Origin of the sequence: Janthinobacterium sp. FW305-128, assembly GCF_020858135.1 — a bacterium.
In the GTDB taxonomy this organism is placed as follows: domain Bacteria; phylum Pseudomonadota; class Gammaproteobacteria; order Burkholderiales; family Burkholderiaceae_D; genus Janthinobacterium.
The window spans coordinates 1-57,671 of record NZ_JACYMK010000003.1 but is presented as its reverse complement, the minus strand read 5'-3'; the positions used below and the strand labels follow the sequence as shown (position 1 = coordinate 57,671).

Annotated in this window: 42 protein-coding genes and 2 tRNA genes; 12 read left to right on the top strand and 32 right to left on the bottom strand. The window is 60.0% G+C overall.

What is annotated here, in order from left to right; all coding sequences use genetic code 11:
* Positions 1-474: 474 nt before the first annotated feature.
* A complete protein-coding gene (locus tag IGS60_RS07795; protein WP_230503556.1) occupies positions 475-1,191 on the top strand; it encodes a hypothetical protein in 717 nt (238 codons plus the stop codon).
* A 255-nt stretch (positions 1,192-1,446) separates the two neighbouring features.
* On the opposite strand, the gene IGS60_RS07790 is transcribed toward IGS60_RS07795, so the two are convergent.
* The 8 genes from IGS60_RS07790 to acs all read right to left on the bottom strand — a co-directional run bounded on the left by IGS60_RS07790 (position 1,447) and on the right by acs (position 8,023).
* Positions 1,447-2,160, bottom strand: a complete 714-nt coding sequence (locus IGS60_RS07790) for a hypothetical protein (protein ID WP_230503554.1) — start codon at positions 2,158-2,160, stop codon at positions 1,447-1,449.
* An 8-nt stretch (positions 2,161-2,168) separates the two neighbouring features.
* Positions 2,169-2,807: a DarT ssDNA thymidine ADP-ribosyltransferase family protein gene (locus IGS60_RS07785; protein ID WP_230503552.1), complete on the bottom strand. Its 639-nt coding sequence runs from the start codon at positions 2,805-2,807 to the stop codon at positions 2,169-2,171.
* A gap of 176 nt (positions 2,808-2,983) precedes the next feature.
* Positions 2,984-4,099 (bottom strand): ImmA/IrrE family metallo-endopeptidase, encoded by a 1,116-nt coding sequence (locus tag IGS60_RS07780; protein WP_230503550.1) that lies wholly within the window; start codon positions 4,097-4,099, stop codon positions 2,984-2,986.
* Positions 4,100-4,102: 3 nt separating this feature from the next.
* On the bottom strand, positions 4,103-4,741 hold the full coding sequence (locus tag IGS60_RS07775) for a hypothetical protein (protein WP_230503548.1): 639 nt from the start codon (positions 4,739-4,741) through the stop codon (positions 4,103-4,105).
* 140 nt (positions 4,742-4,881) lie between these two features.
* Positions 4,882-5,040: a hypothetical protein gene (locus tag IGS60_RS07770; protein WP_230503546.1), complete on the bottom strand. Its 159-nt coding sequence runs from the start codon at positions 5,038-5,040 to the stop codon at positions 4,882-4,884.
* A 42-nt stretch (positions 5,041-5,082) separates the two neighbouring features.
* The gene (locus IGS60_RS07765) at positions 5,083-5,265 is read right to left on the bottom strand and encodes a phage integrase N-terminal domain-containing protein (RefSeq protein WP_230503544.1); all 183 of its coding nucleotides are present in this window, start codon (positions 5,263-5,265) and stop codon (positions 5,083-5,085) included.
* A gap of 447 nt (positions 5,266-5,712) precedes the next feature.
* Positions 5,713-5,803: transfer RNA gene (locus tag IGS60_RS07760), tRNA-Ser, on the bottom strand.
* A 213-nt stretch (positions 5,804-6,016) separates the two neighbouring features.
* On the bottom strand, positions 6,017-8,023 hold the full coding sequence (acs, locus tag IGS60_RS07755) for an acetate--CoA ligase (RefSeq protein ID WP_099410259.1): 2,007 nt from the start codon (positions 8,021-8,023) through the stop codon (positions 6,017-6,019).
* Positions 8,024-8,317: 294 nt separating this feature from the next.
* Between acs and IGS60_RS07750 the strand changes: the two genes are divergently transcribed.
* The 4 genes from IGS60_RS07750 (at position 8,318) to IGS60_RS07735 (ending at position 11,723) form a co-directional block, all read left to right on the top strand.
* Positions 8,318-8,932 (top strand): YqhA family protein, encoded by a 615-nt coding sequence (locus IGS60_RS07750; RefSeq protein ID WP_070291168.1) that lies wholly within the window; start codon positions 8,318-8,320, stop codon positions 8,930-8,932.
* An 85-nt stretch (positions 8,933-9,017) separates the two neighbouring features.
* A complete protein-coding gene (locus tag IGS60_RS07745) occupies positions 9,018-10,559 on the top strand; it encodes a fumarate hydratase (RefSeq protein WP_230503542.1) in 1,542 nt (513 codons plus the stop codon).
* Between the two features lie 73 nt (positions 10,560-10,632).
* On the top strand, positions 10,633-11,514 hold the full coding sequence (murI, locus tag IGS60_RS07740; RefSeq protein ID WP_230503540.1) for a glutamate racemase: 882 nt from the start codon (positions 10,633-10,635) through the stop codon (positions 11,512-11,514).
* Positions 11,515-11,647: 133 nt separating this feature from the next.
* A tRNA-His gene (locus IGS60_RS07735) sits at positions 11,648-11,723 on the top strand.
* 82 nt (positions 11,724-11,805) lie between these two features.
* On the opposite strand, the gene IGS60_RS07730 is transcribed toward IGS60_RS07735, so the two are convergent.
* The 3 genes from IGS60_RS07730 to IGS60_RS07720 all read right to left on the bottom strand — a co-directional run bounded on the left by IGS60_RS07730 (position 11,806) and on the right by IGS60_RS07720 (position 13,254).
* Positions 11,806-12,261: an STY0301 family protein gene (locus IGS60_RS07730; protein ID WP_139143720.1), complete on the bottom strand. Its 456-nt coding sequence runs from the start codon at positions 12,259-12,261 to the stop codon at positions 11,806-11,808.
* 8 nt (positions 12,262-12,269) lie between these two features.
* Complete coding sequence (locus tag IGS60_RS07725; protein ID WP_070291164.1) at positions 12,270-12,656, bottom strand: BPSL0067 family protein; 387 nt, start codon at positions 12,654-12,656, stop codon at positions 12,270-12,272.
* Between the two features lie 151 nt (positions 12,657-12,807).
* Entirely contained in the window at positions 12,808-13,254 is a 447-nt protein-coding gene (locus tag IGS60_RS07720) for a response regulator (protein WP_162995554.1), read from the bottom strand.
* 286 nt (positions 13,255-13,540) lie between these two features.
* On the opposite strand from IGS60_RS07720, the gene IGS60_RS07715 reads away from it, so the two are divergent.
* From IGS60_RS07715 to IGS60_RS07705, 3 genes are all read left to right on the top strand, one after another.
* Positions 13,541-15,646, top strand: coding sequence for a TonB-dependent siderophore receptor (locus IGS60_RS07715; protein ID WP_230503538.1), 2,106 nt, complete (start codon positions 13,541-13,543; stop codon positions 15,644-15,646).
* A 328-nt stretch (positions 15,647-15,974) separates the two neighbouring features.
* A complete protein-coding gene (locus IGS60_RS07710; protein WP_230503536.1) occupies positions 15,975-16,634 on the top strand; it encodes an FxDxF family PEP-CTERM protein in 660 nt (219 codons plus the stop codon).
* 259 nt (positions 16,635-16,893) lie between these two features.
* Positions 16,894-17,343: a hypothetical protein gene (locus IGS60_RS07705; RefSeq protein ID WP_230503534.1), complete on the top strand. Its 450-nt coding sequence runs from the start codon at positions 16,894-16,896 to the stop codon at positions 17,341-17,343.
* A gap of 516 nt (positions 17,344-17,859) precedes the next feature.
* Here IGS60_RS07705 and IGS60_RS07700 read toward each other — a convergent pair.
* The 20 genes from IGS60_RS07700 to IGS60_RS07605 all read right to left on the bottom strand — a co-directional run bounded on the left by IGS60_RS07700 (position 17,860) and on the right by IGS60_RS07605 (position 43,514).
* Positions 17,860-18,243, bottom strand: a complete 384-nt coding sequence (locus tag IGS60_RS07700; protein WP_070311565.1) for a hypothetical protein — start codon at positions 18,241-18,243, stop codon at positions 17,860-17,862.
* A 150-nt stretch (positions 18,244-18,393) separates the two neighbouring features.
* On the bottom strand, positions 18,394-18,966 hold the full coding sequence (locus tag IGS60_RS07695; RefSeq protein ID WP_230503532.1) for a hypothetical protein: 573 nt from the start codon (positions 18,964-18,966) through the stop codon (positions 18,394-18,396).
* A 168-nt stretch (positions 18,967-19,134) separates the two neighbouring features.
* On the bottom strand, positions 19,135-19,482 hold the full coding sequence (locus IGS60_RS07690) for an energy transducer TonB (RefSeq protein ID WP_070218202.1): 348 nt from the start codon (positions 19,480-19,482) through the stop codon (positions 19,135-19,137).
* A gap of 60 nt (positions 19,483-19,542) precedes the next feature.
* A complete protein-coding gene (locus IGS60_RS07685; RefSeq protein ID WP_230503530.1) occupies positions 19,543-21,303 on the bottom strand; it encodes a methyl-accepting chemotaxis protein in 1,761 nt (586 codons plus the stop codon).
* A gap of 521 nt (positions 21,304-21,824) precedes the next feature.
* Complete coding sequence (locus tag IGS60_RS07680) at positions 21,825-22,289, bottom strand: hypothetical protein (protein ID WP_230503528.1); 465 nt, start codon at positions 22,287-22,289, stop codon at positions 21,825-21,827.
* Positions 22,289-23,284 carry a tRNA dihydrouridine(20/20a) synthase DusA gene (dusA, locus tag IGS60_RS07675; protein WP_230503526.1) on the bottom strand — a complete coding sequence of 332 codons (996 nt, stop codon included), beginning with the start codon at positions 23,282-23,284 and terminating at the stop codon, positions 22,289-22,291. The genes IGS60_RS07680 and dusA overlap by 1 nt, the downstream gene beginning before the upstream one ends.
* 118 nt (positions 23,285-23,402) lie before the next feature.
* Positions 23,403-25,235 (bottom strand): translational GTPase TypA, encoded by a 1,833-nt coding sequence (gene typA, locus IGS60_RS07670; RefSeq protein WP_070223676.1) that lies wholly within the window; start codon positions 25,233-25,235, stop codon positions 23,403-23,405.
* 254 nt (positions 25,236-25,489) lie between these two features.
* The gene (gene truB, locus IGS60_RS07665) at positions 25,490-26,425 is read right to left on the bottom strand and encodes a tRNA pseudouridine(55) synthase TruB (RefSeq protein WP_230503524.1); all 936 of its coding nucleotides are present in this window, start codon (positions 26,423-26,425) and stop codon (positions 25,490-25,492) included.
* Between the two features lie 2 nt (positions 26,426-26,427).
* Complete coding sequence (gene rbfA / locus IGS60_RS07660; RefSeq protein WP_035825200.1) at positions 26,428-26,844, bottom strand: 30S ribosome-binding factor RbfA; 417 nt, start codon at positions 26,842-26,844, stop codon at positions 26,428-26,430.
* A 120-nt stretch (positions 26,845-26,964) separates the two neighbouring features.
* Positions 26,965-29,823 carry a translation initiation factor IF-2 gene (infB, locus tag IGS60_RS07655; protein WP_034760145.1) on the bottom strand — a complete coding sequence of 953 codons (2,859 nt, stop codon included), beginning with the start codon at positions 29,821-29,823 and terminating at the stop codon, positions 26,965-26,967.
* A 46-nt stretch (positions 29,824-29,869) separates the two neighbouring features.
* Positions 29,870-31,435 (bottom strand): transcription termination factor NusA, encoded by a 1,566-nt coding sequence (gene nusA, locus IGS60_RS07650; RefSeq protein ID WP_070222358.1) that lies wholly within the window; start codon positions 31,433-31,435, stop codon positions 29,870-29,872.
* A complete protein-coding gene (gene rimP, locus IGS60_RS07645; RefSeq protein ID WP_035828693.1) occupies positions 31,432-31,920 on the bottom strand; it encodes a ribosome maturation factor RimP in 489 nt (162 codons plus the stop codon). The genes nusA and rimP overlap by 4 nt, the downstream gene beginning before the upstream one ends.
* Positions 31,921-32,264: 344 nt before the next feature.
* Complete coding sequence (gene rluB, locus IGS60_RS07640) at positions 32,265-34,322, bottom strand: 23S rRNA pseudouridine(2605) synthase RluB (RefSeq protein ID WP_230503522.1); 2,058 nt, start codon at positions 34,320-34,322, stop codon at positions 32,265-32,267.
* Positions 34,315-35,109: an SMC-Scp complex subunit ScpB gene (gene scpB / locus IGS60_RS07635; RefSeq protein WP_230503520.1), complete on the bottom strand. Its 795-nt coding sequence runs from the start codon at positions 35,107-35,109 to the stop codon at positions 34,315-34,317. Before scpB ends, rluB begins: the two co-directional genes overlap by 8 nt.
* A 414-nt stretch (positions 35,110-35,523) precedes the next feature.
* A complete protein-coding gene (locus tag IGS60_RS07630) occupies positions 35,524-36,543 on the bottom strand; it encodes a glucokinase (protein WP_070219236.1) in 1,020 nt (339 codons plus the stop codon).
* 349 nt (positions 36,544-36,892) lie between these two features.
* Positions 36,893-37,855 (bottom strand): VTT domain-containing protein, encoded by a 963-nt coding sequence (locus IGS60_RS07625; protein ID WP_070219237.1) that lies wholly within the window; start codon positions 37,853-37,855, stop codon positions 36,893-36,895.
* 27 nt (positions 37,856-37,882) lie between these two features.
* Positions 37,883-39,574: an ABC transporter ATP-binding protein gene (locus IGS60_RS07620; RefSeq protein ID WP_230503517.1), complete on the bottom strand. Its 1,692-nt coding sequence runs from the start codon at positions 39,572-39,574 to the stop codon at positions 37,883-37,885.
* Between the two features lie 9 nt (positions 39,575-39,583).
* Complete coding sequence (locus tag IGS60_RS07615; protein WP_230503515.1) at positions 39,584-40,699, bottom strand: ABC transporter permease; 1,116 nt, start codon at positions 40,697-40,699, stop codon at positions 39,584-39,586.
* A 9-nt stretch (positions 40,700-40,708) separates the two neighbouring features.
* The gene (locus IGS60_RS07610) at positions 40,709-41,647 is read right to left on the bottom strand and encodes an ABC transporter permease (protein WP_070219240.1); all 939 of its coding nucleotides are present in this window, start codon (positions 41,645-41,647) and stop codon (positions 40,709-40,711) included.
* Between the two features lie 28 nt (positions 41,648-41,675).
* Entirely contained in the window at positions 41,676-43,514 is a 1,839-nt protein-coding gene (locus IGS60_RS07605) for an ABC transporter substrate-binding protein (RefSeq protein WP_230503513.1), read from the bottom strand.
* 624 nt (positions 43,515-44,138) lie between these two features.
* Here IGS60_RS07605 and IGS60_RS07600 point away from each other — a divergent pair.
* The 3 genes from IGS60_RS07600 to IGS60_RS07590 all read left to right on the top strand — a co-directional run bounded on the left by IGS60_RS07600 (position 44,139) and on the right by IGS60_RS07590 (position 52,976).
* A complete protein-coding gene (locus IGS60_RS07600) occupies positions 44,139-46,919 on the top strand; it encodes a TonB-dependent receptor (RefSeq protein WP_230503512.1) in 2,781 nt (926 codons plus the stop codon).
* Between the two features lie 178 nt (positions 46,920-47,097).
* The gene (locus tag IGS60_RS07595) at positions 47,098-49,776 is read left to right on the top strand and encodes a TonB-dependent receptor (RefSeq protein WP_230503509.1); all 2,679 of its coding nucleotides are present in this window, start codon (positions 47,098-47,100) and stop codon (positions 49,774-49,776) included.
* Between the two features lie 356 nt (positions 49,777-50,132).
* On the top strand, positions 50,133-52,976 hold the full coding sequence (locus IGS60_RS07590) for a TonB-dependent receptor (RefSeq protein ID WP_070291150.1): 2,844 nt from the start codon (positions 50,133-50,135) through the stop codon (positions 52,974-52,976).
* Positions 52,977-53,051: 75 nt separating this feature from the next.
* Here IGS60_RS07590 and aroG read toward each other — a convergent pair whose 3' ends face one another.
* Positions 53,052-54,116: a 3-deoxy-7-phosphoheptulonate synthase AroG gene (aroG, locus tag IGS60_RS07585; protein ID WP_070219338.1), complete on the bottom strand. Its 1,065-nt coding sequence runs from the start codon at positions 54,114-54,116 to the stop codon at positions 53,052-53,054.
* A gap of 498 nt (positions 54,117-54,614) precedes the next feature.
* Between aroG and IGS60_RS07580 the strand changes: the two genes are divergently transcribed.
* The gene (locus IGS60_RS07580) at positions 54,615-57,455 is read left to right on the top strand and encodes a TonB-dependent receptor (RefSeq protein ID WP_230503507.1); all 2,841 of its coding nucleotides are present in this window, start codon (positions 54,615-54,617) and stop codon (positions 57,453-57,455) included.
* Positions 57,456-57,671: the final 216 nt, after the last annotated feature.

Genomic DNA, 57,671 nt, shown 5'->3' with positions numbered 1-57,671 from the left:
TTTTGCATATGGCCTTTAGGTACAATTCGTATTGCAAATTGGCATAAAAAAGTACCGACGAAATGCAAAATGGAAACAGTATTATTCCACAATATTTCGCTCACGCATCTGCTATAAGAGCACCAAGCCGTCCTGTGAAAATTTATTGGTGACAAACGAAACTACGGTCCCCACCGGGAGCGACTCGAAGTGCTGGCTCAACGGTCGTGCAACACTCAAAAATGCTAATCATTTGCAAGAAGCGGACGCGCCGCTTCCAGCGGCATCATGCCTACACGCTCCGCCAAAGTTGCATCGCTCAACCGGATAGCGTATAGTCAAACCAAGCCGGTACACGTCGGCTTGCACGCTCACCGTGGCGAAGCGCAGTTCTGGCAACGTGTGTAGTACGAGTTTTCCGAAAAAGTCCCTGCTACTTTTTTGGTGTGTGGGCGCGCTGAAGTCTGGTAGCTGTAACTTTTTACGGAGAGCGTTATGCCCACCTCGTTTACCCCTGCTCAGATTGAGCATCTCAAACTTCAAGCAAAAATCACTGCCCGAAACAACGACATTGTTCGCGCAAAAGCTTTAGATAGCATCGCCCATTCATACGGATTCAGTAACTGGTCCTTGCTAATGAAGCACGCAGCATTACCTGAGCAAACCACACCCGCTCCAAAGTACTTCCGCTTCTCCCGTACAAACGAGGCGATGCGTGCCGCCTTTAAAAAGGTCAAGGAACCACTAGACCGTTTTGTCGGCCGCCATGAGGAAGCAGAACGCCTGGCAATAGACATATGGGATGAGTTCGGCTCGGCATCCAACGCAGTGGACTTTGCCGTCGACTACATGACTTCAGCGCTTCAGGTACCACGATTCCATGTACACTCCGCCGCAGTCGTATACTGGGAGATGCGTCACTGGCTTCCATATGAGGCCAGTGAACTAAACGGAGAGACCCAGATACTGGTGAATCGCCGCTACAAGCCTGTTGGGAAAGGTGGCAGCGCGTGGGTCAATTACGAAGAGTATCAGCATCTCAATACCCATCTCACTGAAGTCGAGTTACTCGAAATCGCACATCGCCCTCAGAGCGACGGGTACTTGTATAACGATGGTACGGCCCCTTGGCTATCTCGAGACGCCGCAGAGAAATACCTTTCGCGCCTAAAGAAATTGCAGAAATTTCTAAACAAGCAAGCTAAGGGTTAAGTTCTTCGCACTTCATCAGGCTCGCCCATCCAACTGGTCGAGCCTGAATCTGAAGTACATGTGCGTTGGAGCACCAAGTCCTTAGTGCAGTCAGAGCATTTAGTTGCTTCCGTTGACTCAGCGGACCAGTCACAAATTCCTGCTTCAGCCCTGCCACCGATTCTTACTGGCGCTGTTCTGGCTTGCTTTTAGGTAAAGCACTTCTCCAAACAATTCACATCAGTGCGTACCTTAACAATCAGTACAACCCCATGTCTACGAATTCTCTAAAAGCTGGCCCTGATGTGCCACCAACTCGCTACGCGCATTACTAACAGACCGGTGCTGCACATGAGTCAGAAAAGCATCCTGTGATGCTAGCGCTTCGTCAAGCAGCCCTCGCTGCCGCAAGGAGACATAAAGTGCTACAGAGTATGCTTGGCAATTTACAGATCGTTCCGGATTGAACTCAATGTCAGTGAAAGCCGTATAGCTTGTGAGACTCTCGTTTAGTTCAGGATGTTTTGCCAAAGCATTGAGGTACAACCAATCGTAGAAAGCCGTCCTTGGCTCAAGCTTCCAGTCCGCTCCAAAAAACTGAAAGCCGGTGAGGCGTCCTGAAGTAGTCAACCGTGAATCACGCTTGGCTTCCCTTGCCGTCATGAAAAATAGATCGCGATACGGCCCACCAAACTCAAATACCTTACTTCCCTGATAAGCACACTCCACGCAGAAAACCTGATTTCTCTTCACTGTCCGAAACGTTAAGTTAAACGCGCTAAGTGCAACACCTAACTCCACGCGTGACTTACTCGACACTTCCAACACTCTAGAAATTCCTGGCAAACATAGTGCCGCTTCCTGAAGCGAATCTGACGACTTCTGACGTTGACTTGCAGACATACCCGGACTCCATTGAAAGGAGACATAGGTAGTACGGACGAGCGTATCGCCGTCGAGAACGGGAATAAAAATTGGACGTTCAGCCATCAGACATCTCACTGGTACTTGCGGCGGTAGCTTCTCGATGCAAACAGTCCTGTATCGCCGCGATGATGGTAAAGTTTACGCTCGGCAAAAGCATCTCGATATTGATCCAAGAGAGCCTGTGTCTGGAAAGCAGCACCAAGGATGTACCGCGGCTCTATCACGCCAAACACCATCACTTCAGCCTGTTTATCTGTTGGATCGAAGGATTTCAGATGCTCTTGTTCCTCGCGCGAGCCGTCTCCTTCAGCATCATCATACATGCCGCTGAGAGCATTTGCATTACTCAAGGCAGCCAGCGGAGTATCCCTCATTTCAGCAGTAGCTGCGTTGTGTTTAAAGAACGCGCACGGCTTTTCCCAAAGAAGCGACTTTGAAAGGACAAGAACCGTCCAAGCCACTCCTGGATTTTCCTGGCGGTATTTGTAGAACATTAAGGCATTGGGGTGCGCTATCGAAAGACACGTTCCATTTCTTCGGTTGTCGTAGCGATTCTCATCATTCACCTGCGCCTCTACATTGATACGGTGAAGTTGATCCCTGGGAATGATTCCGTCCACCAAGATCGAAGAAATATTGACCGCCCGAGTGAAGTGAACCAAGAATGGTATTTTTAATGCATCAACACTGTCTTTGATGGCTTGATTCATAACCCGTCCTGTATTTGCGCACATGACACCATGTTGGTAAATCATACAGGAAATTTCCCGGAGGGGAAAAGCCCCCTCGGGTAGCAGCCGAGGCTACCATTGCACCAGCATCTAGCGAGTTCTGAAGACTGGAAGTTGCGAATTTTTCAAATTGAATCAGACTGTTAATTAATCAGTTAACCAACCAACTGCAATACAGGGCGATGCACTAGTTTATTGCTTCCAGGTGGCTTAGCAGGCAGATCAAACCCAACCAAGTTCCTCAGAAGTGCAGGAGAAACTCGCATTGCGGCCGCTATATCTTCCGCGTAAATCGATTTTTTCTCAGCCAACAATCTAAAAGCTCGTGCAACGAGCTCTGGCCCCTCTGAAGGAACCAAATGGTCCTCACGCTCCCCGGTTGCTTCACCGGTTCGGCGTAAGGTGATAGCACCTGTCTTGTACTGATCCTCACTAATTAGCTCAAGCTGCCGTGCCCTATAGAGAATAGCTGCCTTGCTGACTTTCCAAGAGAGCTTAAATTCAGAAAGCCCCTGCCAATCCAAGCGTGCCCCGCGTGGACGAGGGAAATGCTTTGCCATCATTGTGCGAGGTATCAACAACGCTCCGGAGAATCGATTAGCCTGTCCCTCTGTCAATCTATCGCCAGTGACAACTCCCGTATGAAGCACAAAGTGACCGAGCTCATGTCCAACGTCCCAGCGTTGGCGACATATACTTTCTTTAGCTTCGTTACGGACGATAGTAGGGCGAGGGACAGCAACTGACAATGCGTCAATTTCCTTAGAGAGCGATTGGAAGCTTGTAATTACTGCCCCAACATTTTCCGCTAGCATATGCATGTTAGCTATTGGCCCAAGTCCTAACTCCCACTCTCTTCGACATTGCTCCGCCGCACGCTCTATGTCTTCTACAGACTGGACGTCAGCAACTTCAGGGATACGGATTTTGGGCAGCCGCAGCTCTTTGTCTAAGTAACGTACTAGTCTCCCTGTAAGTTCGCCTCGTGCCATTACTACATTTTTCATCATTGCCCGAGTCGTAAACAGCTTACGGAAATGAAAGCTGTCCTCCTCCAACATTCGGGTGTGTTCACACAGTAAGAAATCAGGAGCCACATCCAACACAGTGGCAAGCTGTTCAAGCAACGCCGGAGTTGGAGTTGCTTGCCCGGTCTCCAGCTTATGTAAATACTGGCGAGTCTTATCCACTCGCTCAGCGACTTCATCAAGTGTGAAGCCATGAAATATTCGAGCGAGCCGAAGCTCGCTCCCATTGAATTGGTTTTGCATCACTTAATTTGAATTATTCGTACCAGTTCCGCGAACTTCTGGAGGGGAATCAGATTCGCCGGGCTTTGAAACCTCATCATCTCCGTCCTCGCGAATTTCAATTTCAGCAGGCCCCATGTTTGCTGCTGGCGGAATTACTTGATCCACAGCATACAGCGGAGCCGCCCCTGCTTCATAATGCCACTTAGAAATCATTTCATTGAATTTATTATAACCAACAAAATAAATTTGATCTTCATCTTCCTCAGTAAGTGCACGCTCAATTACAAATCGCCACAACACTGGAACGTTATCGTCTTCCTCGAATAAGCAAAGGAAACCATCACGTTTAAAAAAACCTGCTTTCTCAGGGTTTTCCAAGTCATCCCTGAAGAACTTGCACGTCACGTTTCCAATGAAAATGTCAACACCCATTCCCATGCATTTGACGTTGAACCAATGCAACGTTTTGCCGCGGGCCAAAAGGATTAACATCTTCCTAGTGCGTCCGTAAACCGGGCACTCGCGAGTGTAATTGTCGTCGTATTCTGTATCCATCTGCCGGATGGTCAAGTAGCGAACATCCAACATCTTTGCAGCGATAGTGCTAAGCCGCTCGTCGGTAAGATCAGGTTGAAACGTACTCGGATGAGGGTAGTCCACAGAGCGGCTCCTTGCAAAAAGTGAATTTTGTAAACCGAATCATCCTGCACTTTTCCAAGTTTGTCAACCTAAGTCCGCCTGCCAATCACCTGCCTGCAGCCAACATAGTCTTCCCTCGCGCAGTGCCGATTCTTAGCTAGCTACGCATTCGTGATCTTTGCCAAGCGCGCATCATCAAGCACCTTGGCCTTGGAGATATTGGTGACAAAGGTGCGCTTGTCGATATCGTAGCTGCCTTTGTCGCGCGCGATGATGTTGTCCTTGGCGATCTTCTGCGCCCACCATCGCATGGCGCTCATACGGTTCTTCATCGTGCCGGCGCTGACGCCATCGGCCTTCCACTACTGCACCAGCGCGTCCACATGCTTGGGACGCAGACTGTCAGCATTCATACGGCGATATCCGAGATCATGCAGCTGGTTGACCAGGTGCGAGAGTATCCGCGCGCGGCCGGACTGCGTGGCATAGCTGCCATCGCGATTGCGGTCGCACAGCTGCTTGAGTTGATAGTTCAAGTCGCGCATCGCATGCTCCTACATTCAAACTTGGTGTGATCGAGTCAAGTAAGTGTTTCTGGCCACCGTGCTTGCCGCAGCAAGGACGGTTTGTAAAGGCCCCGGGACACCACTCCCGTGTATGCGGTGTGTTTACTGCTTGCCCGCGCCGCATGTACCGTAGCAGGGTCATACCGTACCATGGTCACGTACCAGGGTCAGGTCCGCCATTCGCACACGGACTGATGCGCTGAGCGCCGTAGAAGCCGGCTCAGTCGCAACCTAATTAGAACCACGAACGCGCGCCGCAGGCGCGCGGGGCTGCCGCGCAGCGGCAGCAGCCAGTAGATTCGGAGAGGGCCGGGCCGGTAGGCCCGACCCTTCGAATCCCCCGCGCACGCCCCGCAGGGGGCGTGCTTCTCTCCGCGTACAGACGAAAAAAAAGCTACCCGAGGGTAGCTTTTTCTTTTTCGTCTGTGGCGGAGAGAGGGGGATTCGAACCCCCGATAGGCTATGAACCTATACACGCTTTCCAGGCGTGCGACTTCAACCACTCATCCACCTCTCCTGCAGGCAATGCGTCTACTTGCTCGCATTGCGTACTATTTCTCGCTTGTCGCGAAGCCGCAGATTATAGCAAAGATTCTACGGACTGCCAAAGTTATTTACCGTGGGGTAAAACATTCAGGCATCGAAAGTAAACCCGGAAGGAGTAGGGTCGGACCCTGAGGGGGCCTGCGTCCCAGTGGGGCGCAGGCCGATCCAGAAGGGACTGACCTTGTTAAGACGCTTCCTTCAACTGCTCCAGAATCGCCGGGTTTTCCAGCGTCGACACGTCTTGCGTAATCGTCTCGCCCTTGGCCAGCACGCGCAGCAGGCGGCGCATGATTTTTCCGGAGCGGGTCTTTGGCAGGTTGTCGCCGAAACGGATTTCCTTCGGTTTCGCGATCGGGCCGATTTCCTTGCCGACCCAGTTGCGCAGCTCCAGGGCCAGCTTCTTGGCTTCCTCGCCTGTCGGACGCGCCTGCTTGAGCACCACGAAGGCGCAGATTGATTCGCCTGTCGTGTCGTCCGGACGGCCGACTACCGCCGCTTCGGCCACCAGCGGGTTGGCCACCAGGGCCGATTCGATTTCCATCGTGCCCATGCGGTGGCCCGACACGTTCAAGACGTCATCGATGCGGCCCGTGATCGTGAAGTAGCCGGTGTCCTTGTTGCGGATGGCGCCGTCGCCGGCTAGGTACATCTTGCCGCCCAGCTCTTCCGGGAAATAGCTGGACTTGAAACGCTCGGGGTTGTTCCAGATCGTGCGGATCATCGATGGCCATGGACGCTTCACCACCAAAATACCGCCCTGGCCGTTCGGCACGTCCTGGCCCGCTTCGTCGACGATGGCGGCCATGATGCCCGGCAATGGCAGGGTGCAGGAACCGGGGACCATCGGCGTGGCGCCCGGCAGTGGCGTGATCATGTGACCACCCGTTTCCGTTTGCCAGAAGGTATCGACGATCGGGCATTTCTCGCCGCCGATATTTTTGTAGTACCACATCCACGCTTCCGGATTGATCGGCTCGCCGACCGTGCCCAGCAGGCGCAGGCTCGTCAGGTCGTAGTTGCTTGGATGGACTTTCGGGTCCACGTCGGCCGCCTTGATCAGCGAACGGATGGCCGTTGGCGCCGTGTAGAAAATGCTGACGTTGTGTTTCTTGATGGTTTCCCAGAAACGGCCCGCGTTCGGGTAGGTCGGGATGCCTTCGAACACCACTTGCGTGGCGCCCACGGCCATCGGGCCGTACGCGATGTAGCTGTGGCCCGTCACCCAGCCGATGTCGGCCGTGCACCAGAACACGTCGTCGGGCTTGATGTCGAAACTCCACTTCATCGTCAGCGCGGCCCACAGCAGGTAGCCGCCGCTCGAGTGCTGCACGCCCTTCGGCGTGCCCGTCGAGCCGGAGGTGTACAAGATAAACAGTGGATGCTCGGCATCGACCCATTCCGGTTCGCATTGCGCGCTCTGGCCTTCAACCAGGTCGTGCAGCCAGGTGTCGCGGCCGGCCACCATCGGCAGGTCGCTGCCCGTGCGTTGATACACGATGACGTTTTTCACGGAGTCGCAGCCGCCCAGCGCCAGCGCTTCGTCGACGATGGATTTCAGTGGCAGCTTTTTGCCGCCGCGCAATTGCTCGTCGCCCGTGATGACGGCCACGGCGCCCGCGTCGATGATGCGTTCCTGCAAGGACTTGGCCGAGAAGCCGCCGAACACGACAGAATGGGTGGCGCCGATGCGCGCGCAGGCTTGCATGGCGGCCACGCCTTCGACGGACATCGACATATAGATGATGACGCGGTCGCCCTTGGCGATGCCTTTGGATTTCAGGCCGTTGGCGAACTTGCAGACTTTTTCGTGCAGTTCTTTATAGGTTGCCTTGGTAACGGTGCCGTCGTCCGCTTCAAAGATGATGGCCGTCTTGTCGCCCAGGCCATTTTCGATGTTACGGTCCAGGCAGTTGTAGGACACGTTCAGCTGGCCGTCTTCGAACCATTTGTAGAACGGGGCGTTGTCTTCGTTCAGGGTGCGGGTGAACGGCTTTTTCCAGCTCAGGTTCTCGCGCGCCAGCTTGGCCCAGAAGCCTTCGTAGTCGCGTTCGGCATCGGCGACCATGGCGCGGTAGGCGTCCATGCCGGAAATCGTTGCCTGTGCGGCAAACGCTGCCGACGGTTCAAATACGCGCGACTCTTCCGGTCCCTGCTGCTCAGTGCCCTGCCCTTGGTTCTCTATAGCGGCCATGCTAGTCTCCAGTGTAGTAATTGTTTATTAACACAATATTCCTGCTGTCTTACGGACGCCTTACATGCAGCGTTTTCCCCGATCCATTCTAACCATAATCGCCACCGGCGACGGGCGTCAAGCGCGTGCCGCCCAGCATTCTGGATGGAAAAACTGATAACAAGTCAATTAGTTGGCGTCGCTTTGTGTTTCATCAAGCCCAAGAATCCAAATCGAGGGCATGCGCAGTGATCAGCAGCAAGTGTAAAATGTCGGGCATACCAAAAATTGGTATTTACCCCCAGGAAACTCCAGATGATCGACCACTTACAAAAGCCCAAACATAGCAAACTGCATCCCCTGTCCGCCTTCATCTTCATGTCGCGCTGGCTGCAGCTGCCGCTGTACCTGGGTTTGATCCTTGCCCAATGCGTGTATGTATTTCATTTCTGGGTGGAACTGTCGGACCTGATCGGCGCCGTGTTCGGCAATGATGCGGCCCTGCAGCACGTCTTGACGGCCGTGGCCGTACCAGGCGGCGCCCTGCCGACCAAGCTCAATGAAGCGACCATCATGCTGGTGGTCTTGGGCCTGATCGACGTGGTCATGATCTCGAATCTGTTGATCATGGTCATCATCGGCGGCTACGAAACGTTCGTGTCGCGCATGCACCTCGACGACCATCCGGACCAGCCGGAATGGCTGTCGCATGTGAATGCGTCCGTGCTGAAGACGAAGCTGGCGATGGCCATCATCGGCATCTCGTCCATCCACCTGCTGAAGACGTTTATCAACGCCAACTCGTACAAGATCGAAGTGATCATCGCGCAAACGGTGATCCACATGGTCTTCATCCTGTCGGCGATGGCGATTGCGTACACGGACCGCATCATGACGGTGACGCAGAACCAAGCCAGGGCGCCCCACTAAGTTCTGGCGCTCCCATACTGATTAGCAAACAGCAAACAGCAAACAGCATCAAAGTCTTACCCTTCTTATCCACCGCGAGAACACCATGACTGTCATAAAGCAAGAAGACCTGATCGAATCCGTCGCCGCAGCGTTGCAGTACATTAGCTACTACCACCCTGCTGATTACATCGAGCACCTGGCGCGCGCCTACGCGGCCGAGCAAAGCCCGGCGGCAAAAGATGCGATCGCGCAAATCCTGACCAACTCGCGCATGTGCGCGGAAGGCAAGCGTCCTATCTGCCAGGACACGGGTATCGTCAACGTCTTCCTGAAAATCGGCATGGGCGTGCGCTTCGAAGGTTTCAGCGGCACGGTCACCGACGCCGTCAACGAAGGCGTGCGCCGCGCGTACAACTTCGACGACAACAAGCTGCGCGCCTCCATCGTGGCCGACCCGCATTTCGACCGCAAGAACACCAAGGACAACACGCCAGCCGTCGTGCACATGGAACTGGTCGAAGGCAATACCGTCGACGTGAAAGTCGCTGCCAAGGGCGGCGGCTCGGAAAACAAATCCAAGATGATCATGATGAACCCGTCCGATTCGCTGGTGGACTGGGTCATGAAGACCGTGCCGACCATGGGCGCCGGCTGGTGCCCGCCCGGCATGCTGGGCATCGGCATCGGCGGCACGGCCGAAAAAGCCATGCTGATGGCAAAAGAAGTGTTGATGGAAGACATCGACATGTTTGAGCTGAAGCAACGCGGCCCGCAGAACAAGCTGGAAGAACTGCGCATCGAGCTGTGCGACAAGATCAACTCGCTGGGCATCGGCGCGCAAGGCCTGGGCGGCCTGACGACCGTGCTCGACGTCAAAATCATGATGCACCCGACGCACGCCGCGTCGAAGCCTGTCGCCATGATCCCGAACTGCGCCGCCACGCGCCACGGCCACTTCGTGCTGGACGGCTCCGGCCCTGCCTACATGACGCCGCCGTCGCTGTCGTCGTGGCCGGAAGTGCACTGGACGCCGGACACGGAAAAATCCAAGCGCGTCGACCTGAACACCCTGACGAAGGAAGAAGTCGCTTCGTGGACGCCGGGCCAGACCTTGCTGTTGAACGGCAAGATGCTGACGGGCCGCGACGCCGCGCACAAACGCATCCAGGACATGCTGGCCCGTGGCGAAGAATTGCCGGTCGACTTCAAGAACCGCGTGATCTACTACGTCGGCCCGGTCGACCCGGTGCGCGACGAAGCCGTCGGCCCGGCCGGTCCGACGACCGCCACGCGCATGGACAAGTTCACCGACATGATGCTGGAAAAAACGGGGCTGATCGCCATGATCGGCAAGGCCGAGCGCGGCCCGGTCGCCATCGAATCGATCCAGAAGCACCAGTCGGCCTATTTGATGGCCGTGGGCGGCGCCGCCTACCTGGTGTCGAAAGCCATCAAGCACGCCAAGGTGCTGGGCTTTGCCGACATGGGCATGGAAGCGATCTACGAATTCGACGTCGTCGACATGCCGGTGACGGTGGCCGTCGATGCGAAGGGTACGTCGGTGCACAACACGGGCCCGAAAGAGTGGCAGGCGAATATCGAGCAACTCAATAGCGTCAGCAAGATTCCCGTGACGGTTGCTTAAACAAGCTCTACCATAGACGCCGCGCGGCAACACCAGCGCGGCGTTTTTTTATTTTCATCGGCTTCGGCTTTATATGACTTTTACCTTAAGTAATAGCGCAAATCTGGGGTCAGACCCGACGGGTCTGACCCCGGCAGTCAAGCTGCCTGTCGGCATCTTTGACTCCGGCGTGGGCGGCCTGTCCGTGCTGCGCCATATCCGCGCGCAGCTGCCGCAGGAAGATTTGATTTACTTTGCCGATTCCGCCTACGCGCCGTATGGCGACAAGACGGAACAGCAAGTGATCGACCGTTCGCTGGCGATCACCGCCTTCTTGTTGCAGCAAGGCGCGAAAGCATTGGTGGTGGCGTGCAACACGGCCACCATCGCCGCCATCAAGGCGCTGCGCGCACGCTATCCCGACCTGCCCATCGTCGGCGTCGAACCGGGCTTGAAACCGGCGGCCGCCATCAGCCGCAACGGCAAGATCGCCGTGCTGGCCACGGAACGCGCCTTGCGCGGCGACAAGCTGCTGGCCCTGCGCGAGCAGGTGAGCGCAGCCACGGGCGCCACGTTCATCTTGCAGCCCTGCATCGGCCTGGCCGACCGCATCGAGCAGTGCGAACTGGGCCACGACCCGTTCGACGCCACCAGCGCCATGCTGGAACGCTACATCGCGCCCATGCTGGAACAAGGCGTCGACACCCTCGTGCTCGGCTGTACGCACTACCCCTTCGTGCAGGACGCCATCGCACGCACGGTGCGCGCGCATACGCAGGAAACGATCACCCTGGTCGACACGGGCGAAGCCGTGGCGCGTCAGCTGGCCCGCTTGCTCGACGCTGCCAGCCTGCGCCGCACCGGCAACGATGCGCCCCAGCTGCAAGGCTACACGACGGCCAAGGTCGAATCCCTGGCGCAAGCCTTCGCCGGCTTGCTGGACTTGCACCCGCCTGTCGAACACCTGTCCGTATGAGGGAAAACAGGCGTTTTCATGCAATCTTTCGATTCTTGAAAAAAGACTGCATTTAGATTTGCCACTTTGCCGAGTTCTTTGTATAATTCGGCACCTGTTCAGCAAAACAGCTAAACAGGCAAGTAAGACAGTGGTGGCTGTAGCTCAGTTGGTAGAGTCCAGGATTGTGATTCCTGTTGTCGTGGGTTCGAGCCCCATCAGCCACCCCACAGAATAAAGAAGAGCCCGGTTTTCGAACCGGGCTTTTTCTATTTCAGAGCAGGTTTTTATGGCGTAAATCAAACACCATGACTATCTGCACAGGATGGCGATGTTGCGCTCACCGACGTGCTCACCTTGCCGATAAGTAAAAGTACAGCTGTCGATACTGTCGTCGAGCCGCATCGCCAAAGTCAGCTGACCCGTGCCGCCGTAACGACAGGCCAGCCATTTCCCCTCCGGAAACTTGCCATCGAGCCGATAAGTATCTACCCAACCTTTTTTCAAGCGCTTTTGCCGGAAGTCCGACAGCTCGCCCAACTGCTCCGGTGGCCCGTTCATCGGCGCCGCCGCATGCAGGTAAAGTGGCGAACCGACATAGCTGGTCCAGCCTTGCGGTACATCGGCAAGCTGCAGCGAGCCCTGGGAAATCGACACTGGGCAGGCAACGGGCGCGGCGCTGGCTGTCGATTGCAGGCACGATATGGCCAGCAGTGCCATTGCAGGCCAGCAGATCCGTGCTGCCATTGTCGTTTTTGAGTATGCCATGACCAACCTCATTCAATCACGGAAAATGCATCGGCGTTATCGCTGGCGTGGATGTAATTACCGCGCTTGTCCTTGCCTTGCGAGCGTATCAGCCGCACCGAAATTTCGGTCTTGCCGTCGGCTTTCCATTGGTCTGCAATATAGATGCCGCCTATCGCCTGGCCGATGAACAAGGCGGCATGATTGCCATGTGGTCGGTTCGGGTAACGCCCCCTGACAAATGTGGCGATCGCGGTTCCCGGTTTGATGATGGCGTTCCCCAACACCGCTTCACCCTCGCGCCAGTTTGCCGTGACTGGCGCGCGAGCATAGTACTGCACCAAAGCGACGCAGTGGCGACTACCGACAACGGGCCTACCTTTCAACTCGGCGACATTGGAATATATATAGGGCATGAATCATCTCCTTGAGATAGATGTCATGCCACTCTATGCCGGATCAGGGACGGCGCTTTTAAGCAAGCACAACTGTTTTTCCAATCCCAGGCGCATTCTTGCAAAAAAGCCGGCATGCAGCCGGCTCTCTTCGTCTTTTACTGCAGGATACCTATCCCGCCAGCACCGACTGCACCGTCGTCGCCAGGTCGTCCAGACGCACGGGCTTGACGAGGAAGTGGCGGAAGCCCACGGCCAGCGCGTCGTCCATGTACATGGGCAGGCTGTGGCCGGTGACGGCAATCAGCACGGCGTTGGCCGTCTCGGGATTGTGGTGCAGGCGGCGGCCGATTTCGATGCCGCTGATGCCGGGCATTTCGATGTCGAGGTAGACGGCATCGGGCACGCACAGCTTGACTTGCTCGACGGCCATCTGCCAGTTGCGCACCACCACCGCATGGTGGCCCAGCGCTTCGAGCAGCATGGCCAGCGATTCGCCCACTTCCTGGTTGTCGTCGACTACCAGCAGATTCAATTTGCGCGCAGCACTTGCCGGCTGGTCGCCCTGGCGGCGTTCCACGGAGGAATCGCCTGGTGTCGTTTCAGTTGTCTGGCTCATTGTACGTTCACGTCTGACGGCTGCAAAAGCGGCAGTATACAAGAGCACGCAGAATGCCGCCGCACCCCAGCAATGGTGCCAAGCGGCAATCCGAACTCCTTCCTGTACCGCGCCAGCAACACTTCCCGCCTTTCTCCAGGCAAAGCCCATCCTACGCAGTTTGCGCAATTGACGGATAAAATGAGAATCATTATCATTCTTATCCCCTTGCGCCGGATGTCCACGCCACGATGTTGTCGCGCCGCCCGATTGCCCGCGCAAACATTGTCATTACGGAGATCCATGCATGGCTGCCACACCTGTCACACTGCCCTTTTCGCTGCGCCCGTGCGCGCTGGCCATCGCCCTCGCCTGCCTGGGCGCCCCGCTTGCCGCGCAGGCGCAGGACGCCAATACCGCTGAGAATGCCGGTCCCATCCTCGAATCGATTCAGGTCAGCAGCAACTTGCTGGGCACCAGCATGGCCGCCAGCACGAAGAATTTCGCGGGCGCCCGCACCGTGGTGCAGAAGGATGACATCGAGAACTCGGGTGCAACCAGCCTCAGCGACGTGATGCGCCGCATTCCCGGCGTGCAGATCAGCGACAATTCGGGCAGCGCGGGCAGCGCCATTTCGCTCAACATCGGCGTGCGCGGACTGGCCGGACGCTATTCGCCGCGCAGCACGGTGTTACTTGACGGCATTCCGATGTCGGTCGCGCCGTATGGCCAGCCGCAACTGTCGTTCGCGCCCGTCAGCCTGGCCAATGTCGAGACGGTCGACGTGGTGCGCGGCGGCGGCGCCGTGCGCTTCGGCCCGCAAAACGTGGGCGGCATCATCAACTTCAAGACGCGCCGCGTGCCCACCACGCCAGGCATCACGGGCGACGCCACCGTGCGCTACAACTCTTACAGCGAAGTGGGCCACAACACGCAGGCCAGCGTGTTTGCCGGTACCCAGCTCGACAGCGGCCTGGGCCTGGCGGTGCTGTATTCCGGCATCCGCGGCAGCGACTGGCGCGTGGGCAGCGATGAAAAAGTCAACGACTTCGCCCTGAAATTCCGCTACGACCTGAGCCCGACCGCCGAGGTGTACGGCAAGCTGTCCTACTACGACGTGACGTCGCGCACGCCGGGCGGCTTGACCGCGGCACAATACAAGCAGGACCCGTTCCAGAACACGCGCCCCACCGACTTCTGGAGCGGCGAGCGCAAGGCCTTCGACATCGGCTACCTGAATGCTATTTCGAACACGCAGGAATTCGAAGTGCGCGCCTACTACAACAAGAGCTCGCGCGAAAGCACCCTGATCAGCGGAAAAAACCTGGGCCACCAGCCGCGCAACTATGAAACGACGGCCATCGAGCCGCGCTACACGCAGCGCTTTATCACAGGCAAGGTCACACAGGACGTCACCGTCGGCTACCGCTACCTGGCCGAGCGCGCCGACGAGGCCATCTACAATGTGGTCATCGCCAGCGGCGTGCGACAGGCGCCGACGCGCTTTGCCGACAATGCCACCGATGCGCAGGCCGTGTATATCGATGACAAGATCGCCATCGACGCCTGGCGCATCACACCGGGCGTACGCTACGAGCACATCAAGACGGAACGCTTCAACCATTTGCCGGTCGACCAGAAGATCGAACTGCTCAACAACAAGGCCCTGCCCTCGCTGAACGTCGCCTACTTGCTCAATAACAACGTGACCCTGTTCGGCAACTACAACAGCTCGTTTGGCGCCGTGCAAAATACGCAGCTCAATGCGCAGTCGAGCAAGAATCCGCTGCAGCCGGAACTGGCGAAAACAGCCGAGCTGGGCGCACGCTGGAAGAGCGGCCAGCTGTCGGCCGAAGCGACCTTGTTCAACATCAAATTCGACAACCAGATCCAGTCCGTGGGCAGCGGCGAAAACGTCGTCTTCTACAACGTGGGCGCCACGCACCACCGCGGCCTGGAAACGGCCGTCGACTACCGCTTCGACAAGTCCGGCCCTCTGGCCGGCTTGAACGCCTACGCCACCTACACCTACACCAAGGCAACCTTGCAGGATGGTGCGAACGCGGGCAACGACGTGCCCTTCTATTCGCGCACCACGGATACCGTCGGCGCCCACTATCAGCTGGGCGCTTGGGGCTTCGACCTGTCGAGCAGCCACCAGAGCCGCCAGTTCGCCGACGAGGCGAATACCGTGGCGGAAAACGCGGCCGGCAGCCTGGGCGTCATTCCCGGCTTCCGCACCTGGAGCACGCAGGTGGAATGGACAGTACCGGGCCAGAAGGGCCTGGAACTGGTCGCCGGCGTCAACAACCTCGCCGACAAGCGCTACTTCACGCGCACCTCGGATGGCAACCTGGGCAAGCTGGTGGGCGCGCCGCGCATGGTCTACCTGCAGGGCCGCCTGGCGTTCTGATGCCTGCGCACGCAGGTGCCTATCAAATCGATATGCCGCTACGCACGGCAGTTACCTGAAAAAACCTGCATCGTTGTTGTTACGATGCAGGTTTTTTTACGTCCCGATGTCACAAAAATACCGTGACGCAAGTAACTCCAAGCTTGCTTTCGCCTTGGAGCTTCACAGCAATTCATTCATCGAGGAAATTAATTTCCATGCAGACACAAATGATTTCACAATTGCAAATAATTTTAGCGAGCGCGTGTTCTTTTTGTGAGTTTTGGTGATATTCTTTAAATGTCATTTAAGAAATTAAATTATCTTTTAACCAATCAAACGAGAGCCCATGAAAACGTCAGCCACCCTTCTGAAGATCGCCGCACTGGCCACCCTGGTCACCGCTGGCGCCGCCAACGCCGCGACCGAACTGGTGGTCAATGGCAGTTTCGAAAACAATGTCATCGCTTCAGCCTGGGCCCCGCTCAGCAGCGTTACAGGCTGGACTTCATCGGCCAGCGGCAATTCGGCCTTTGAAATCCAGAAAGGCGCCACGCAAGGCGGCCAGGGCGGATTCAATCCCGTCGCCGCCAGCGGCACGCAATACCTGGAACTCAATACCGACCGCCTGACGTCGGTATCGCAAGCGATCGCGACCACGGCCGGCGGCACCTATGCGCTGTCGTTCGCCTACTCGGGCCGTCCCGATACGGCTGGCGGCGCGAACAGCCTGATGAATGTCTATTGGGGTTCGACCCTGCTGACGCCAACGGCACTGGTCGGCACCACGAGCGGCGTGTGGCAAACCTACAGCCAGAACGTGACCGCACTCGGCTCTTCGAGCCTGCTGCGTTTCGAATCGATCGGCCCCGTCTCCGCACCGACCTATGGTTCCTACCTGGACAACGTCTCGGTGACGGCCGCCGTGCCGGAACCTGAAACCTACGCCATGATGCTGCTGGGCCTGGGCTTGCTGGGTTTCATGGCACGCCGCAAGACAGCCGCCTGAGTCCGGACAGACGCCACGCAACAGCCGTCCCGCCGTTTGGCCGGGCGGCTTTTTCTCGTCCGAAGAAGCGTGCACTGCAGCATTAAATGTTGCCCAAAAGAATTAAATTAGCGCTACAATAGCGGGGTATCAAGCAATGCCAAGCATCGCTCCGCCAGGGCCCCTACCCCGCCCTGATCATCAGCACGCATTTTTTGAACAGGATGACTGGCGCTGCCGGACCCGATTGCGCTCCCGGCACGGCCACCACACACGCACCATGTCCGCAGAAAACACCATTACCGAAACGAGTTCCTACGGCAAGGAAACACCCGTGGGACGTCCCGACATCGATGGCCGCGCCGGCATTTTCGTGCCCACGGCGGAATTCGACATCAACAACACCACCACCATCCGCAAAGGCGCGGGCATTGTCGGCTTCGGCAACCTCGACGGCACCCTGACCGTGTACTTCGAAGCGAACCGCTTCGACGAAAGCAATCTGCACAAATGGGAACACAAGGCGCGCAAGGCATATGACCGCATGGTCATGGGCGCACCCACGGTGTCGAAGGCGAAGATCGACGCGCGCATGCTGGAACAGGTCGGCATCATCGATGGCATGGGCATCAATCTCAAGCATCCGGAACGCCTGACGCACTGGCTGGCGATTTCGAACGTGCCGGACACGGCGCCGGAAGAGCCGGTGCTGCGCTGGAAAAACCGCTAAGTAATCCTCAGGAAATTATTGTGAAGTTATGACGAATAGAACCGGATGCTATGCAAGGCGCCCGCTGCGACGCAGTGCGAGCACTGCTAGCAGTGGGCAACACTGCAGAGCGCCGGTTATAGAAGTCAGAAATCGCAATAATTTATTGGGGGTTACTTAGGCCGCCGGAGAGCGAGGCGGGGCCTCAGCGACGAGGTGTTGTCCTACATCGTGGCGGACATTCATCCGATGCCCGAGAGCATTTATTCGACCTATGATGAAAGCCTGACAACCCAACTCACACCATTCAGGAGTACGACATGTCCCGCCTCATCCCGATCAGCTTTGGCGCCTTGCAAATAGGTCTGGCAGCGGCGGCGATGTATATCCTGTGCTCGGCGGACGTGCTGCACCAGAGTTCGGTATATTTCCACTGATTCAGCTTCGCGGCGCTGCTCGTCATCGCCAATGATAAAGCGCGCCGTGCTTTACGAAGCACGGCGCGCTTTCTCACGCCAGAAGGACTACGTCCCGCGTCTAGCGGCGGCCGTGGTAGTGTCCATGCCCGCCCCAGCCGCCGCGGCGTCCGCCATAGCGCCCAAAGCCAAACATGAAGTCCAGCCCGATCGATACGGGCGGATTGTAATAATACGGTTGCGGCGCGTACACGGGCGCCGGCACATACACGGGCTGCTGCACGTAGACAGGCGACTGCTGCACGTAGACGGGCTCATTCGTGTATTCCACGCGCGGCGCGCTCATCACGCGGCCCGACTGCACCGGCTCGGACGAGACCGTATGCCATTCATAGGGATTGTAGGCCCCCTGCGGCGCGCGCGAACCGTAATACGCGGGCCCCGGCGGGGCCACGACGCAGCCACCCAATGCGGCCAGCGAAATTACTGCCAACAGGGTTTTCATCGCAATTCTCCTAATATGTACTACCTCGAGTAAGTACTATAAGAAATTACGCCGTGCTTTGCTGTGCTTTTACCGATTGTTACACCCCGACGCACGCCGCAACATGAAATGTGGCAATGGCGCCACAAGCGGCCCATGCGCCATGTTTCCTCAGATAAATGGAATGTCGCACGTGTCGATGGCCTTGCCTGCCGCATCGTAGCGCTGCACACACACCTGGTAGCGCACGCCGTAATCGAGCTCGACCTGCTCGACCTTGCCATACTTCAATTTCCAGCTGGGCTGCACACGCTGCTTGCCCGCCAGGGCCGCCACGTCCTGCGGTATCGCCATCGCCGTTTGCGTCTCGCCCTGGCGCGCATCCTGGCGCCGCGCCACGTCGATCGCAACGTTCACGGCCAGGTCGACGCCGCCGTCCGCATAGGCCAGCTTCGGCGCGCTGCGCTGCGCCCGCATCACACCCCAGCTGCAAGCCTTGCCGCCGGCCTCGCATCGCTTCAATTGCGCCAGCGGAAAATATTCAGGGGCAATCTTGCCATCCTTGATGGGCCAGCTGGTGCGCACGCCGTCGCGCTTGCCCGTCAGGGGATTGTCCCAGCTCAAGCTGTTGACGACGGCGACGGTCTGGCCCGCCTGCAAGCCCACAGGCGTGCCCAGGGAAGCGCAGGCGGAAAGCAGCAAGCCGGTGGCCGCCAGGGAAGAAAGTGTCAGGATGCGCTGCATGGTAGGCCTCTTGTGGTGGGATATCCCGAAGGTATGTTTCGAGGGTAACAGAATCGGGGGCGGCAGCGCCGTTGGCTGCCGCACATAACAATACGGGCGGCACCCTCGCAGGCGCCGCCCGTAGCGGATACGGTCATGCCGGGAGCAGCGCTCCCGGCAGTGCCTGGATCAGTCCAGCTTCCAGGCGTAGTCGACCTTGGTCCAGGTTTGCGCAGGGGAACCATCCTTGGTGCCCGGCTTGAACTTGCATGCGGACAGGGCCTTGATGGCGGCCTTGTCCAGGTTCTTGAAGCCGCTGCTCTTCTCGACTTTCGAATCAGCAACGCTGCCATCGGCATTGACCAGGAAGGACATCGACACGGTGCCCTGCTCTTCGTTCATCAACGAGGCTTTCGGATAGTCGGCCTTGCAGTTCTTGGCATCGAACGACGCCGGCACCTCGGCAGCGAAGGCTGCGGAAGAAACCGACACCAGCAAGGCTGCTGCAACACTCATCAAACGCTTATTCTCAAACATGTGCTTCCCCATGATTATCAGATACGGTAATTACAACTTCCTGTGCGCTGTTGACCGCGCTTAAAACTCTTCCCACTCGTCATTGCTGGTGCTGCCGACCCCTGCCGCCTTGCGTGGCGCCGCGGCAGCCACGGGCGCGGCCGCTTCGGTCTTGCGGGTCAGCGACTTGATCGGGCGCAATGCGGGCGCCGGCTTGCGTACGGCAACGGGGGCGGTGGCGACGGGGGCCGGCACATATGCCGCCGGCTTCTCTTCACCCTCGACCAGTTTGAAGATGCTGACGACGTGCGCCAGTTCGGCCGCCTGGTCCTGCAGGCTTTGCGCCGCGGCGGCGGCCTGCTCCACCAGGGCCGCATTTTGCTGCGTCATGCCGTCCATCTCGATGATCGACAGGTTGACCTGTTCGATGCCGGCGCTTTGTTCCTGGCTGGCACTGGCGATCTCGCTCATGATGTCCGTCACGCGGCGCACGCTGTCGACCACTTCGCCCATCGTCACACCAGCCTGGCCGACCAGACGCGTACCGCGTTCCGTCTTCTCGGCCGAATCGTCGATGAGGATCTTGATTTCCTTCGCGGCGCCAGCGGAGCGCTGGGCCAGGTTGCGCACTTCGGACGCCACCACGGCAAAGCCGCGGCCTTGCTCGCCGGCACGTGCCGCTTCCACGGCCGCGTTCAGCGCCAAGATATTCGTCTGGAAGGCGATGCCGTCGATCACGCCGATGATGTCGACAATCTTCTTCGCCGACTCGTTGATCGAGCTCATGGTGTCAACCACTTGCGACACGACGGAGCCGCCCTTCAGGGCCACGTCCGACGCGGTCGCGGCCAGCTTGTTCGCTTCGCGTGCATTGTCCGCATTCTGTTTCACGGTCGAGGTCAGCTCTTCCATCGCGGACGCCGTTTTTTCCAGCGCGCTGGCCTGCATTTCCGTGCGCGACGACAGGTCGATATTGCCGTCGGCAATTTCACGCGATGCCGTGCCGATGGTTTCCGTACCGACGCGCACCTGGCCGACGATGCCCACCAGGCTGTTGCGCATTTCCTTCATTTCCGCCAGCAGGCTGGAATTGTCCGATGGCTGGGTGTGGATGCCGATCGACAGGTCGCCATTGGCGATGCTGCCGGCGATCGATGCCGTGTAGTCAGGCTCGCCGCCCAGCTGTTTCAGCAGGCCGCGGGTAATCACCAGTGCCGCCGCCACGCCCATCGCCACGGCCAGTACGCCGAGGATGATCATGAACAGGCGCGCGCTGTCGAAAGCCTTGCGGGCATCCGACTGCATCTGTTCATTGAGCTTGTCTTCCAGGGTGGCCAGCTGCTCCAGCGCTTCCATCCATTTTTTCTGCACCGGGCGGATTTCCTTGATCATCACGCGCGTGGCGCCTTCCGCATCGTTGGCCATCCACAGTGCGGATGCCTTGGCGATGGCCGGCATGGCGGCCGCTTCGTATTCCTTGATCGAGGCGAGCAGGGTTTTTTCTTCGGCAGTCGACTCGACGGCGAATTTCTCTTCGAGCTTCTTCTGCGTTTCCTGATAGGTGCTCGTCTGCGTCTTGATACGCGCCATTTCCGGCTCCATATCGCTCGCGTCGGTCATCAGGGTGAGGATGCGCAGCGAGGTGATGCGGTCGCTGACGTTGCCACGCATATCGATCACCAGGCGGGTGACGACATTGTTGACATTGATCACGTGATCGAGACGTTCCTGGATTTGCGCCATGCGCGCGATGCCGAGGACGGTCACGGCCACCAGCAGAACCAGTACCAGGGCGAAACCCAGGCCCAGGCGGGTACCAACCTTCATTTTTGCTAAATTCATTTCGGCTCTTCGTAAATGAAACTATTGATAAGGATTTTTTGCCCGGCACGACAAGACGAAGGCTGCGGTACACCGGTATCCGCCCTTACCCATTGGTATGCTGGCGGTATCCGGCTGCACGCAGCCTGGGGTACTTCCTGGTCCTTCGCCAGCCCTGAACCAGCCAGTGACTGCGAATGCAAACTTGCTCCACACGCTGAATTTTTGACACTGATGATATGAGATCAACATCAAACATTCATATGAGAAATATTTGTCTATAATCAATTATAGGTGTAAATTTTGCCTCAAAGCAAGCAATAAGTACCTGAATAAATGGCAGATTAACTTTCTTCGGGGAAATGGCAACAACGCCGATTCTTGCCTCTTAGAAATGCCCCATGGCAGTGCGGGCGTGCGCCGAAACAGCGCATTTACAACACATGGCGTAGCCATATTGCATCGTTTTGGAAGAGGTGCTCAGAGGAAGGGGGAGTACGGACAATACCACTGCGCAGAAGCAGCGGTATAGACAAGTTGGCTCAGCTGTCCCAGCTGCAATGCATCACATAGGCGTGGCACTCTGTGCCAAAGACAAAGACGCTCCAGATGGCGCCCAATTGCCCGGTCAGGCTGATCTGGCCAGATGATACCAATTGATACCAGCGGGGCTCGCCGCGCAGCAGTTCGGCCAGTTCTCGCTCGAAACCGTCATATAAACGCGCATCGAGCGGCTGGCGGTCCGCCTCGCTCATGGGACGAAACCGCTCCAGCAACCACTGGCGCGGCGTGCAGGCGATGCCGCTGCACACTACGCTCTCGAGCGGCTGCAAGGACAAGCCCGCCGGCGCAATCCGCAGCGCGCGGCACAGCGCGTCGAGCGAGGCCTGCGGCGCAACGGGTCCCAGATACTCGCAAAGAAACAAGCTGCCGTCATCCTTCAGGGCGCCGACGGCCAGCAAGTAGCCCTCGATCACGCGCGCAAGGCTGTGGCAGTCGCCGCTCATCAGGCAGGCAGCGACAAACGCGCCGCCGCTTCCAGCAGCAAACGGGGGTCGCCCGAGGCCAGCTTCTTCGAGTCCGACAGGGTCTGGCGAAAGCCGCGCGCGCCGGGCAGGTTTTGCATCAGGCCCAGCATGTGGCGCGTGACGCTGTTCAGTTTCAAGCGCCCCGCTTCTTTCTCCAGCTGCGCGCTAATGTACGGAATCATCGCCTCGAGCACCTGTTCGCGCGTTTTCACGGGCGTCTCGTCGCCGTAGTAGCGCTGGTCGAACTGCGCCATCACGTACGGGTTGTGGTACGCCTCGCGGCCCAGCATCACGCCATCGAGGTGCTGCAAATGCAGGTCGATCTCGTCCAGGGTCTTGATGCCGCCGTTGATGATGAACTCGAACTGGGGAAAATCGCGCTTCAGGCGGTAGGCGTAATCGTATTTCAGGGGCGGCACTTCGCGGTTTTCCTTCGGACTCAGGCCTTTCAGGATGGCATTGCGCGCATGCACGATAAACGTCTTGCAGCCGGCGTCCGCCACTGTACCGACGAAGTCGCGCACGAAGTCGTACGATTCGCTGTCGTCGATGCCGATGCGGTGCTTGACCGTGACGTCGATGTCGACCACGTCGCGCATGGCTTTCACGCAGTCGGCCACCAGTTGCGGTTCGGCCATCAGGCAGGCGCCAAACGCGCCTTTTTGCACGCGCTCGGACGGGCAGCCGCAATTGAGGTTGACCTCGTCGTAGCCCCACTGCTCACCGAGCTTGGCGCTGGTGGCCAGGTCCTTCGGGTCGCTGCCGCCCAGCTGCAGCGCCACCGGATGCTCTTCCTCATTGAAGCGCAGATGGCGCTCCACGTCACCATACACGAGCGCGCCCGTCGTCACCATCTCGGTGTAGAGCCAGGTGTGGCGCGTGATTTCGCGGTGGAACTTGCGGCAATGGCGGTCGGTCCAGTCCATCATCGGGGCGACGGACAGGCGGCGGGAAGGCAAAGAAGAGGAAGTCATGGTGTCTACAAAAAACAGGGGCTGCAAATGACAAACCCGCTGCGCGCCCCACCAGTGATGGTGACGCGGCGCAGCGGGCCGGAAGCGGCATGGCCCGCAGGCCATGCTCTACAACAGATTACGCATCACGCGACGCTTTTTTACGCTCGTGCTCTTTCAGGAAGCGCTTGCGCAGACGGATCGATTTCGGGGTGATTTCCACCAGTTCGTCGTCCTCGATGAATTCGACTGCGTATTCCAGCGACATCTGGATAGGCGGCACCAGGCGCACCGCTTCGTCGGTACCCGACGAACGCACGTTGGTCAGCTGCTTGCCCTTGATCGGGTTGACGACCAGGTCGTTGTCGCGCGAGTGGATACCGATGACCATGCCTTCGTAGACTGGGTCATTGTGCGACACGAACATGCGGCCGCGGTCTTGCAGTTTCCAGATAGCGTAGGCAACGGCGGCGCCGTCATCTTGCGAGATCAGCACGCCGTTACGACGGCCAGCCATTTCGCCACGGGTGTTGTCGACAGGCGCGTATTCATGGAATACGTGGCTCATCAGGCCGGTGCCGCGGGTCAGGGTCATGAATTCGCCCTGGAAGCCGATCAGGCCACGCGCCGGGATCAGGTACTCGAGACGCACGCGGCCCTTGCCATCCGATTCCATGTTTTGCAGGTCGCCGCGACGACGGCCCAGTTCTTCCATGACGCCGCCCTGGTTGGCTTCTTCCACGTCGACCGACAGGTTTTCAAACGGCTCGTGGCGCACGCCATCGACCATCTTGAACACCACGCGTGGACGCGATACGGCCAGCTCGAAGCCTTCGCGACGCATGTTTTCGATCAGAATCGTCAGGTGCAGCTCGCCGCGGCCCGATACTTCAAAGATCGTGTCGTCGTCGGTCGGCGCTACGCGCAGAGCAACGTTGGCTTTCAATTCTTTTTCCAGACGGTCACGCAGTTGGCGCGAAGTCACGAACTTGCCTTCGCGGCCAGCCAGTGGCGAGTTGTTGACCATGAAGTTCATGGTCAACGTTGGCTCGTCGACGGTCAGCATCGGCAGCGCTTCCGGGGTGTCCAGTGCGCACAGGGTCGAACCGATGCCGATTTCGTCGATACCGTTGATCAGGCAAATGTCGCCGGCAACAGCTTCGTCCACCAGCACGCGCTCCAGGCCCTTGAAGTTCAGCACCTGATTGATGCGGCCTTTGATTGGCGTGGCGCCTGGGCCATTGATGACCAGCACGTCTTGACCAACTTTCACGGTACCGCGGTTGACGCGGCCAATGCCGATCTTGCCGACGTACGACGAGTAGTCCAGCGAGGTGATCTGCATTTGCAGCGGGCCTTCCGGATTGTCGTCACGTACTGGAACGTGTTCCAGGATGGCGTCGAACATCGGCTTCATGTCGCCGCCGCGCACGTCTTCGGTCAGGCCGGCATAGCCGTTCAGGCCGGAAGCGTAAACGATAGGGAAATCCAGTTGCTCGTCGGTTGCGCCCAGCTTGTCGAACAGTTCGAATGTCTGGTTGATGGCCCAGTCAGGACGTGCGCCGGGACGGTCGATCTTGTTGACGATCACGATAGGCTTCAGACCCAGTGCCAGCGCCTTGCGCGTGACGAAACGGGTTTGCGGCATCGGGCCTTCCTGTGCATCGATCAGCAGCAGAACCGAGTCCACCATCGACAGAACACGTTCCACTTCGCCGCCGAAGTCGGCGTGGCCTGGGGTGTCGACGATGTTGATGTGGGTGCCTTCGTACTCAACAGCGCAGTTCTTCGACAGAATCGTAATGCCGCGCTCCTTTTCCAGGTCGTTCGAGTCCATGACTCGGGTGTCGACCGCTTGGTTTTCACGGAAGGTGCCGGACTGGCGCAGCAGCTGATCCACCAGCGTGGTTTTGCCGTGGTCAACGTGGGCGATAATGGCGATATTACGAATTGCGCGTTTTGTATTTGACATGGTCGTAGTAGTTACTGAAAAACTGCGGAGTGCGTACAAGGTGTACGAGATACCCGAATGCTAATCTATTTCCGGAACCGCGTAGTATAGCATGTTGCGTTGCAACGCTATCTAAAAATGCTGGCGGCTCCCGCAGTCGGGGACGGATTGTTTAAAAAAGCGACACTGTTTGAAGAGTGCATGCCGGGGTCAGACCCTCAATCCCGCCAACTCAGAGGCTTGCGCCAACGGTCGAGGGGGTCTGACCCCAGCTTTTATTGATGTGCCGTGGCAATGAGACGCTCGGGGGCCAGGATGCTGTATTCCTGCAACTGGCCCGTGCCCAACAGCTTGCTGTCGTGATACACGCGCACCCTGCCCGGCTCGTTTGGTACGGCAACGTCTTCCTTGCCCAGCGCGATGCGCTGGCCATGCAGGAAACGCCTGGCCAATTCTTCCGTCAGCTGGACGGCGGGAAAGCTCGACAATAATGCATCGACGGGCGCCAGCAGACTCAGCGGCGCGGCATGCGCCGTCAGCTCATCCAAGGTGACGACGCCGTCAAGCGTCAGGTTGCCCACCTGCGTGCGGCGCAAGGCGTTCAGATGACCGCCGCAACCGAGCGCGTGGCCGATGTCTTCGCCCAGCACGCGGATATACGTGCCCTTGCTGCACATCACGGACAATTTCAGGAACGGGGCTTCATAGCCGAGGAACTCGAGCTTGTGGATGGTCACCGGGCGCGCCTCGCGCTCCAGGGTGATGCCTGCCCTTGCATACTCATATAGGGGCTTGCCGTCCCTTTTCAAGGCCGAGTACATGGGCGGCGTCTGCAGGATAGGCCCGCGGAACCGCGCCAGCACGGCTTCGATCTGCTCTTGCGTGACGTTGACCTCGCGCGTTTCCAGCACTTCGCCCTCGGTATCGCCCGTATCCGTCGTCTGCCCCAGGTGCACCAGGGTTTCGTAGGTCTTGTCGGCTTCCAGCAAATCCTGCGAGAACTTCGTCGCCTCGCCAAAGCACAGCGGCAGCAAGCCCGTGGCGAACGGATCCAGGGTGCCTGTATGGCCCGCTTTTTTCGCGTTCAGCACGCGCTTGGCCTTGATCAGGGCGTCGTTGCTGGACCAGCCCACGGGCTTATCGAGCAGCAAGACGCCATCGACCAGGTCGCGCACCCGCTTGATGCCCGGTGGTTTCTTCGGACCCGCCACTGTTATTGCTCGTCCGCTTCTGGTTTGACATCCGGCTCGGCGTCGGCCGCGCGCGTGGCATTGGCCTTGTCGATCAGGAGCGACATTTCCATGCCGCGCGAGGTCGAGCTGTCGTGCACGAAATGCAGCATCGGCAGGGTGTGGATGTGCAGGCGCTTGCCCAGCAAGCCACGGATGAAGCCCGACGCGGCCATCAGGCCTTCGGTGGTGTTCTTGATGGCTTCTTTGCTGTCTTTCAACATCGTGAAAAACACCTTGGCGTGCGCGTAATCGGGCGTGATCTGCACTTCGGTGATGGTGATCATCGTGCCCACGCGCGGGTCTTTCAATTCGTAGGCGACGATTTCAGCCAGATCGCGCTGGATCTGGTCGGCCACGCGCAAGCCGCGCGCTGGCATGGTTTTGCTATGTTTAGCCATGATTTTATGCTGTCCTAAGTGCCGCAGGGCGCATGGGTCAAACGGTTGCCCGTTGACCAATGCGCCCCACGTGTTTGCGCGGACAACGGTATGTCCGCGCGGTTTTCATTGCTGCTGCGATTACAGGGTACGAGCGATTTCCTGGACTTCGAACACTTCCAGCGTGTCGCCAACCTGAATGTCGTTGTAGTTCTTCAGCGACAGGCCGCACTCCAGACCGGCGCGAACTTCTTTCGCATCGTCCTTGAAGCGTTTCAGGGAGTCGATCTCGCCGCTCCACACCACGATGTTGTTGCGCAACAGGCGGACGGAAGAAGCACGCTTGACCACGCCATCGGTGACCAGGCAACCGGCAATCGCGCCGACCTTCGAGACCAGGATAACCTGGCGGATCTCGACCTGGCCGATGACGGTTTCGCGTTTCTCTGGTGCCAACATGCCCGACAACGCCGATTTGATCTCGTCGATCGCATCGTAAATGATGTTGTAGTAGCGAATGTCCACGCCATTCGACTCGGCCAGCTTGCGTGCCTGGGCATCAGCACGGGCGTTAAAGCCGATGATGACCGCTTTCGAGGCGACTGCCAGGTTGACGTCCGATTCCGTGATGCCGCCGACGGCCGCGTGAACCACTTGTACGCGCACTTCGGAGGTCGACAGTTTCTGCAGCGAACCGACCAGCGCTTCTTGCGAACCTTGCACGTCGGTTTTGATGATCAGTGGCAAGTTTTTCACTTCGCCTTCGGCCATCTGGTCGAACATGTTTTCCAGTTTCGCAGCTTGCTGTTTCGCCAGTTTCACGTCGCGGAACTTACCTTGACGGAACAGACCGATTTCGCGCGCCTTGCGCTCGTCAGCCATGACGACGACTTCTTCACCGGCAACCGGCACTTCCGTCAGACCCTGGATTTCGACCGGAATCGAAGGACCCGCTTCAGCGATGGACTTGCCGTTCTCGTCCAGCATGGCGCGAACACGGCCATACGAAGAGCCCGCCAGAATCACGTCGCCGCGCTTCAGGGTACCGGACTGCACCAGGATCGTCGCGACAGGACCACGGCCCTTGTCCAGACGCGCCTCGACTACCAGGCCGCGTGCAGGCGCATCGACCGGTGCCGTCAGTTCCAGCACTTCGGCTTGCAACAGCACTTGTTCCAGCAGGTCGTCGATACCCTGGCCCGTTTTGGCCGATACCGGCACGAATGGCGATTCGCCACCGTATTCTTCCGGCACGACTTGCTCGGCGACCAGTTCCTGCGTCACGCGGTCAACGTTGCCGCCTGGTTTGTCGACCTTGTTGATCGCCACCACCAGCGGTACGCCGGCTGCTTTCGCATGGGCAATCGCTTCTTTCGTTTGCGGCATCACGCCATCGTCGGCGGCAACCACCAGAATCACGATGTCGGTTGCCTTGGCGCCACGGGCACGCATCGCGGTAAACGCTTCGTGGCCCGGGGTGTCGAGGAAGGTGATCATGCCGCGTGGCGTATCGACGTGGTAAGCGCCGATATGCTGCGTAATGCCGCCCGCTTCGCCGGAAGCCACCTTGGCGCGACGGATGTAATCGAGCAACGAGGTCTTGCCATGGTCGACGTGACCCATGACGGTGACCACCGGTGCGCGTGGCTTGGTTTCGAAGTGCGCGTGTTCGCCCACATCGGCCAGCAGCGCTTCCGGATCGTCCAGTTCGGCGGCGAACGCCTTGTGGCCCATTTCTTCCACCAGAATCATGGCGGTTTCCTGGTCCAGCACCTGGTTGATCGTGCACATCTGGCCCAATTTCATCAAATGCTTGATGACTTCGGATGCCTTGACGGACATTTTGTGCGCCAGTTCGGCCACGGTGATCGTTTCTGGCACGTGCACGTCTTTGACGACGGCTTCCGTAGGAGCCTGGAAGTTCGATTCACGGTCGTCATGGTGCGTCGGGCGACGGCCCTTCGCGCCACCGCGCCAGCTGTCACGGCCGCCTGGGCCGCTGTTGCCGCGTGGCTTGGGACCACCGGTGGTGCCGCGTTTTTTCGCGTCATCGGACCAGGTGGACGACACATTGGCCGACTTGATGGATTTCTTGTCTGCAACAGCAGGCTTCTTGTCGCCCGGCTTGTCGCCAGGTTTCTTGTCAGCAGGCTTGTGCAGGGTGCCTTCCGGCGCCTTCGGCTTGACGGGAACCGGTACGGGTTCCGGTGCCTTGATGGCGCGGCGTGGCGCGTTCATCATGGCCTTGATCTGGGCAACTTCGTCGGCAACAGCCTTGCGTGCACGCTCGGTGGCTTCCGCTTTGTCAGCGGCTTCCTTGGCGGCAACAGCAGCGGCGGCGGCTTTCTTTTTCGCTTCTTCAGCGGCAGCGGCTTTTTTCGCTTCGGCGGCGGCGTCGTCAACGACAGGCGCAGCGGCGCTGGCGGCAGGCGCGGCGGCAGCTTTGGCTGCCGCTTTCTTCGCTTCCGCTTCCGCTTCTTTCTTCGCAGCCAATTCAGCCTGTTGCGTGGCTTTCGCCTGGGCTTCTTTTTCCGCGTCGAGCTTGGCCAGACGTTCTTGTTTTTCGCGCAGATCGGCTTCCTGGCGGGCGATCAGTTCAGCCTGTTTACGGGCTTCTTCTTCACGGCGCGCCACGTCGGCGGGATCGATCACCGGTGCGGCAGGCGCGACCGGTTCTGCCGCGACCGGCGCAGCTTCGTCACGCTGGACGAAAGTGCGTTTCTTGCGCACTTCCACCTGGATCGTGCGCGATTTGCCGGTGGCGTCTGCTTGCTTAATCTCAGTCGTTTCCTTGCGGGTCACGGTGATTTTTTTCTTTTCTGTGTCAGCCGCTGCGCCGTGTGTGCGGCGCAGATGATCCAAAAGCTTGTCCTTATCATCTTTCGACAATGGATCTGACGTCGAACTTTTCTCGACGCCGGCAGAACGCAGCTGCGTCAGCAGCAAATCTGCAGGCATCTTCAGTTCGGTGGCAAATTGGGCTACGTTGTTACTCGCCATTCAGTCCTCTTTTCTATGTGTCGCGGAGATGATAAAGATACTCAAATTAAGCCTTTGCGGATTCGGCCAGACTCCATGCCTTGGCTTGCAACGCCTTGGCACGATCGTCGTATTTCGAGTCAACCAACTTCATCTCATCGTCGGTCACATCTTTAAATTCACTTGTAATCAGTTCACGCGCACGGTCCGCAGACAAGGCCAGGATTGCGCCAAATTCGTCGTATGCCAGTGCTGCAAATGCTTCTACGGTCTTGATACCAGCCAGACCCAGCTTGCCGGCGGTGATGCGATCCATGCCTTCCAGATTCACCAACGCCTCGTCCATGCCTTCCAGACCCTCTTCCGAAGCGATCGCTTCGGTCACGAGCGCATCACGCGCACGGGTACGGAGTTCATTGACGGTATCTTCGTCAAACGATTCGATTTCCAGCATTTCGGAAATTGGCACGTAAGCGATTTCTTCCAGACTGGCGAAACCTTCTTCCACCAGAATATCGGCCACTTCCTGGTCGACATCGAGCTTTTCCATGAACAGGATGCGCACGGCAGCCGTTTCCTGGGCAGCTTTGTCAGCCGATTCTTCGGCCGTCATGATGTTGATCTTCCAGCCGGTCAGGTCCGAGGCCAGGCGCACGTTCTGGCCGGAACGGCCGATCGCGATTGCCAGGTTTTCTTCGTCCACGACGACATCCATCGCGTGTTTTTCTTCATCGACCATGATCGACGACACGTTCGCCGGCGCCAGGGCGCCGATGACGAACTGCGCCGGATCTTCCGACCACAGCACGATGTCGACGCGTTCGCCGCCCAACTCGCCGGTCACGGCCTGCACGCGCGAACCGCGCATGCCGACGCAAGTACCGATCGGGTCGATGCGCTTGTCGGCCGTGTAGACGGCGATCTTGGCGCGCACGCCGGCATCGCGGGCTGCGGATTTAATTTCCAGCATGCCTTGCTCGATTTCCGGCACTTCCAGCTCGAACAGCTTCATGATGAATTCCGGCGCGGTGCGCGACAGGATCACTTGCGGGCCGCGCATATTGCGGTCGATGCGCAAGATGTATGCACGCACGCGGTCGCCGATACGCAGATTCTCTTTCGGGATCATCTGGTCGCGTGGCAGACGTGCTTCGATCTTGCCCGATTCGACGATGGCGTCGCCGCGTTCCATGCGCTTGATGGTGCCGGTGACGAGCGAATCGCCGCGCTCCAGGAAGTCGACCAGGATCTGTTCACGTTCGGCGTCACGCACGCGCTGCAGGACGACCTGTTTGGTATCCTGGGCGAAACGGCGGCCGAATTCAACGGATTCGATCGGTTCTTCGATGTGGTCATCGACTTCGATATCGGGAATCTGTTCTTTTGCCTCGAAATGCAGGATCTCCTGATCCGGCAATTGCAGGCCCGCTTCATCGGGCACGACGTGCCAGCGGCGGAACGATTCGAATTCGCCCGTTTCGCGGTCGATCGAAACGCGGATGTCTACTTCACCCTCATACCGTTTCTTCGTGGCTTGCGCCAACGCGAATTCGAGGGCGCCGAAGACGACATCTTTATCGACGTTTTTTTCGCGCGCCAGCGCGTCAACCAATAATAAAACTTCGCGGCTCATGCTTTGCGTCCCTTAAAAACCACCTGCGGCACCAAGCGTGCCTTATCCACATCGGCGAGCGTAAACTCCAACATCGCCGGACCATCCTTACCTTCAAATTCCAACGACAATTTATCGCCCACGGGTTCTTGCAAGATCCCCTGGAACGATTTCCGGTTGTTCGTACCCGGCATCGCCACCATCAGCTTGACGATGATTTCCTGGCCTGCGAAACGGACGAAGTCTTCCAGCTTGCGCACCGGACGATCGAGACCCGGGGAAGAAATCTCGAGACGCTCGTAAGGAACGTTCTCTACCGTCAACACATGCGATAACTGGTGACTGACCGTGGCACAGTCTTCGACCGTGATCGGACCTTTTTCAGCGGCATCGGCGGCGCTGAAATCAATAAAGACGCGCAGCAGCCCGCGCTCGGCACGTTCGACATCAACGAGCTCATAGCCCAGACCTGTAACTGTCTTTTCAATTAATCCCAACTGCTGCAAGAAATTCTCCAGAAATAAGGCCCGTTTTCGGCATGACAGCGCCGCAATAAGCGCCGACAACATGCAAAAACACGCATTCAAGTCATATATGGCCCCTTGCGGAGCCATTACAAACGGTTCAACAAAAAAAAAATGGGCATCTGCCCATCTTCTTGTATTTTCCCAACCAGATGAAAGCACTCCCCACCAAACAACCCTGCGGAGAACTTTTATTAGGCTGCAGATTATAACCTCTTATTAACTTCGCCGCAATGCCGCACACGAGGAGCGGCCCGGCTTACAACAGTTACAAGAGCGCGCACCCGCGGCAGATCGGCGGGCGCGCAAGAAGAAACTCTTCCCGATTAACCTTTGCTGCGGCGGCGCGGCATGCCATCCATGCCGCCGCGCGGCTGGCCGCCGGAACGTGCTTGCCCACCGGCACCACCGCCGGCATTGCGGCGCGGACCCGTGTTGGCGAAGCCGAAGGCCGTTTGCAGCGGATCGGGCTGGCGCGGACCGCGCTGCGGCGCGCGGCCTTCGCCACCCGGACGGCCCTGGCCTGCCGCACGCGGCGGACGGCCCTGGCCTTGGCCTTGCGCGCCTTCGAACGATGCCGACGAACGGGGCTGGCCGCCCTGGAACGGACCTTGCGGCTGACCGCGGCCCGGACCACGCGCGTCGCCTGGACGGCCGGCGCCGCCCGGGCGGCCCTGGCCTTGCGGACGGGCAAACTGGCCTTGCGGCTGGCCACGGCGCGGCGCGACGGGGAAAGGATCGGCGTTGCGGTTGCTCACATCGATGCGGTTGCCATTCGGCTCGTCATCGCGGCTGGCCTTGCGCGCTTCGCGGCCCTTGGCGGCGCCAGCGGCACGGGGGTCGCCCGATGCCGGCATTTTCTTTTCGATGCCGTAGGCGGTCAGCAGGTCGCGCACGGTGTTTTCATCCATCTCTTCCCAGCGGCCGCGTTTCAGGCCGCTCGGCAGGGTCATGGCGCCGTAGCGGGTACGGATCAGGCGCGACACGGTCAGGCCGATGGCTTCGAACATGCGGCGCACTTCGCGGTTACGGCCTTCGCCGATCACCACGCGGTACCACTTGTTGATGCCTTCGCCGCCGCCATCGGCGATCTTCGAGAACTGCGCCAGGCCGTCTTCCAGCTCGACGCCGGCCAGCAGCTTCTGGCGCATACCCTCTTCCAGCTCGCCCAGGGTACGCACGGCGTACTCGCGGTCGATGCCGTAGCGCGGGTGCATCAGGCGGTTGGCCAGGTCACCGGACGTGGTAAACAACAGCAAGCCTTCCGTGTTGAAGTCGAGGCGGCCAACGGCCAGCCACTTGCCCGCCTTCATGGTCGGCAGGCGGTCGAAGACGGATGGACGGCCGTCCGGGTCGTTGTGGCTGACGATTTCGCCGGCCGGCTTGTGGTAGACCAGCACGCGCGGCGGCTTCTTGCTGACGCGGCGCTGGATCAACTTGCCGTTGATGCGCACATGATCGCTCGGCAAGATGCGCTGGCCGATGTGGGCCGGCTCGCCATTCACGGACACGCGGCCCGAAATGATCAGGTCTTCCATGTCGCGGCGCGAACCGAGACCGGCTTCGGCCAGTACCTTGTGCAGCTTCGGCGCATCGTCGTCGGACGTCAGGTCGCGGCGCACGGCCGCTTTCTGTACACGGCCCGTGCCGCCTTCTTCGCTGTCGAAGGCGTCGGAAGTAACGAACGAGAAGACGGCATCAGCGTCGCTGAGCTTGCCTGGCGCAGCCTGGCGGCCCTTGCCCTTTTTACGGCTCTTGCCGGCATTCTTGCCGGCGCCCGGCACGTCGTTGCGGGGACCGCGCGGCAGGCGCGGGCCGGACACGAGGTTGCCTTCGGCATCGAACACGTCGGCGACAGGCGCGGCAGCTTGCTCTGCGGCAGGCGCTGCGGCAACGGCATCGGCCGCCTGCGGCGCTTCGGCGCGCGGCGGCTGGCGCAATGCGCGTTCGGCCTGAACACCGCGCATCTGGCGCGGACCGCGGGTCGGGCGTGCTTCGGCCGGCTTGTCGACGACGGCTTCCGGCGCCGTTTCAGCGACGGCGGCAGCGGCCTTGGCGGCGGCGCGGGCGCGCGGCGGACGCGGCGCCGGGGCGGCAACCGCCTCGGCTGCGGCTTCCGCGGCGTCGGCCACGGCCTTCAGGGCCGGCTTGGCGCGGGTTTTCTTGGCGGCGGGCGCAGCGTCGGCGGCGACAGCTTCCGCGACGGGCGCATCGGCGGCCACGTCGGCTTTCGTGCGGCGCTTCGGCTTGGCGGCGACAGCGTCGCCAGCCGTGCCGGCAGCAGCCGCGTCAGCTTCGATCTGGGCCTTGGTGCGGCGCTTGGGCTTGGCAACGATGGCTTCGTCGCTGGCGGTTACTGTCTCGGGGGTGTTCGGATTATTCATTCTTCGTTTCTTGGCTGTGCTGACCTGGCGCAGCGTCAACCGTTAGTTCTGGCGCAGGGTCGTGAGTGTAGGCTTCGTCCATGGGCGAAGCATCGGGGCCGGCATCAAGGCTTGCTGTCACATCTACATCTGTCACAGCCGTATTGCTACCTGCACCAAGCTGGGGGACAAGCTCATTGCTTGCCTTGTCAAAATTTTCCTGCAGGGCCGCTTCCAGGGCTTCAAGCCCATTGCCCTGCATCTCGCTGATTTGCTGCAAAGGCGGCAGCTGGGACAGCGATTGCAAACCCAGATCATCCAAAAACTGCTTGGTGGTGGCCAGCAAGGCCGGCCGCCCCACCACGTCGCGGTAGCCGATGGCATCGACCCAGCCACGGTCTTCCAGCATCTTGATCGTCTGCGAATTGACGGCAACGCCGCGAATTTCCTCGATATCGCCGCGCGTCACCGGCTGGCGGTAGGCGATGATGGCCAGGGTTTCCAGGGTCGCCCGCGAATACTTGGGCGGCCGCTCGGGCGTCAACCGGTCGAGATACATCTTCATTTCCGGGCGGCTTTGAAAGCGCCAGCCCGAAGCCAGACTGACGATCTCGATGCCGCGCCCTTCCCACTCGTCGCGCAACTCTTCCAGCAATTGCTTGATCGTGTCGGCGCCAACGCCGACACCGCGCACACGACCATTCTCGTCCGCATCGACGAACAGCTTTTTCAGGCTGTGGATCGCCAGCGATTCACGAGCGCACAGCAACGCGGTTTCGAGGACTTTTTTAGCCTCAATTGTATTCATAGCAATTCTGTGCGGATGTGTGTTGCAATTCGTATGCAGAGAAAGAAATCAAAAACGTTCATTTCAACGTAACAGATGGCAGACATCGATAATGACGCCGTGCTGGGTTACTAGTTGAGGCTGTTTTTCCGACGCCTTGGCCGATGCGCGCAAAGCGGGATTAAAGCGGATGCAGTGAAAGTCCTGCCATCCATGGTGCTGGCCTTAATTAACCTTCACTAAGTAACCAGCAATGAAACGATCTCCGGAGCAGCTGCTTTTCCCGTGGCGGCGAACCAGCCAGACAGGAGAGCGACAGTCGTCGTTTCATCCAACGATGCCAATTGTACCTGATAAAAAGCGGAAAAGCGCAAAACCGGGCAAAACACGCGTTTTACCCGGCCCTGGCGCGACACATCGCCCGTACCTCGCGCATCACAGGGAGGCGAGTTTCTCCGAGAGAATGGCCGATGCGCCCAGGAAAGCTGGGTACTGCGCCGTGATGACGAAGGTCGGCACTTGCGAGACATAATTGGCGAAGCGGCCCTTGCGCTCAAAGCGGGCGCGGAAACCGGAACGGTCGAAACGCGCTCCCAGGCGTGGCACGATGCCGCCGCCGATATAAATGCCGCCGAGCGCGCCCAGGGTGACGGCGACGTTGCCCGCCACCGTGCCGAGCATGCAGCAGAACGCTTCGATGACATCGTCGCACAGCTGGGATTCGCCGGCCAGCGCGCGGCGCGTGATTTCCGCCGCCGGCAACGCTTCGGCCGGCACGCCCGCGCGGTCGGCCAGGGCGCGGTAGATCAGTTCCAGGCCATCGCCGGAAATCAGGCGCTCGGCCGAGACGTGCTCGTATTCGCGCCAGGCAAATTGCAAAATGCTCACTTCCGTTTCATTGAACGGCGCAAAGCTGACGTGGCCGCCTTCGCTTTGCAGGGCGATCCAGCCGCCGTGCGAAGGAATCAGGCCCGACACGCCCAGGCCAGTGCCGGCGCCGATCAGGCCGATGGCCGTGTTCGGACGGGCCGTGCCCGCGCCCACCTGGTGCTTCTGTTCGCTCGACAGCTGCGGCAAGGAACGCGCCAGGGCCGTGAAATCGTTGACCACATCCAGGGTCGTGAAACCGCACTCTTCGCGCATGGCGCGGATCGAGAACGACCAGTGGTGGTTCGTCATGCTGAGGAAGTCGCCGTCGACGGGGTTGGCAATGGCGATCACGGCATGGCGCACGGCTTGCCCGCCTGCGGCAGCGATGTGCGGCAGGGCCAGGTAGGCTTGCAGGGCGGCGGACAGGCTCGGGTAATCGGCACAGGGCAGCACTTCGACCAGGGTGATGTGGCCGGCGGCCACTTCCAGGGCGAAACGGGCATTGGTGCCGCCCACGTCGGCCAGCAGGCGCGGTCCATCGGCAAAGGCGGAAGTCGGCAGTACGGGAGAAGACGAAGCGCTCATGATTTTAAATGATGAAGTGGGACGCATGGGACGCCAAGCTTAAAGGATGAATGCGCCCGGAGGCAAGCAAAGTTTGTAGTTTAAGTACATCAAAACAAGCCTTTATTGGTAGTTCCACTCCAAATGCAACAGGCAAGGCCAAAGTTACTCGAAAACAATGATTTATAGTAAGTACCTACACTCATCAGACGCACCAAAATCATGCTGCATAGCAGCAGGAATCGCGTAAAAACAAGAGTATGCCGCAGTTTGCGCAAAGCCGCTCTGTAGGGGGCGGCCCAGGCGTTGCGGCGCCGTCCCGGTGGCCCGGCGACAGTATTTACGTATTATTACTACCGGTTTTTACTGCTCAGGAGGGCAAGCCTTCGCCCAGCAGGCTGGCGGGTGCCGGCTGGTCCGAGCGGTAGGCGGCATTCCACGCGTCGAGGCCGCCATGCAGGGGCTTGGCCCGGTGAAAGCCGTGCTGGTGCAGCAGCTTGGCCACTTGCGCGGCCGTCACGTCGTTGGGGCAGCTGCAATACACGATGATGTGGCGGTCCTTGTCCATGGCGATCATGGCGGGCACCGGCTCCTTGCCATTGAAGAACAAGGCGCCCGGCACGGCCGGTTCCAGCGCTTGCGCCGTGGCGCTGCGCGCGTCGACCATCAGCGGCTCCTCGCCCTGCTCTATGAGTTCAAGCAATTCATCGATGCCGATGCGCTCGATCTGCAAGGCCTGGCGGAAACGCCGGCGTTCGAGGAATTTGTACAGCAGGAACAAGCCCAGCAAGGCGGCCAGCATCAGCAAGGCCGTACTGCCCATGGTGCTGAGCAAGTCCAGCACCTGCTGCACGCTGGCGTGAAAGATCACGCCGACGGCGATGCCGGTGCCGCTCCACAGCAAGGCACCCAGGCCCGCATACAGGAAGAACAGGCGCGGCGGCGTGCCCAGCGCACCCGACATGGGCGCGGCCACGGTATTGAATCCCGGCACGAACTTGGAGACGATCAGGGCTTTCGGCCCCCAGCGCTTGAATTTGTCTTCCGTCTGGCTGACGCAGTAATCGGGCGACAGCGAGATGCGGCACAGCAGCCGCAGGATGCGCTTGCCGAAATGGCGGCCCGCGCGGAACCACGTGAAGTCGCTGATCAGGCAGGCGCCCAGCGCGGCGGCCAGCACCAGCCCCCCATTCATGTCGCCATCGACGGCCAGCGCCCCCGCCACCACGAGAATGGGAAAGGCGGGAATCGGCAGGCCGAGCTGCTCCACCAGCACGATGCCAAAGACAATCAGGACACCGTAATGTTCGAGCAGATAAATGAGGTTGGGCATGGCCGCTATCTTACCGTAAAAAGCCCCCTACAACTGCACGCCCTTCGGTATGGCGCTTAATAAGGTGCGCGTGTACGGATGCACGGGATTGCGGTACAGCTCATCCGAATCGGCCAGCTCCACCACTTGCCCCTTGTGCATCACCATCACTTGGTCGGCGATGTATTTCACCACTGATAAGTCGTGCGAAATGAAGATGTAGGACAGGCCGAATTCATCCTGCAAATCCTGCAGCAGGTTGAGCACCTGCGCCTGCACGGACACGTCCAGCGCCGACACGGATTCGTCGCACACCAGAATCTCCGGCTGCATGGTCAGGCAACGGGCAATGGCGATGCGCTGGCGTTGGCCGCCCGAGAACTCGTGCGGATAGCGGTGGAAAGCCTGTTCCGGCAAGCCGACTTTATCGAGCAGCCAGTAGGCCTTGGCGATGCGTTCCTTGTCATCGACGCCGATCTTGTGGATGCGCATGGGTTCCAGCAAAATCTGCCCCACCGTAAAGCGGGGATTCAAGGACGCGTACGGATTCTGGAAGATGATCTGGATGCGGCGTTTATAGGGCAAATACTCTTTGTTCGGCATGGCAATCAGATCCTTGCCGTGGAACATGGCCGTGCCACTAGTTGCCTGGTGCAGGCGCAGCAGGGTCAGGCCCACCGTCGTCTTGCCGGAACCGGATTCGCCCACCACGCCCAGGGTTTTTCCGCGCGGTAAAGTGAACGACACGTCCTTGACGGCCTGGAATTCGCGCTTGCCGAACAGGCCCTCGCGCGTATAAAAGCTTTTACTGAGATTATTCACCACCAGCACCGGTTCGTCGCCCGGCGTATAGCCGCGCGTGCGCTGTTTCACCTCCACGCCGGGGCCCGCCTTGCCTTCCATATAATCGGCGATGACGGGCAAGCGCCATGGGCGCTCGTCCAAGGACGGTCGGCAATGCAGCAGCGCTTTCGTGTAACTGTCTTGCGGCGCTTCGAACACTTGCCGTACCTCGCCCGTCTCGCGCACTTCGCCGTGGCGCATGACGATCACCTGGTCGGCGATTTCCCCCACCAGGCCCAGGTCGTGGGTAATGAAGAGCACGGACATCTGGTGCTTCTTTTGCAGCGCCGCGATCAGGTCCATGATCTGCTTCTGGATCGTCACGTCCAGCGCCGTCGTCGGTTCGTCCGCGATCAGCAGTTTCGGCTCGCAGGCGATCGCCATGGCGATCATCACGCGCTGCTGCTGGCCGCCCGACATCTGGCTCGGATAGGCGTCGATCTTGGTGTTTGGATCGGGTATGCCCACTTCCTCCAGCAATTCCAGGGTACGCGCGCGCGCCTGCTTGCGGTTCATGCCCATGTGCTGGCGCAGCACCTCGGCGATCTGGAAGCCGACCGTGAAGACGGGGTTCAGCGACGACATCGGCTCTTGGAAGATCATCGAGATATCCTTGCCGCACATGGTACGGCGCTCGGCGATCGACAGTTGCAGCAAATCGCGCCCGCCGAAATGGATGCGCGATTGCTTGTCGATGATGGTGTTATCCGGCGGCAACAAGCCCATCACGGCCAGCGAGCTGACGGACTTGCCGCTGCCCGACTCGCCCACCAGGGCGACGGTGCTGTTGCGCGGCACGTTGAACGAGATGCCCTTGACGGCTTCGAACGTGGTCTTCTTGTCCAGGCGGAAGGTGACGCGCAGATCGCGCACTTCCAACAGGTTATTCTGGTCCATGAGCAACTCCTATTTCACTTTGGGGTCGAGCGCATCGCGCAAGGCATCGGTAAACAGCGAGAACGCCGTCACCAGCACGGCCATCGCCGTGGCGGCGGCTGTCAGCTGCCACCATTTGCCCAGGATCAGTTCATTTTGTGCCTCGTTGAGCATGCTGCCCCACGAAACGGTGCCCACCGGCACGCCAAAGCCGAGGAAACTCAGGATCACTTCCGCCTTGATGAAGCCCACGACGAGAATGGACATCTGCACCAGCGCCACGTGGCTCACGTTCGGGAAGATGTGCGAGAACATCTTGCGCCAGTGCGAGGCGCCGATGGCGTCGGCCGCCATCACGTATTCGCGCGCCTTGTGCTTGATGTATTCGGCGCGGATCAGGCGGTATGGCCCCGTCCAGCCCGTCAAACCGAGGATCAGCACGATGGTCAGCACGCCCTTCTGCTGCAGCACGGCCGCCACCGTCAAGATCATCAAAATCGACGGAATCGACGTGAAGATGCTGTAGAACCAGTTGAAGAAATCATCGACGATGCCGCCGAAGTAGCCGGACACGGCGCCAAAGATCGTGCCCAGCACCACGGCCAGCAAGGCCGCCACCAGGCCCACGACGATCGACGTCTCGCCGCCCTTGATGGTTTTCTGCACGATATCGTGACCCCACTTGTCGGCGCCGAACGGCAGGGTCGCCGCCTTGTGCGCGATCAGCTTTTTCGTCTTGCCCATGCCCGCGCGCAAGGCCGTCAAGTCGTCGGCCAGCGGGTCGATGACGCCGTACATCTCGACGCCGGCAGATGGATTGCTGCCCATCTGGGCGCGCAGTTCGGCGATGTCGTCGGCCAACGGGTCGAGCACGTTGACGGGTGTCGGCGCGCTGCGCTCGTCGGACTGGGGAATGGCGCCGTCGGCGGCGCCGGCCGCATCCTTGTCGGCACCGACAAACGTGGGCGGCGCATAGCTGACGGCCACTTCGTCTTCCCAGTTCGCCGCCACCAGGCCGCTGGCGGACGCCAGCACCAGCAGGAAAAATGCGCCGACCACGGCCAGCGATACCATTGCAATCTTGTCGCCGCGCAAACGGCGCCACGCCAGGGCCCACAGGCCGGGCGATGTATGAGGTTTCGACATCGTCTCTTTCTACTTCAGTTGTACGCGAGGATCGACCGCCTGGTACAGCAGGTCGGTGAGCAGGTTGAAGAGCATGGTGGCGGCGGCAACATACACGGTGATCGCCTTGATCACCGGAAAGTCGCTGCGCTCGACGGCCAAAATCACTTCACGCCCGATGCCGGGGATGCCGAAGAAACGTTCCAGCAGGAAAGCGCCGATCAGCAGGGCCGGCAAGTTCGACATCACATAGGTAATGATGGGAATGCCGGCGTTGCGCAGCACGTGGACCCACATGATGCGGCCTTCCTTCAAGCCCTTGGCGCGCGCCGTGCGCACGTAATCCTGGTTCGCCTCGTCCAGCACGAAGGTGCGGAACAAGCGCAGGGTCGGTGCGATGGACACGGCCAGGCCGATCAGGATGGGCAGAGTCGAATAGCGCAGCAGGTTTTCCCAGAAGCTGTCGCCCCAGCCCTGCACGGGGAACAGGCCCAGCTTGTAAGCAAAACCGTACTGGAAGACGATGATGTAGACGAGGATGGAAATCGACATGCCCACCGTGCAGGCGATCATCACCATGCGGTCCGTCAGCGAACCGCGCACGAACGCGATGGCCAGCGCCAGCGCCACGCCGAAAAACGTTTCCAGCACGGTCAGCGGGATCAGCACCATCATCGACGGGCCCAGGCGCGAGGTGATGATGTGCGACACGGATTCACCCGTGGCCCAGCTCTGGCCGAAGTCAAACGTGACGATCTGCTTGATGAAGATCCACAGCTGCACGTAGTACGGCTGGTCGACGCCGAGCTGGCGGCGGATGTTGGCGATGCTTTCCGCACTAGACATCTTGCCGGCCAGGATGTAGGCGGGGTCGCCGCCCACCCAGTTGAACAGGATAAACACCAGCAGGACCACGCCCAGCATGGTGGGCAGCATCTGCCACAAGCGGCGCAGGATATAAGCAAACATAATGATTCCTTGTTGTTATAAGCGTCGCTTATTTATTGGCCGAGGCCGCAGGGGCTGGCGCCGCTGGCGCGCCCGTGCTGTCGATATCCATGTACGCCCATTCCTGGAACAGGATAGGGTGCTTCTTGTAACCGAGCACCGACTTTTGCGCCAGCATGTTGCGGTAGCGCGCGTAGCCGATCAGGGCGCCCGCATTGACTTCCAGGCGGCGCGCCATCTTGTGGAACAGCTCGTCGCGCTCGGGGCTGGCCGGCATGGCCTGGCTGGCCGCGTACCATTTATCGTACTCGGGGTCCTGGTAGCAGCCGTTGTTGTTCTGGTGCGTGTTGGGGCCGTAGAACAGCTGCATGAAATTGTCGCCGTCCGGATAGTCGGCCAGCCACGGCGCCGTGCGCGTCTGCATCTTGCACTGCTTTTCCGTCTTCAAAATGTCGGAAAAGATCATGCGGTCGTTTTCCATGCGGATGCCCAGCGAGTTGTACGTCTTGCGCCACATTTCCGCCTGCAGCACGCCATTGGCTTCGTTGCGCGAAGCGTAGCGGATCAAGAGCGGTTTGCCATCCGGCAAGGTACGCCAGCCATCGGCGCCCTTCTTGTAGCCGAATTTATCGAGCAGCTTGTTGGCCAGCACGGGATCGTATTGCAGCAGGGATTTATAGTGCGGATCGTAGCCGACGACGCCGGGCGGGATCGGATAGTCGAGGCGTTTGGCCTGGCCATTCCAGATGATGCGGATTTCCTCATCGATATTGTGCGCCATGGCAATGGCGCGGCGCAGGGCGATCTTTTCCTTGCTGAAGCCGCCCAGGGTCGGGTCTTCCATATTCCAGTAGTAATAACTGATTTCCGGGTCCAGCAGGCGCGACAACTGCACGCCCTTCTCCGCCAGCTCGGGACGCAGCTTGCCGTTCAGCAATGCCTTCGGCGCCAGCGGGCCGTCGAGCCAGAACACGTCCGTGCCGCCGCTCTGGAACGACAGCCAGCGCGACTGGTCTTCGATCATCACGGAAATTTCGATGCGGTCGATGGCGGGAATGCGTTTACCCTGCATCTGGCGCACGATGCGCTGGTCGTCCGGATCGTCGCCAGCCATGAAATTCCACGTTTCCGGCAAGTGCTGCGGATTGCGGTTCAACACGATGCGGTTGCCGCGCGTCCATTCGCCCAAGGTGTAGTAGCCGGTGCCGACGGGATTCGAGCCCACCTCGCCCTTCACGTCGCCGTATTTGTCCACCACTTCGCGCGCCACGGCGGCCGTCGGCACGTAGGCGAGGATCATGGGGAAATTGAAATCGGTCTTGGTCAGCGAGATGCGCAGGGTGTACGGGTCGAGGATTTCCAGTCCCGCCACCTTCTTGCTGTAATCGAGCTTGTTCGACTTGGCCGAGTCCTTGGCCAGGTCGTCCAGCCCCACCACCTTGCCTTCGAACAGCCAGCTGTGCGGCGACGCCAGGCGCGGGTCGAACAGGCGCTTCCACGAATACACGTAGTCGGCCATCGTCAGTTCGCGGCGCTTGCCGCCGAACGCGGCGTCAGGCGTGTACAGGATGCCTTTTTTCAGGCGGATGGTATAGGTCTTGCCGTCGGCCGACACTTCCGGCATGGCGGCCGCCGCGCCGGGCACCACCTTGACGGGGCGCGCCAGGTAGTCATAGGTGTACAGGGTGTCGAAGACGGCCTGCGTGATGTGGTTCGAATACAGGTCGCGCGCGGTGGCCGGATCGAAGCCCGTCTCGGCGGCCGGCAGGATATAGCGCAAGGTTTTGACCGGCGCGGCCGCGGGGGCAGCGTCAACGGCCACGGCCGCCAGCGGCAGGGTGGCCAGGCAGGCGAGCAGCGCCACGCGCCGCATCCATGGTGACTTCATGTAATACCCTTCATCTCGATTATCTGTCGCACCGTATTGGTGCGCTTGTACTGGCTTCCCCCTGGGATACAGGATTCCACCGCCAAAACCAGTCCATCCTCGCAAGATCTATGCCTTGTTCATCGCCAGCCGGACCTGCAAGCAGGCGAGCCGGAAAAAGGCGTAACGATAACGCATATTCCGTTCGCCGGGCGAAAAGCCGCAGCACTGGCGTGGCGTGGCGCCACGCTCACCTGCCTCGCCGGGAGAATCTTGCGCAGCGCAACAAAGACAGGTCGCCGCCATGAAAAACCGGCCTGGCAGTAACCCTTACGGCTTCGAATGACAGCCGTTTTTATCGCAGTACGGAAAATGCGCATCGCAGTGCAACATTAAAATAATTGCAAATATTGAAACACGTCAACATTATAAAAAACACTGTTGTTTCCATGCTGAAAGCGGGTGTGTGTGCGTTGACAAGGTTTCTCGACAAATGGTCTTATCGATCACGACGGCTCACACGATATGCCGTTTGATCCATAGCGATTGCCGACGCAGCAATCTTTATCACCCTGGCAAAGCTGTGCCGCACAAGGGCCGGCCGAGCATACTTTCGGAGTTCTGAGAATGATGATGGAAACAGTGATGTCCCGCTCCGTACGCCTGATTTTTTCGGGTAGCGTAGCAGCGCTCAGCCTGGGCATGATGGCTGCGCCGGCAATGGCGCAAGACGCCAATGTACAACGTGTGGAAATTACAGGCTCGAGCATCAAACGGGCTACGGCCGAGACCGCGTCGCCGGTACAGCTCATCACCCGCGACGACTTGATGAAATCGGGCAAGGCCACCGTGGCCGAATACCTGCAAACCCTGACCGCCGATGGCGCCGGCTCCCTGCCGACGGGCTTCGGCAACGGCTTTGCCGCCGGCTCCACAGCCATCTCGCTGCGCGGCCTGGGCGCCACCTCGACCCTGGTCTTGCTCAATGGCCGCCGCATGGCGCCGTTCGCGCGCGCCGATGACGGCCAGAAGAGCTTTACCGACCTGTCCACCGTGCCGATGCAGATCGTCGAGCGCATCGAGATCCTCAAGGACGGCGCCTCGTCGACCTACGGCGCGGACGCCATCGCCGGCGTCGTCAACATCATCCTGCGCAAGGACTTCGAAGGCCTGACCCTGAAAGGCGACACGGGCATCTCCGGCGACAGCGACGCCAAGCAGCACCGCGCCTCGCTGACCTTCGGCAAGGGCAACCTGGATACGGATAAATTCAACTTCGTCCTCAATGCCGAGTACAGCAAATCGGACATGCTGATGAACAATGACCGCGCCGGCCGCAAATGGATAGGCAAGGCCGACCTGCGTCCGTATGGCTATGCGATCAACACCCAGTTCGCCGGCGGCTACATCAATGGCAACAACGATGCGAATGCCGCACCGACGGGCCTGATCCGCGACCCCGTCACCAACAACTATGTGTCCCTGCCCGGCTGCTCCAGCTTGTCCGTGTCTTCGCCGCAAGATCCGAAGGGCGGCTGCCTGTGGCACCACGACCAGTTCCGCTCGATGCAGCCGAAGATCGAATCGATCAACCTGTACACGCGCGGCACCTGGCAAGTCAATGCCGACACCCAGGTGTATGCGGAAGCGGGCTACTCGAAGCGCGATACGGCCTTCACCCTGATCCCGCCCTCGATCACGCCGACCATCGCCTTCCCGCCGAATGCCACCAGCCCGACTGGCGTCGTCAACTACGGTTCCGGCGCCGGCACCACCATCGTGCTGGCCGCCAACCACCCGCAAAATCCGTATGGCGTGCCGGTGCGCGTGCGCTACCAGGCCTTCGACGTGGGCGCCAGCACGCGCCAGGCCAACAATGAGTTCAACCGCATCGTGCTCGGCGTCAAGGGCAACGCCATGGGCTGGGACTACGATGCCGGCTATACGCACTCGGAATCGAAGCTGCACCTCGATTACAGCAATATGCTGAACATGGCCGTCGTCAAGGATGCGCTGGGCAATCCGAACAGCCAATATTTCCCATACTACATCGGCGCGCAGGCGGGCAAGAATCCCGCCTCGCTGTACGCGGCCATGGTGACGAACGCCACCTCCGATTCCACCACCAAGCTCGACATCATCGACTTCAAGGCCTCGCGCGAGCTGATGCAGTTGCCGGGCGGCGCCCTGGGCCTGGCCGTGGGCGCGGAACACCGCCGCGACAAGCTCGACAATCCATCGCTGTCGGGCACGCAGGACGGTTCCATCAACTCCAGCTATGTGGCGGCCAAGGGCGACAGCAAGGTCTCGGCCGTGTTCTTCGAAGTGCTGGCGCCCGTCATCAAGACGGTGGAGCTATCGGGCGCCTTGCGTTACGACAAATATGACCGTTTCTCGTCGACCACGCCGAAACTGGGCGCCAAGTGGACACCGGTGAAAACCTTCGCCGTGCGCGGCACGTATTCGGAAGGCTTCCGCGCGCCAGGACCGGCCGAAAGCAATGCCGATTCGCAATCGACGGGCACCTCGACCGTCAGCGATCCCGTGCGCTGCCCGGGCGGCACCCGCCTGCCGGGCGCCAATGCCAGCGATTGCGAACTGCAGGTGGCGGCCGTCAAGATCGGCGACCCGAGCCTGAAGCCGGAAAAGTCCAAGGGCTACACCCTGGGCCTGGTGTGGGATCCGTTCAACGATACCAGCCTGTCGCTCGATGCCTGGAAGATCAAGCGTGAAAACGAGATCAACCCGCTGCCCTACAACGAAGCGGCCGCCCTGCCGACGGCCGTGCGCGCCGACAACAACCTGACCATCAATGGCGTGGTGGTGCCGAACACGGGCACCTTGCTGATCACCAAGGCACCGTACCGCAACTCCAGCTACACGGAGATCAAGGGTATCGACCTGGACGTCAAGCAGCGCGTACGCCTGGGCGACTACGGCCGCGCCACGTTCGGCCTGACCTGGACCCACATCGCCTCGTGGGTGCGCGCCGAGTCGGCCACCGTGCGCTACCAGTTCGCCGGCACGCATGGCAATTGCGATACCTCCAACTGCGCAGGCACGCCGAAGGACAAGATCAATCTGACCGGCTCGTGGGACATGGGCAACTGGAACGTCAGCGGCGTGCTGAACTACCGTTCGGATATGAAAAATATCAAGTTTGAAGGCGATCCTTGCGCCTCCAAACTGGCGAACGGCACGCCGGCGCCGAACGGTTGCAAGCTCGCCTCGTTCACCACGCTCGACCTGTCGAGCCGCTGGAACGTCAACAAACAGTTGCAATTGTTTGCCTCGATCAACAACGTGACCGACAAGATCGCCCCGCTCGACCCGCTGACCTACGGCGGCATGAGCTATAACCCGATGGATGCCAGCGGCGCCATCGGCCGCTACTTCAAACTGGGCGCCAGCTACAAGTTCTTCTAAGCTGACACCCGTATCCTGACGCAAGGCGGTGAGCAATCACCGCCTTTTTTTCGTCCGCGACTGTGGCGCAAGGCACTCATCCACACGCCTATTGCGCCAGCGCAAACCTGACCTGCTGTGCGCCTGTAAAACTCCCTTGCAGGCCACTTGGCCCATGACCAAGCCACAGGAGTGTCAGATGACGCAAACCCGCAGTCCCTCCCCTACCTTGCGCCTGTTGTGCGCTGCCCTGCTCGGCGCGTATGGCCATGCGGCCATGGCGCAGGACACCGGCGCCGCCGGCGAGCCTCCCGCCATGCAGCGCGTCGAAGTCACCGGTTCCTCGATCAAGCGCCTCGTCTCGGAAACGGCGACACCCCTGTCCATCTTCAAGGCCGAGGATTTCGCCAAACAGGGCCTGACGACGGCCCAGGAAGTGCTCAGCAAGATACCCTCGAATGCGTCCAGCATGGGCAGCGGCAATGCCGTCGGCGGCAATACCAGCGGCTTGCCCACGGGCGGCCAGGCCAGCGCCGACTTGCGCGGCCTGGGCGGCGACAAGACCCTGGTGCTGCTCAATGGCCGGCGCATCGCCAACCATCCGTATGACGGCGCCAGCGTCGACCTGAACATCATTCCGATTGCCGCCCTCGAGCGCGTCGAAGTGCTGCGCGACGGCGCCTCGGCCATCTATGGCACGGACGCCATCGGCGGCGTCATCAACTTCATCACCAAGCGCTCGGTCAACGTCACGAACATCACGGCCGAAGTGGTCGCCCCCGAACACAAGGGCGGCGGCGAGCACCGCATCAACCTGTCGACGGGTTTCGGCAAGCTCGACACGGACGGCTACAATATCTTCGGCGTGCTCGACTACCACAAGCAAAACGTGCTCACGTCGCAGGACCGTGCTTTTTCAGCCACCGGCATCGTCCCCTCGCGCGGCCTGTCCATTACCAGCGGCACGACGTTTCCTGGCAACTACTTCGATGCGGCGGCCAACGGCGGCAATGGCCTGGCCGGCAACCCCTACGCGGCCAGCGGCTGCCTGCCGCCGCTGTCGGTGCCGGCCGTGCCGGCGAACGGCACCTGCCGCCAGGATTACACGCGCCAGATCGACGACTTGCCCGCACAGCAGCAAATAGCCTTCTTCGGCAAGGGCGCCTTCAAGCTGGGCGGCGGCCACCTGGCCACGGTGGAATACCTGCATTCGGAAAACAAGGTGAAGGCACGCACGGCGCCGCCGCCGCAAACGGGCCTGATTCTGCCCATCAGCAGCAAATATTATCCGGGCAATGCGGGCGGCGTACCGGCCCAGCCGGGCTTGTCGGGCCAGCCGCTGAGCGTCAACTGGCGCCCCGTCGAGGCGGGCCAGCGGCAGATCGATTCGGACGGCAAGGCGGACCGCCTGGTGCTGGCCCTCGAAGGCGAGCTGGCCGGCTGGGACTACAAGACGGGCCTGAGCCATGCCATCAGCAAGTCGTCGGAAAAATTCACGAACGGCTATGTGCAGGATGCGGGTTTTGCCGCCGGCGTGCTGAACGGTATCCTCAATCCCTTCGGCGAGCAGGATGCGGCCGGCAAGGCTTACCTGGCCAGCACGGCACTGCGCGGCGAAGTGCAAAGCGCCAAGGTCACCACCACGGGCTTCGACATCAAGGGCAGCCGCGAACTGATGCAGCTGGCCGGCGGCCCGCTGGCCATCGCGCTGGGTGGCGAGGCGCGGCGCGAAAAGGCCGACTTCAACGTCAACCGCGACATCGCCGGCCAGGCTGCCAGTTCCGGTCTGTCGGGCTCGCTGTCGAAGAGCGGTTCGCGTACCATCGAAGCTGTCTTCGGCGAAGTCAACTTGCCGCTGATCAAGGACCTGGAAGTGCAGCTGGCCGCCCGCTTCGACCACTACAGCGACGTGGGCAGCACCACCAATCCGAAACTGGCCCTGCGCTACCAGGCCAGCAGCGCGCTGGTGCTGCGCGGCTCGGCCAGCACGGGTTTCCGCGCGCCCACCCTGTTTGAAAAGAATGCGCCGCCGTCGAAGAACGATACCAACGATACCTATGACGACCCGATTTTGTGCCCCGGCGGCGTGCCGCAGCCCGGTGCCAACCCCTTGCGCGATTGCGACCTGCAGCAATTCAAGCTACAAGGCGGCAATGAAAAGCTGAAACCGGAAAAATCCACGACCTTTGCCGTCGGCCTCGTGCTCGAACCCATCAAGGAAGTCACGCTCGCCATCGATTACTGGAACATCCATTTGAAGGACAAGATTTCGTCCTTGCCCGAGCAATCGATCTTCGGCAACTACGAAAAATACAAGGCCTTGTTCCTGCGCAATCCCGATGGTTCGCCCTACGCCATCCTGGACTTGAACGACAATCTCGGCGAAGTGAAAACGGACGGCATCGACGTCAGCCTCAATGCGCGCCTGGCCCGTGGCGCGTATGGCGATGTCAGCGTGTCGGTCGATGGCACGTGGACCCACAAGTATGACTACCAGAACGAACGGGGCGGCGCCTTCATTGCCAACGTGGGCCGCTACGCGGACAACAATCCCGTGTTCCGCTGGAAACATACGGCCGCGCTGAACTGGCGCATGGGCAACTGGGGCGCCACCGTGTCGCAATCGTTCAAGTCCGGCTACACGGATCAGAATCTGGTGGATCCGCAGTTCCGCCACGATGTGCCGTCGTACAGCCTGCTGAACGTGTCGGGCAGCTACGCGTGGAAAGGCTTGCTGCTGACGGCCGGCGTGAAAAACCTGTTCGACAGGGAACCGCCGTTCTCGAACCAGGGCACCTTGTTCCAGAAAGGTTACGACCCGCGTTACACGGACCCGATCGGGCGCGCCTGGTACTTGCGCGGCAGCTATACGTTTTAAGGGGAATTTTCAGGTCAATAGATAAAACAGGCAGCGCTGGCAACAGCGTGCCAGCAACAGAAAAGCGGCGCCATCAGCGATGATGTGCGCCGTTTTATTTTACGCATCTGAGCAAGGCTGACAAGGGTTCACGATACTTTATTGCTGAAGGATTACAAAAAAAACAGGGAAATGTTGCATTTCGTCCAAAAAGTCCGCGTGAAATTGACAATCTGAATCGTGAATGTTTTGATGAGGGCCCAGAAAATTTACAGAATTTTCATTGGTGGATTTTCAAAAAGGCAAATAAATTGTTGGCAAGCAACAAGTTATTTCAAAATAATTGCCGCCTTTATCACAATAACAAGGAATTTCAGATGATGATAGAAAATGTAATATCGCGGTCGCTGCGCCTGATGTTTGCAGGCGGCATGGCCCTGAGCATGCACGCCGCGTACGCACAAGAAACAACAGATGGCACCATGCAACGCGTGGAAGTCACGGGTTCGAGCATCAAGCGCATCGCTTCCGAAGCGTCGCTGCCGGTGCAGTCGTTCAACCAGAAAGACATCAAGAAAACCGGCGTCACCACGGTGACCGATTTCATCCAGCAAATTCCTGCGATGCAGGGCTTCTCCGTGGCCGCCGATTCGGTGGGCGGCGGCGGTGGCGGCGTCACCACGGCCTCGATCCACGATATCGGCGCGGCCTACACGCTGGTGCTGCTGAACGGCCGCCGTATCGCGCCATCCAATTCCGGCACCACCATCGACCTCAATTCGATCCCCCTGTCGGCCATCGAGCGCGTGGAAGTGCTGACGGACGGCGCCTCGGCCCTGTACGGCGCCGACGCCATCGCCGGCGTGGTCAACTTCATCCTGAAAAAAGGCGCATCGCCGCTGGAAATCAATGCCAAGTATTCGCGTCCTGAAGAAAAAGGCGGCGCCAGCAACTCGATCTCGATCAGCAAGGGCTTCGGCGATATCGACGAAGACGGCTACAGCATCTTCGTGTCGGCCAGCCATGACGAACAAAAATCGCTGAAGGCATCGCAGCGCAGCTTCGCGAAAAGCGGCATCATCAATTTCAACGATCCGAAGACCGGCAAGGCACTGCAATTCATCAACGGTTCCTCGCGCTCGGCCCCTGGCAATGCCACGGTCGATTACAAACGCACCGATGCGAACGGTAATGTGGTCATCAACCCAGAGACCAACAAGCCCTTCATCGACAACGTCAATCTGAACCCGTACGCCCTGGCCCATGGCGGCAAATGCGCCGCCAGCAACATGGATTTCTATGGCGACGGCAACTGCTATTTCGATTCGCCATCGACCATCGAAATCAATCCCGAATCGAAGCGCGACGCCATCTTCAGCTCGGGCACCGTCAAGCTGGGCAAAACCGGCTTCCAGGGTTTCTATGACCTCGCCTACACGGAAGCGCGCGTCGTCGCCAGCATCGCGCCGTACCCGGCCGATTTCTCCGTCGATGTCGGCTCGCCGCTGTTCAACAAATATCTGGCACCGAACCTGACGCCGGCGCAGTTGGCCAACGCCACGGGCGCCGTCGCCAAATACCGCCTGTCGGAAATGGGCAACCGCGTGTACGACTACGGCACCAAGGCCACCCACATCGTCGCCGGCATCGATGGCAATGCATTCGGCTGGGACATCAACTCGGCCGTGACGTACTCGAAAAACAAGCAGACGCAGAAATACGTCAGCGGCTTCCCGCTGGCCGACAAATTCGACGCGCAAGTAGCCGCCGGCAATATCGACCCGTTCGCCTACCCTGTCGGTTCCATGCCGGACGCCATGCGCCAGGCCCTGCTGGGCACGGGCTTCAGCGGCACCTACAACACGCAAACCGTGGAAATGAAGGGCATCGACGGCCGCGCTTCGCGCCCTGTGTTCTCGCTGCCAGGCGGCACGGCCATGCTGGGTGTGGGCGCCGACTACCGCAACACCTCGTACAAGGTGAAGCAGGCCGACGTCGCCAGGCAGGCGCAGATCCTGTTTGACAATGCACAAGTCGACAGCGAATACGCGCGCGACAACGCGGGCGCCTACGCCGAGCTGATGATGCCGATCTCGAAAAAACTGGAAATGACCGGCTCGCTGCGTTATGACCAGATCGGATCCATCGACGACAAGCTGACAGGCAAGACGGTAGGCAAGAAAGAAAACGCCACCACCTGGAAAGTCAGCGGCAAGTATTCCGCCACCAAGAGCCTGATGTTCCGCGCCGCTGCCGGTACCGGCTTCCGCGCCGCCAGCATGCAGGAAATCGCTGGCCCACTGGAAGACTGGGGCGTCACGGGCGGTAACTACCAATGCCCATTGACGGCAGCGAACGGCATGGGCGGCCACCCGCTGGCCGGCTACTGCAGCGGCGTCGGCCGCCAGCAGTTCGAAGCCTTCCAGGGCGGCAACCCGGACCTGAAGCCGGAAACGTCGAAGCAATGGAGCATCGGTACCGTGTTCGAGCCGATCGACAGCCTGTCGATGTCGTTCGACCTGTGGAACGTGGAAATCCGCGACCAGGTCACCGCGGTTTCGGAAGGCCTGATCTTCAACGATCCTGCCAAGTACGCCAACCTGTTCACCACCAAGCACATCAGCTCGACGGGCAAGGACGTGCTGGCCATCAAGCTGCTGCCGATTAACATCGGCAAGGTGGAAAACCGCGGTATCGACTACGACTTCACCCACAAGATGAAGCTGCTGGACGGCCGCCTGACGAGCCGCCTGATGGGTACCTACCTGCTGCGTTCGCGCTACACGACGCCGGGCACCGATGATCAATGGGAAACCAGCCTGAATCGCTACGGTTCGAACGACAAGGTCAGCTTCCGCAACATCATCCGCGCCACCACCTCGTATGAGACGGCCAAGTTCACGCATACGCTGAGCGCCAGCTACCGCAACGGCTACACGGACAAGGAACAGACGGCTGACGATTGCGCCGTGATCGTGGCCGGCAGCCCTGGCGAATGCTATGGCATCCAGCTGGAAGTGCCGAGCTACACCACCTTCGACTTCCAGACGGCTTACCGTCCGCTGAAGAACGTGGAAATCACGGGCGGCATCCTGAACCTGTTCGACCGCAATCCGCCGTTCACCCTGCGTAACACGGGTTCGCATCAAGTAGGCTACAACCCATCGTACTCGAGCGCCCTGGGCCGCCAGTTCTACCTGAGCGGTTCCTACAAGTTCTAAGCTTCCTGTCAGCTGAAAACTGAAAAAGCCCGGAAAGCTTAGCTTTCCGGGCTTTTTTTCATGCTGCGCGCCATGTTAGTCCGCGTCGCCCTGCAAGCGGCGCTGCTTCACGGCCGCCGCCAGGTTTTCCAGCACGGCCACGCTAGCGCTCCAGTCGATGCAGCCGTCCGTGACGGACTGGCCATAGATCAATTCCTTGCCGGGGATCAAATCCTGGCGCCCCGCCACCAGATGCGATTCCACCATCACGCCGACGATGCGGCCATCGCCGCCCGCCACCTGGCTGGCGATGTCGGCGCACACGGGGATCTGGTTTTCCGGTTTTTTCGAGCTGTTCGCATGCGAGGCGTCGATCATCAGGCGCGCCGCCAGCCCTTGCGCGGCGATGGCCTTGCACGCCTCGTCCACGCTGGCCGCGTCATAGTTCGGCGTTTTTCCGCCGCGCAAGATGATATGGCAATCCTCGTTGCCGTTGGTCGAGACGATGGCCGAGTGGCCGCCCTTCGTGACCGAAAGAAAATGGTGCGGCTGCGAGGCGGCCTTGATGGCTTCCACGGCGATCTTCACATTGCCGTCCGTGCCATTCTTGAAGCCAACCGGGCACGACAATCCCGACGCCAGCTCGCGGTGCACCTGCGACTCCGTCGTGCGCGCGCCGATGGCGCCCCAGCTGATCAGGTCGGCGATGTATTGCGGGCTGATGACGTCGAGGAACTCGGTACCGGCAGGCAAACCCAGCTCATTGATATCGCGTAACAATTCGCGCGCCATGCGCAAGCCGTCGTTGATGCGGAAGCTGTTGTCCATGTACGGGTCGTTGATCAAGCCCTTCCAGCCCACCGTGGTGCGCGGCTTCTCGAAGTAGACGCGCATGACGATTTCCAGTTCGCCCGCGAAACGCGCGCGCTCCTTGACCAGCAGGCGCGCATATTCCATTGCCGCCTTGGTGTCGTGGATGGAGCAAGGCCCGATCACCACCATCAGGCGGTCGTCCTGGCCATGCAAAATGCGGTGCAGGGCGATACGGGCGCTGGCGGCGGTCTGTCCGGCTTGCTCCGAGCAGGCGAATTCGCGGATCAGGTGGGACGGCGGGGTCAATTCCTTCATTTCGCGAATTCGCAAATCATCGGTGCGGGGCATCATTTTCTCCAAAATTTAAGGATGGGTAAAACATCTGGGTAAAAAAAAACCGCCATCAGTGGCGGTTTTTTAGAATGTGCTGGGGTCTCGTTTTTTGCTGCTACGTGAACCGACCGCTACTCCACCGCCTTTGGGGTAGGAATTGCTAAAGTAAAAATAAGCGGTAAAAAAGTGGCGAGCGAACATGCGAGTCATCCCTAAGTGATGATCGACTATAAACCTAAATCGCAAGGGTTGGCAAGCGTATTTGTCGGCAAAGCCGCATGCCGCTGCCGTTTCACACTGAAAAACACGCCAAAAAGCGTAAAAAGTTGCGCGCTGCAGGTCCGCACCGGCTGGCCAACAACGCTGGGGCCGCCGTGGCGCGCACGCCACGCCAGCCCGTTTTGACCTTGGGAAGCGACGCACTACTGATGTAGATCGAATCCCCGCCAGGCCGCACGGCCAAGACTGCAAGGTGTACCTCACCTTTTTCTGTCTGACCTTCCGGAGACTCGCATGATCTACAAACAATCTGTCCATCCATTTTCACCGCCACGCATGGGCCTGGCTCTGGCAAGCGCCCTGCTCGCCCTGCCCGTCCTGGCACAGGAAGCGGCTCCCATTGCCCGCGTGGAAATCACCGGCTCGAACATCCGCCGCGCGCAGGCGGAAACGGCGTCGTCCGTGCAAACCCTGAACGCGGCCGACATTGAAAAATCGGGCAAGTCCAGCGTGGCCGAACTGCTGCAGACCCTGGCCGTCGACAACCAGGGCTCCGTGCCCACTACCTTCGGCAACGGCTTTGCCGCCGGCGCTTCCGGCGTGTCGCTGCGGGGCCTGGGCACGGCCTCGACCCTGGTGCTGCTGAACGGGCGCCGCGTGGCGCCATATGGCCTGGCCGACGATGGCCAGAAGGTATTTGCCGACCTGAACATCATTCCCCTGGAAGCGGTGGAACGGGTGGAAATCCTCAAGGATGGCGCCTCGGCCATCTACGGTTCGGACGCCATCGCCGGCGTGGTCAACGTGATCCTGCGGCGCGACTACCAGGGCACGGCCATCAAGGGCAATTACGGCAAAACGAAAGAGTGGGACGGGCGCGATGCGCGCGCCGCCATCACGCACGGCTTCGGCGACATCGACAGCGACCGCTACAACGTGCTGCTGAACCTCGAGTACAGCGAAAAGGCCGCCATCTGGAACCGCGACCGGGCCGGACGGGGCGCCGTCGGCCGCAGCGACTTGCGCGACCAGGGCTTCAGCGCGCAGGAGTCGCTCAGCGGCGCGGGCGCCATCACCACCAACAACGCGGCCGGCAGCGCCGTCAACGGCAATGTGCGCAATCCCGACACGCTCGACTACTACAACCGCGGCAACCTGGCCGGCGTGGGCTTTACGCGCACCTTCCCCGGCGCGGCCTGCGGCAACTTCACCACACATCCGCAGGGCGACCCGGGCGGCGGCTGCCTGACCGATGCCGCGCAGCAATACGGCCAGATCCAGCCCAAGCAAAAGAACATCAATTTCTTCGGCCGCGCCGCCTGGCAACTGACGCCGGCCCTGCAAACGTATGCCGAATTGAACGTGTATCACAGCGAATCGAATTCCGTCACCACGCCCTCGACGGTCAGCGGTTCGGTCGGCTATCCGGGCGGCCCCGTCAGCAATGCCGGCGTGTCGCTCGGTGCTGCGCACCCGGACAACCCGTATTTCGGCACGGCGGCGCGGCTGCGCTACCTGGCGGCCGACGTAGGGCCGCGCCTGTCGGAAGTCGACTCCACCTTCACGCGCTTCGTGGCCGGCATCAAGGGTAGCGTGGCGGGCTGGGATATCGACAGCGCCTTGCTGTACTCGCAGAACAAGGTCTCGAACGACTTGAACGGCTATCTGCAGCGCGACGTCGCCTTCGCCCTGCTCAACCCGACAGCCGCCAATGTGGCGGCGGCCAGCCTGAACCCCGCGTATGCGGCTTTGCCGGCGGGCAGCCTGTGGCGCATCGCGGAAAACGCGGGCCTCAATTCGCCCGCGCTGTACGCGGCCCTGTCGCCGCGCATCTCGAACGACGCCAAGACGCATATCGCACAGATCGACTTCAAGGCCAGCCGCGAGGTGGCCAAGCTCGACGGCGGCGGCCTCGGTGTGGCCGTGGGCGCGGAATTCCGTCACGAAGCGACGGAACTCAAACCCACCACGGGCACGGAACGGGGCAATATCATTGGCCTCGGCTATTCCGCCTACAAGGGCAGCCGCAACGCCTCGGCCATCTATGCCGAAGTGCTGGCGCCCGTGCTGAAAACCGTGGAACTGTCGGGCGCCCTGCGCGCCGACCATTTTACCGACGTGGGCAATTCCTACACGCCGAAAGTGGGCGTGAAATGGACGCCCATACGCGAACTGGCCCTGCGCGGCACCTTTGCCAAGGGCTTCCGCGCTCCAAGCGCGGCGGAAAACGGCGTCGGCGGCCTGGCCGCGTTCTCCACCGCCAGCGATCCGCTGCGCTGCGCGCTGGGCGTCGAAGTGGCCTGCGATCCGGCGCCGATCGCCGTCATCACCTCGCCCAATCCGAACCTGTCGCCCGAACGTTCGCGCAGCTATTCCGTGGGCGCCGTGTGGGACCCGCTGCCGCGCAGCAGCATTTCCGTCGACCTGTGGCAAATCCGCCGCAAGAATGAAATCAACCAGGAGCAGACGGATGCGGCCATTGCCGCCGGCAACGTGGCGCGCGACCCGTCCACGGCCACCGGTATTCCCGGCGATCCGGGCGCCATCACGGCCGTGCTGGCCAACTATGTGAATTCGGCGCAAACGACGGTGCGCGGCATCGATATCGACGCCCGCCAGCGCTTCAACCTGGGCAGCGACTATGGCAACCTGGTGTTCGACCTGAAGTGGACGCACCTGTACAAATGGCTGCGCACGGAACAGGATGGCACGCAGCGCGATTTTGCCGGCACGCATGGCAATTGCGACGTGTCCAACTGCATGGGCACGCCGGACGACCGCATCAACCTGGGCGCCACCTGGGAACGCCAGAACTGGCGCGTCACGGCCAACGTCAACTACCGCGCCCCGCTCGACAACGTGCGGTTCAAGAATGACCCGGACGGCTGCGCCACGCATTTTGCCGACGGTACGGACGCGCCGCGCGGCTGCCGCATCGCCTCGTTCACCACGGTGGACCTGACGGCCCGCTGGCTGGCCACGCCCAAGCTGGAAGTGTTTGCGACGATACAAAACCTGTTCGACAAGATCGCCCCGCTCGACCCGCTGACGTATGGCGCCACGGGCTACAACCCGCTCGACTACGCGGGCGCGGCGGGACGCTTCATCAGTGCGGGGGTGAAATACAAGTTCTGAAAAATCGGGAGCGTAGGCCGGATTAGCGGGGCGCAGCCACGCGTCATCCGACAACCGTGTTGACGCGGCCGGCAGTGGTGTCGGGTTACGCACTTTGCGCTAACCCGACCTACGCGAGCGCCATCTCGGAAAAGTAGGCCGGATTAGCCCGGAGGGCGTAATCCGACAATCGCGTTGACCTCACAGCAGGTAGGTCGGATTAGCGGGGCGCAGCCA

What these genes read in the sequence shown, in the direction of transcription:
- IGS60_RS07795 (WP_230503556.1), top strand. Translation starts at nt 475, where the DNA reads ATGCCCACCTCGTTTACCCCTGCTCAGATTGAGCATCTCAAACTTCAA.
- IGS60_RS07595 (WP_230503509.1), top strand. Translation starts at nt 47,098, where the DNA reads ATGACGCAAACCCGCAGTCCCTCCCCTACCTTGCGCCTGTTGTGCGCT.
- IGS60_RS07750 (WP_070291168.1), top strand. Translation starts at nt 8,318, where the DNA reads ATGATCGACCACTTACAAAAGCCCAAACATAGCAAACTGCATCCCCTG.
- IGS60_RS07695 (WP_230503532.1), bottom strand. Translation starts at nt 18,966, where the DNA reads ATGCAGCGCATCCTGACACTTTCTTCCCTGGCGGCCACCGGCTTGCTG.
- rbfA (WP_035825200.1), bottom strand. Translation starts at nt 26,844, where the DNA reads ATGGCTAAACATAGCAAAACCATGCCAGCGCGCGGCTTGCGCGTGGCC.
- IGS60_RS07765 (WP_230503544.1), bottom strand. Translation starts at nt 5,265, where the DNA reads ATGCGCGACTTGAACTATCAACTCAAGCAGCTGTGCGACCGCAATCGC.
- IGS60_RS07785 (WP_230503552.1), bottom strand. Translation starts at nt 2,807, where the DNA reads ATGAATCAAGCCATCAAAGACAGTGTTGATGCATTAAAAATACCATTC.
- IGS60_RS07610 (WP_070219240.1), bottom strand. Translation starts at nt 41,647, where the DNA reads ATGTTTGCTTATATCCTGCGCCGCTTGTGGCAGATGCTGCCCACCATG.
- IGS60_RS07705 (WP_230503534.1), top strand. Translation starts at nt 16,894, where the DNA reads ATGTCCGCAGAAAACACCATTACCGAAACGAGTTCCTACGGCAAGGAA.
- IGS60_RS07730 (WP_139143720.1), bottom strand. Translation starts at nt 12,261, where the DNA reads ATGGCATACTCAAAAACGACAATGGCAGCACGGATCTGCTGGCCTGCA.
- acs (WP_099410259.1), bottom strand. Translation starts at nt 8,023, where the DNA reads ATGGCCGCTATAGAGAACCAAGGGCAGGGCACTGAGCAGCAGGGACCG.
- IGS60_RS07590 (WP_070291150.1), top strand. Translation starts at nt 50,133, where the DNA reads ATGATGATAGAAAATGTAATATCGCGGTCGCTGCGCCTGATGTTTGCA.
- IGS60_RS07745 (WP_230503542.1), top strand. Translation starts at nt 9,018, where the DNA reads ATGACTGTCATAAAGCAAGAAGACCTGATCGAATCCGTCGCCGCAGCG.
- IGS60_RS07790 (WP_230503554.1), bottom strand. Translation starts at nt 2,160, where the DNA reads ATGGCTGAACGTCCAATTTTTATTCCCGTTCTCGACGGCGATACGCTC.
- dusA (WP_230503526.1), bottom strand. Translation starts at nt 23,284, where the DNA reads ATGACTTCCTCTTCTTTGCCTTCCCGCCGCCTGTCCGTCGCCCCGATG.
- IGS60_RS07625 (WP_070219237.1), bottom strand. Translation starts at nt 37,855, where the DNA reads ATGCCCAACCTCATTTATCTGCTCGAACATTACGGTGTCCTGATTGTC.
- rluB (WP_230503522.1), bottom strand. Translation starts at nt 34,322, where the DNA reads ATGAATAATCCGAACACCCCCGAGACAGTAACCGCCAGCGACGAAGCC.
- murI (WP_230503540.1), top strand. Translation starts at nt 10,633, where the DNA reads ATGACTTTTACCTTAAGTAATAGCGCAAATCTGGGGTCAGACCCGACG.
- IGS60_RS07605 (WP_230503513.1), bottom strand. Translation starts at nt 43,514, where the DNA reads ATGAAGTCACCATGGATGCGGCGCGTGGCGCTGCTCGCCTGCCTGGCC.
- IGS60_RS07690 (WP_070218202.1), bottom strand. Translation starts at nt 19,482, where the DNA reads ATGTTTGAGAATAAGCGTTTGATGAGTGTTGCAGCAGCCTTGCTGGTG.
- IGS60_RS07580 (WP_230503507.1), top strand. Translation starts at nt 54,615, where the DNA reads ATGATCTACAAACAATCTGTCCATCCATTTTCACCGCCACGCATGGGC.
- IGS60_RS07600 (WP_230503512.1), top strand. Translation starts at nt 44,139, where the DNA reads ATGTCCCGCTCCGTACGCCTGATTTTTTCGGGTAGCGTAGCAGCGCTC.
- IGS60_RS07780 (WP_230503550.1), bottom strand. Translation starts at nt 4,099, where the DNA reads ATGCAAAACCAATTCAATGGGAGCGAGCTTCGGCTCGCTCGAATATTT.
- IGS60_RS07715 (WP_230503538.1), top strand. Translation starts at nt 13,541, where the DNA reads ATGGCTGCCACACCTGTCACACTGCCCTTTTCGCTGCGCCCGTGCGCG.
- scpB (WP_230503520.1), bottom strand. Translation starts at nt 35,109, where the DNA reads ATGAATACAATTGAGGCTAAAAAAGTCCTCGAAACCGCGTTGCTGTGC.
- typA (WP_070223676.1), bottom strand. Translation starts at nt 25,235, where the DNA reads ATGTCAAATACAAAACGCGCAATTCGTAATATCGCCATTATCGCCCAC.
- IGS60_RS07680 (WP_230503528.1), bottom strand. Translation starts at nt 22,289, where the DNA reads ATGAGCGGCGACTGCCACAGCCTTGCGCGCGTGATCGAGGGCTACTTG.
- IGS60_RS07770 (WP_230503546.1), bottom strand. Translation starts at nt 5,040, where the DNA reads ATGAGCGCCATGCGATGGTGGGCGCAGAAGATCGCCAAGGACAACATC.
- IGS60_RS07710 (WP_230503536.1), top strand. Translation starts at nt 15,975, where the DNA reads ATGAAAACGTCAGCCACCCTTCTGAAGATCGCCGCACTGGCCACCCTG.
- IGS60_RS07725 (WP_070291164.1), bottom strand. Translation starts at nt 12,656, where the DNA reads ATGCCCTATATATATTCCAATGTCGCCGAGTTGAAAGGTAGGCCCGTT.
- IGS60_RS07615 (WP_230503515.1), bottom strand. Translation starts at nt 40,699, where the DNA reads ATGTCGAAACCTCATACATCGCCCGGCCTGTGGGCCCTGGCGTGGCGC.
- IGS60_RS07685 (WP_230503530.1), bottom strand. Translation starts at nt 21,303, where the DNA reads ATGAATTTAGCAAAAATGAAGGTTGGTACCCGCCTGGGCCTGGGTTTC.
- aroG (WP_070219338.1), bottom strand. Translation starts at nt 54,116, where the DNA reads ATGCCCCGCACCGATGATTTGCGAATTCGCGAAATGAAGGAATTGACC.
- infB (WP_034760145.1), bottom strand. Translation starts at nt 29,823, where the DNA reads ATGGCGAGTAACAACGTAGCCCAATTTGCCACCGAACTGAAGATGCCT.
- nusA (WP_070222358.1), bottom strand. Translation starts at nt 31,435, where the DNA reads ATGAGCCGCGAAGTTTTATTATTGGTTGACGCGCTGGCGCGCGAAAAA.
- IGS60_RS07700 (WP_070311565.1), bottom strand. Translation starts at nt 18,243, where the DNA reads ATGAAAACCCTGTTGGCAGTAATTTCGCTGGCCGCATTGGGTGGCTGC.
- IGS60_RS07630 (WP_070219236.1), bottom strand. Translation starts at nt 36,543, where the DNA reads ATGAGCGCTTCGTCTTCTCCCGTACTGCCGACTTCCGCCTTTGCCGAT.
- IGS60_RS07720 (WP_162995554.1), bottom strand. Translation starts at nt 13,254, where the DNA reads ATGAGCCAGACAACTGAAACGACACCAGGCGATTCCTCCGTGGAACGC.
- IGS60_RS07620 (WP_230503517.1), bottom strand. Translation starts at nt 39,574, where the DNA reads ATGGACCAGAATAACCTGTTGGAAGTGCGCGATCTGCGCGTCACCTTC.